The organism is Azospirillum sp. NS33 (assembly GCF_059703765.1).
The window spans coordinates 111334-153830 of record NZ_BAAKJB010000014.1; the positions used below are offsets into that span (position 1 = coordinate 111334).

Annotated in this window: 36 protein-coding genes and 1 tRNA gene (1 of these 37 running past the window's edge); 18 read left to right on the forward strand and 19 right to left on the reverse strand. The window is 72.0% G+C overall.

Annotation, left to right across the window (positions count from 1 at the left end; genetic code table 11):
* Positions 1–352, reverse strand: partial view of a response regulator transcription factor gene (locus AC6H2I_RS14375; protein ID WP_497501342.1) — the 5' end (the start) only. Its footprint begins 368 nt before the window's first position; the window shows 352 of its 720 coding nt (coding positions 1–352); it begins with the start codon at positions 350–352; its stop codon lies off the left edge, out of view.
* A gap of 170 nt (positions 353–522) precedes the next feature.
* On the opposite strand from AC6H2I_RS14375, the gene AC6H2I_RS14380 reads away from it, so the two are divergent.
* Positions 523–1545 (forward strand): transporter substrate-binding domain-containing protein, encoded by a 1023-nt coding sequence (locus AC6H2I_RS14380; protein ID WP_497501343.1) that lies wholly within the window; start codon positions 523–525, stop codon positions 1543–1545.
* A 15-nt stretch (positions 1546–1560) separates the two neighbouring features.
* On the opposite strand, the gene AC6H2I_RS14385 is transcribed toward AC6H2I_RS14380, so the two are convergent.
* On the reverse strand, positions 1561–3612 hold the full coding sequence (locus AC6H2I_RS14385) for a SpoIIE family protein phosphatase (RefSeq protein ID WP_497501344.1): 2052 nt from the start codon (positions 3610–3612) through the stop codon (positions 1561–1563).
* Between the two features lie 156 nt (positions 3613–3768).
* The gene (gene nadE / locus AC6H2I_RS14390) at positions 3769–5274 is read right to left on the reverse strand and encodes an NAD(+) synthase (RefSeq protein WP_497501345.1); all 1506 of its coding nucleotides are present in this window, start codon (positions 5272–5274) and stop codon (positions 3769–3771) included.
* A gap of 153 nt (positions 5275–5427) precedes the next feature.
* Here nadE and AC6H2I_RS14395 point away from each other — a divergent pair, with 153 nt between their 5' ends.
* On the forward strand, positions 5428–6411 hold the full coding sequence (locus AC6H2I_RS14395) for a LysR family transcriptional regulator (RefSeq protein ID WP_497501346.1): 984 nt from the start codon (positions 5428–5430) through the stop codon (positions 6409–6411).
* 318 nt (positions 6412–6729) lie between these two features.
* Here the strand turns inward: AC6H2I_RS14395 and AC6H2I_RS14400 are convergent, their stop codons facing one another.
* Entirely contained in the window at positions 6730–6993 is a 264-nt protein-coding gene (locus tag AC6H2I_RS14400) for a hypothetical protein (protein WP_497501347.1), read from the reverse strand.
* A gap of 249 nt (positions 6994–7242) precedes the next feature.
* On the opposite strand from AC6H2I_RS14400, the gene AC6H2I_RS14405 reads away from it, so the two are divergent.
* Positions 7243–8043, forward strand: coding sequence for a cytochrome c oxidase assembly protein (locus AC6H2I_RS14405; RefSeq protein WP_497501348.1), 801 nt, complete (start codon positions 7243–7245; stop codon positions 8041–8043).
* A gap of 79 nt (positions 8044–8122) precedes the next feature.
* Here the strand turns inward: AC6H2I_RS14405 and AC6H2I_RS14410 are convergent, their stop codons facing one another.
* Positions 8123–11797, reverse strand: a complete 3675-nt coding sequence (locus tag AC6H2I_RS14410; RefSeq protein WP_497501349.1) for a vitamin B12-dependent ribonucleotide reductase — start codon at positions 11795–11797, stop codon at positions 8123–8125.
* Between the two features lie 556 nt (positions 11798–12353).
* On the opposite strand from AC6H2I_RS14410, the gene AC6H2I_RS14415 reads away from it, so the two are divergent.
* The 3 genes from AC6H2I_RS14415 (at position 12354) to AC6H2I_RS14425 (ending at position 13677) form a co-directional block, all read left to right on the forward strand.
* Positions 12354–12806: a thermonuclease family protein gene (locus AC6H2I_RS14415; protein ID WP_497501350.1), complete on the forward strand. Its 453-nt coding sequence runs from the start codon at positions 12354–12356 to the stop codon at positions 12804–12806.
* A gap of 113 nt (positions 12807–12919) precedes the next feature.
* A complete protein-coding gene (locus AC6H2I_RS14420) occupies positions 12920–13228 on the forward strand; it encodes a DUF4258 domain-containing protein (RefSeq protein ID WP_497501351.1) in 309 nt (102 codons plus the stop codon).
* Between the two features lie 14 nt (positions 13229–13242).
* The gene (locus AC6H2I_RS14425; protein ID WP_497501352.1) at positions 13243–13677 is read left to right on the forward strand and encodes a helix-turn-helix domain-containing protein; all 435 of its coding nucleotides are present in this window, start codon (positions 13243–13245) and stop codon (positions 13675–13677) included.
* A gap of 90 nt (positions 13678–13767) precedes the next feature.
* On the opposite strand, the gene AC6H2I_RS14430 is transcribed toward AC6H2I_RS14425, so the two are convergent.
* The 9 genes from AC6H2I_RS14430 to AC6H2I_RS14470 form a co-directional block, all read right to left on the reverse strand.
* Positions 13768–15207 (reverse strand): sensor histidine kinase, encoded by a 1440-nt coding sequence (locus AC6H2I_RS14430; protein ID WP_497501353.1) that lies wholly within the window; start codon positions 15205–15207, stop codon positions 13768–13770.
* Complete coding sequence (locus tag AC6H2I_RS14435) at positions 15204–15947, reverse strand: response regulator (RefSeq protein ID WP_497501354.1); 744 nt, start codon at positions 15945–15947, stop codon at positions 15204–15206. Before AC6H2I_RS14435 ends, AC6H2I_RS14430 begins: the two co-directional genes overlap by 4 nt.
* A gap of 299 nt (positions 15948–16246) precedes the next feature.
* The gene (locus AC6H2I_RS14440; protein ID WP_497501355.1) at positions 16247–17521 is read right to left on the reverse strand and encodes an FCSD flavin-binding domain-containing protein; all 1275 of its coding nucleotides are present in this window, start codon (positions 17519–17521) and stop codon (positions 16247–16249) included.
* Between the two features lie 12 nt (positions 17522–17533).
* A complete protein-coding gene (gene soxA / locus AC6H2I_RS14445) occupies positions 17534–18307 on the reverse strand; it encodes a sulfur oxidation c-type cytochrome SoxA (protein WP_497501356.1) in 774 nt (257 codons plus the stop codon).
* A complete protein-coding gene (gene soxZ, locus AC6H2I_RS14450; RefSeq protein WP_497501357.1) occupies positions 18304–18633 on the reverse strand; it encodes a thiosulfate oxidation carrier complex protein SoxZ in 330 nt (109 codons plus the stop codon). Before soxZ ends, soxA begins: the two co-directional genes overlap by 4 nt.
* Positions 18634–18642: 9 nt before the next feature.
* Positions 18643–19110, reverse strand: coding sequence for a thiosulfate oxidation carrier protein SoxY (locus AC6H2I_RS14455; RefSeq protein WP_497501358.1), 468 nt, complete (start codon positions 19108–19110; stop codon positions 18643–18645).
* Positions 19107–19544 carry a sulfur oxidation c-type cytochrome SoxX gene (gene soxX / locus AC6H2I_RS14460; protein ID WP_497501359.1) on the reverse strand — a complete coding sequence of 146 codons (438 nt, stop codon included), beginning with the start codon at positions 19542–19544 and terminating at the stop codon, positions 19107–19109. Before soxX ends, AC6H2I_RS14455 begins: the two co-directional genes overlap by 4 nt.
* A gap of 17 nt (positions 19545–19561) precedes the next feature.
* A complete protein-coding gene (locus AC6H2I_RS14465) occupies positions 19562–21733 on the reverse strand; it encodes a xanthine dehydrogenase family protein molybdopterin-binding subunit (RefSeq protein WP_497501360.1) in 2172 nt (723 codons plus the stop codon).
* A 14-nt stretch (positions 21734–21747) separates the two neighbouring features.
* The gene (locus tag AC6H2I_RS14470; RefSeq protein ID WP_497501361.1) at positions 21748–22203 is read right to left on the reverse strand and encodes a (2Fe-2S)-binding protein; all 456 of its coding nucleotides are present in this window, start codon (positions 22201–22203) and stop codon (positions 21748–21750) included.
* A gap of 308 nt (positions 22204–22511) precedes the next feature.
* Between AC6H2I_RS14470 and AC6H2I_RS14475 the strand changes: the two genes are divergently transcribed.
* On the forward strand, positions 22512–24269 hold the full coding sequence (locus tag AC6H2I_RS14475; RefSeq protein ID WP_497501362.1) for a tetratricopeptide repeat-containing protein: 1758 nt from the start codon (positions 22512–22514) through the stop codon (positions 24267–24269).
* 124 nt (positions 24270–24393) lie between these two features.
* On the opposite strand, the gene rpsA is transcribed toward AC6H2I_RS14475, so the two are convergent.
* From rpsA to aroA, 3 genes are all read right to left on the reverse strand, one after another.
* Positions 24394–26106, reverse strand: coding sequence for a 30S ribosomal protein S1 (gene rpsA, locus AC6H2I_RS14480; protein WP_497501363.1), 1713 nt, complete (start codon positions 26104–26106; stop codon positions 24394–24396).
* A gap of 165 nt (positions 26107–26271) precedes the next feature.
* Positions 26272–26955 (reverse strand): (d)CMP kinase, encoded by a 684-nt coding sequence (cmk, locus tag AC6H2I_RS14485; protein WP_497501364.1) that lies wholly within the window; start codon positions 26953–26955, stop codon positions 26272–26274.
* A 4-nt stretch (positions 26956–26959) separates the two neighbouring features.
* On the reverse strand, positions 26960–28303 hold the full coding sequence (gene aroA / locus AC6H2I_RS14490) for a 3-phosphoshikimate 1-carboxyvinyltransferase (RefSeq protein WP_497501365.1): 1344 nt from the start codon (positions 28301–28303) through the stop codon (positions 26960–26962).
* Between the two features lie 144 nt (positions 28304–28447).
* On the opposite strand from aroA, the gene AC6H2I_RS14495 reads away from it, so the two are divergent.
* The gene (locus AC6H2I_RS14495; RefSeq protein ID WP_497501366.1) at positions 28448–28672 is read left to right on the forward strand and encodes a hypothetical protein; all 225 of its coding nucleotides are present in this window, start codon (positions 28448–28450) and stop codon (positions 28670–28672) included.
* 28 nt (positions 28673–28700) lie between these two features.
* On the opposite strand, the gene ggt is transcribed toward AC6H2I_RS14495, so the two are convergent.
* Positions 28701–30530 (reverse strand): gamma-glutamyltransferase, encoded by a 1830-nt coding sequence (gene ggt, locus AC6H2I_RS14500; RefSeq protein WP_497501367.1) that lies wholly within the window; start codon positions 30528–30530, stop codon positions 28701–28703.
* 190 nt (positions 30531–30720) lie between these two features.
* Between ggt and AC6H2I_RS14505 the strand changes: the two genes are divergently transcribed.
* The 4 genes from AC6H2I_RS14505 (at position 30721) to katE (ending at position 35231) form a co-directional block, all read left to right on the forward strand.
* Positions 30721–31110 carry a TIGR02300 family protein gene (locus AC6H2I_RS14505; protein ID WP_497501368.1) on the forward strand — a complete coding sequence of 130 codons (390 nt, stop codon included), beginning with the start codon at positions 30721–30723 and terminating at the stop codon, positions 31108–31110.
* Positions 31111–31258: 148 nt separating this feature from the next.
* Positions 31259–31334: transfer RNA gene (locus AC6H2I_RS14510), tRNA-Ala, on the forward strand.
* A 340-nt stretch (positions 31335–31674) separates the two neighbouring features.
* Positions 31675–32964: a nitrate- and nitrite sensing domain-containing protein gene (locus AC6H2I_RS14515; protein WP_497501369.1), complete on the forward strand. Its 1290-nt coding sequence runs from the start codon at positions 31675–31677 to the stop codon at positions 32962–32964.
* A gap of 137 nt (positions 32965–33101) precedes the next feature.
* Positions 33102–35231, forward strand: coding sequence for a catalase (gene katE / locus AC6H2I_RS14520; protein ID WP_497501370.1), 2130 nt, complete (start codon positions 33102–33104; stop codon positions 35229–35231).
* Between the two features lie 63 nt (positions 35232–35294).
* Here the strand turns inward: katE and AC6H2I_RS14525 are convergent, their stop codons facing one another.
* On the reverse strand, positions 35295–37205 hold the full coding sequence (locus tag AC6H2I_RS14525) for a sigma-54 interaction domain-containing protein (protein WP_497501371.1): 1911 nt from the start codon (positions 37203–37205) through the stop codon (positions 35295–35297).
* A 205-nt stretch (positions 37206–37410) separates the two neighbouring features.
* Here AC6H2I_RS14525 and AC6H2I_RS14530 point away from each other — a divergent pair, with 205 nt between their 5' ends.
* From AC6H2I_RS14530 to AC6H2I_RS14555, 6 genes are all read left to right on the forward strand, one after another.
* Complete coding sequence (locus AC6H2I_RS14530; protein ID WP_497501372.1) at positions 37411–38772, forward strand: CmpA/NrtA family ABC transporter substrate-binding protein; 1362 nt, start codon at positions 37411–37413, stop codon at positions 38770–38772.
* A 13-nt stretch (positions 38773–38785) separates the two neighbouring features.
* On the forward strand, positions 38786–39625 hold the full coding sequence (gene ntrB, locus AC6H2I_RS14535) for a nitrate ABC transporter permease (RefSeq protein WP_497501373.1): 840 nt from the start codon (positions 38786–38788) through the stop codon (positions 39623–39625).
* A 5-nt stretch (positions 39626–39630) separates the two neighbouring features.
* Positions 39631–40566 (forward strand): ABC transporter ATP-binding protein, encoded by a 936-nt coding sequence (locus AC6H2I_RS14540; protein ID WP_497501374.1) that lies wholly within the window; start codon positions 39631–39633, stop codon positions 40564–40566.
* On the forward strand, positions 40563–41051 hold the full coding sequence (gene cynS, locus AC6H2I_RS14545; RefSeq protein ID WP_497501375.1) for a cyanase: 489 nt from the start codon (positions 40563–40565) through the stop codon (positions 41049–41051). Before AC6H2I_RS14540 ends, cynS begins: the two co-directional genes overlap by 4 nt.
* A 71-nt stretch (positions 41052–41122) precedes the next feature.
* Entirely contained in the window at positions 41123–41590 is a 468-nt protein-coding gene (locus AC6H2I_RS14550) for a nuclear transport factor 2 family protein (RefSeq protein WP_497501376.1), read from the forward strand.
* Positions 41591–41633: 43 nt separating this feature from the next.
* On the forward strand, positions 41634–42497 hold an 864-nt coding region (locus AC6H2I_RS14555), incomplete at its 3' end, for a hypothetical protein (protein ID WP_497501377.1).

A 42497-nucleotide genomic window follows, 5' to 3' on the forward strand; every position in this document is an offset into this window, starting at 1 on the left:
GCAGCGACTTCACCTGCGCCTCCACCTCGCGCATCTCCAGCGGTTTGACGAGGTAGGCGTCGGCGCCGATCTCCAACCCCACGACGCGGTCGATGGTCGACCCGCGCGCGGTCACCATGATGATCCCGACCGACGGATCGTCGCGCAGGCGCGCGGCGATCTTGAATCCGTCCTCGCCGGGCAGATTGATGTCGAGCAGAACAATTCGGACCTGACGGCTGGCCAGTACGTCGGTCAGTTCGCGGCCGTTCTTCGCACCGACTCCATCGAATCCGCACCCCCGCAGGTATTCCACGAGGTCACGGCGCAACGGTGCTTCGTCTTCGACGACGGCAATCACGGGAGCTGGCATCGGCTGACACGCATCGGTTGTTGGCGGGGTCCCGTCACTTCACCTACATGATTAATATCTCTGTATGTTTGCTTATGCAAGGCGGTTGGGCCGGGGGTACACTGGGCGCCGACAGCACACGCGGAGGATTGGGGAACGCAATGGCGCAGCGGACAGCATCGGGACGCCTCATGGCGGCGGGCGTGGCAGCGGGGTTGGCCCTCGCACAGATGGTGATGGCGGCGGGGGCGGCGGCCGGGGCCTCGACATTGGATACGGTGCGCGAGCAGGGACTCCTGCGCTGCGGGGTGACGCCGATCGGCGAATCCCTCACCTCCCAGGATCTGGAGGGCCGATTCGTCGGCTTCTATCCCGACATCTGCCGGGCGATCGCCGCCGCGGTGACCGGTGACGCGGAGACCGTGGACTTCATCCTGGTCGGCACCAGCAACCGGTTCGACGCCATCCGCTCCCCCTCTCTCGATGTCCTGGTCGAGGCGACGACCTGGACGCTCTCGCGCGAGGCCGCGCTGGGGCTGACGTTCACCGCCCCCTACATGTTCGACGGACAGGCCTTTCTCGTCCATCGCAAGCGGGGTTTCCGGTCGGTCGCCGACCTGAGCGGCGCCTCGGTCTGCGTGGAGGGCGGCTCCACCTCCATCGAGAACCTGCGGGCCTACGACGCCGCCCATGGACTGAACCTGCAGATCACCGGGTTCCTGACCATCGAGGCCGCCTTCGCCGCCCTGGCCGCCGGACGCTGCGACGCCACCAGCACCGACTTCACCATCCTCGCCTCGGTCATGCGCTCGCTCGCCGCCGACCCCGGCGAGTTCACCCTGCTGCCGGACATCATCAGCAAGGAGCCGCTGTCGGCGGTGGTCCGCGCCGGCGACCCACGCTGGGCCAGCGCCGTCCGCTGGGCGATCTTCGCCCTGCTGGAGGCCGAGGAGCTGGGCATCACCGCCGCCAACGCCGCCACCCGGCGCGCCGAAGGAAGCGCTGCGGCCCGCCACCTCCTGGGCGGCACGCCGGGGGTGGGGGAGCCGCTGGGCCTGGATGACGGCTGGGCCTTCCGGGCGATCACGGCGTCCGGCAACTACGGGGAGATCTTCGACCGCAACCTGGGCAAGGAGTCCCCGTTGAACCTGCCGCGCGGCCGCAACGCGCTGTGGAGCGACGGCGGGCTGCTGTGGGCGCCGCCGGTGCGCTGACGCGCCCGCCCCGGGCTAGTGCGCCCCGGCCAGGTCCGGTGCGGTCTGCGCCGGGGCGACGCCGGCGCCCTGGGGCACCGCCGCGATGAAGGTCATGTCGTCGCGTCGCGGCTCGGCGCCACGGTAGGCGTCGAGGGCGGCCAGCACCCGCTCGGCCACCCGGTCGACCGGCAGATCGGCGGCCCCCTCGAGCACCTCCTGGAAGCGGCGGCGGCCGAACAGCATGCGCTTGGCCCCGCCCACGTGGTCGATCACCCCGTCGGTGAACAGGTAAAAGCGCAAGCCGGCCCGCAGCGCCAGATCGTGGCGGCGGAACCGCACCCCGGCGCGGCGGTCGCGGCGGTAGCCGAGGCTGGCGCGGGTGCCGCGGATGGTGTGCAGCTGGCCGTCGACCTGGTAGAGCAGCGGCAGGTTGGCCCCGGCGAAGGAGAGGGTGCCGGCCGCCGGGTCGATGACGCAGATGGCCGCGTCCAGGCCGTCGTCGGACGACTGGGCGTCGTCGGACGGCGGGGCTCCGGCCGCCGTGTCCTGGCGCAGGGCGGCGCGCACCATGGCGTCCATCCGGGTCAGCATGTCGGCGGGGTCGAGGGGCTGGTCGTCCTGGAGGATGCGGGTCAGCGCCGAGGTGGCGATGGCCGTCATGACCGCCCCCGGCACGCCATGCCCGGTGCAGTCCATCAGCGCCACCACGCACAGCCCGTCCACCCGGCCGATCCAGTAGCAGTCGCCGCCCACCACGTCGAGGGGCTGCCAGACCACCGCGATGTCGTCGAGCAGGCCGCCATGGGCGTCGGGGCGGGGCAGCAGCGAGAGCTGGATGCGCCGGGCGTAGCGCGTGCCCTCGGCGACCGAGGCCATGGCCTGCTCCAGCGCCTGGGACTTGGCCGCCAGCGCCGCCTCGCGCGAGGCGACGGCGTTGACGAAGTGCCGGAAGGCCTGGCCCATCTCGGCGATCTCGTCCTGCCCCTCGACCGGCACCGGGACCGGCTCGCCGCGGGCGTTGGCCGCCATGCACTGCTGCAGGTCCAGCAGGCGGGCCAGCAGATGGCCGCGCACGTAGAGGACCACCAGCAGGGCGGCGAGGATCGCCACGGCGCCGATGGCGAGCAGCCCGTTGTGGGCGGCCGCCACGAAGACACCGAAGGCCCGGCGCTCCTCGGCGATCGCGCCCTGGAGCTCGCCGAACAGCCGCGACACGGTGGACACGAACTGGCCGGCGACGACGTTGTTGCGGGCGAGCAGCCCCTGGGTGCGCGCGGCGATCGCCAGCTGGCGGCGGCGCAGGGCGAACACGCTGCCCTCCCCCCGGGTCTGCGCGGCCACGCCGTCGACCACCCCGGCCAGGCTGTGGCCCAGCGCCGGCGAGAGCTCGCCCAGCGCCGTGCGGGCCTGGTCCAGGAGGACCGCCGTGCGCCGCTCGACGCCCGACAGGACGGTGGGAACGGTCACGACGCTCAGCGGCAGCATCCCGTCGATGGCGCGGTTGAGGCTGTCGGTGACCAGGCGCAGGGCGTCGAGCTGGGCCATGGCGCGCGACAGCCCGTCGGGATCGGTCTGGCTGGTCAGCACCTCGCTGACCCGCGCCGCCACCTTGCGCAGGTCCTCGGCGGTGGCCTCCAGCGCGCCGACCCCGTCGTGCAGGGCGCGCTCCGCGGCGTGCCGCTCGGCCACCAGGTCGGCGAGGCGCTGCAAGGCCTCTTCCATCGAGGGCCGGTAGCCGGCCAGGGCCTCCACCGCCGCCGGGGAGGCCCCGGACGCCTCCAGCTCGGTGAACGCGGCGTCGAGGAGGAGGAAGAGGTCGCGGGTGTGGTTGACCTGGCGGTCCAGCTCGAAGCCATCGGTCGAGGCCACCAGGCGCGGCGCGCTGGCGGCGACGATCTGGCTCTGCTGGGCCAGCTTGGCGAAGGACACGAGGTGGCCGAGGCGGGTGAGCGCGATGTGGTCGAAGCCGCGGCGGAACTCCACCGCCCCGTACACCGCCACGCCCACCGCCAACACCGTCAGCAGGGCCAGCACGCCAAGACCGGCGATCAGCCGGTGCGCCACACCCAGGCGAACCCCCGCCACGTTTCCCTCCCCGGTGCCGAACCGCCTGCCCCGTCATACACCGGCGGCGCACCGGGCAGCCACGCCCAATTGCGCGGCGCCCGGGATTGCCACGGGCCGGCGCCGGCGGATGGGGACGGGGCGGAGGGACGGGGCGGAGGGACGGGGCGGAGGGACTCAGCGCTGGACGGCGGCGTGCCCGAGCGCGAGGGCCGCCCGCAAGGTCGCCGCCAGGACGGCCTTCGGACCACCCTCGAACCGGTGTTCCTCCACCGCCGGCTCGGCGCCGCGGCGGGCGGCGGCGATGTAGACGAGGCCGGCCGGCCGGCCGCACTGGGGCTCCGGCCCGCCCACGCCGGTGACCGCCAGGGCCAGGGTGGCGCCCGGCGTCCGCTCCAGCGCCCCGGCGGCCATGCGGCGCGCCACCTCGGGATGGTAGGGGGTGTGGTCGCGGATCACCGCGGCCGGCACGCCGAGCGCGTCGCTTTTCATCTCCGCCCGGTAGGTGACGAACGCGCCGCTCACCACCTCGGAGCTCGCCGGGGCGGCGGCGAGGGCCGAGGCGAGCAGACCGGCGGTGCAGGATTCCGCCGTCACCACCCGGTCACCGGTGCCCCGGCAGGCCGCCACGAGCGCCCCGGCCAGCGCCTCGACGTCGGCCGGCATCCGGAAGTACGAGTCGGCCGGGCGCAGCACGGCGGGCTGGAACAGGCGGGCGTCCAGCCCCTCCAGGCGGGCGAAGCGGTCGGCCGCGGGGTGGCCCAGGCGGATCGGGTTGACCCGCTTGAACCAGGTCCGGCCCAGCCGCTTGATGACGTTGTCGAACACCCGTGCGGCGCGATCGTCGCGTGCGAGGTCCAGCCGCGCTGCCAGGTCGGCGGCGGTCGCCGCGGGGTGGGCGAACGCCGCGGCCATGATGGCGAACACCATGATGTCCCACTCCAGGTAGGACGCGCCGAGCTGCGCCTCGTCGCCCGTGCTGATGCCCAGCCCGTCGGTGGGGGTCGCCCGCCAGGTGCGTTCCGGCACCCCGTAGGCACGGGCGAGCCACGGAACCTCCCACGATTTCAGCAGCGACTGCAGCGGGGCGAGGTCGCCGACGTCGCCGTGCAGGGTCCAGAAGCCGGCGGCCAGCTCGGAGACGTTGTCGGTGCTGGCCACCAGCCCGCCGTAGCGGTGGGCCTGGTCGTAGAGGGTGAGCATGCGCAGACGGGCCCGCAGGTTGCCGCGGCGGATGCGCAGGGGCGTGCCGATCGAATCCGCGAGGTCGGGATCGAGGTGGCCGAGTTCGACGACGAGGCGGCGGTACTGGGTCGACAGGTCGAGGTGGTGGTGCTCGACCTCCAGCGCCCGGCACGCCTCCGCGCCACGCGCCGTCTCCTCCGGCTCCTGCTCGATCGGCAGGGTGAATCCGATCACCCGCCAGCCCGCCCGCCGCAGCAGGGCCGCGGTCAGCGCGCTGTCGACGCCGCCGGACATGCCGAGCACCGCGGTGCCCACCCCCGCCTGGTGGCGGTAGTCCGTCATGTCCTGGACGAGCCGGGCGCCGACCGCCGCGAGGGCGGCGTCGCTCAAGAACAGCCCGTCGGCGATCTGCGCCTCGAACCGCCGGGCCAGCCACGGCGACAGCGGCGCGATCCGGTTCTGACGGCTGAGGTCGAGGATGCTGTCGCGAAGCGTCATGGCCGCCGGCCCCGTCGTGGTCGTCCCACCGATCAACGGCCGCGGCTTGAAAACGGCACGGCCCCGAAAAAGGCACGGGGCCGGGCGCCACGGCCGCTTGCCGCCGCCGCCGCCAAGGCCCACTCTGGCCCGGCCACCCCGGGATCGCGTCCGATGAGCCTGCGCCACGCCACCGTCCGCCAGTTGCAGATCTTCGTGGAGGCGGCGCGCACGCTGTCCTTCGCCCGGGTCGCCGACCGCCTCGGCCTGACCCCGGCCGCGATCTCGTTCCAGATCCGGCAGATCGAGGGCCTGAGCGGCTTCGCCCTGTTCGAGCGGGTCGGCCGGCGGGTCGTTCTCACCGACGCCGGGCGCGAGCTGCTGGCCTGCGCCGAAACCGTGCTGGACTCCCTGGAGGCCGCCGACCAGCGCATGCTCGCCCTCAAGGGGGTGAGCCAAGGCCACGTCACCATCGGCCTGGTGACCACGGCGACCTACCTGGTGCCGCACCTGCTGGGCCGGTTCCAGGAGGAGCATCCCGCCGTCACCGTCACCTTGAAGGATGGCAACCGCAAGCGGGTGCTGGAGGCCCTGGCCGGCGGCGAGGTCGACCTCGCCATCATCGGCCGGCCGCCCGAGGACGCCGGTCTGGAGAGCCACCCCTTCGCGCCGCACCCCTCGGTGATGATCGCCGCCCCGGCGCACCCGCTGGCCCGCCGCCCGTCGCTGCCGCTGGCCGCCCTGGGCGGCGCGCGGGTCATCGTCCGCGAGGAGGGCTCGGGCACCCGGGCCATGATGGACCGCCTGTTCCAGGAGGCCGAGCTGTCCCCCGCCATCGCCATGACGTCGAGCAGCAACGAGACCATCAAGCAGGCGGTGATGGCCGGGCTGGGCATCGCCCTGATCTCGCGCCACACCATCGGGCTGGAGCTGGCCTGCGGCCTGCTGACCGAGCTGCCGGTCGACGGCATGCCGCTGATGCGCTCGTGGTACGTGGCCCACCGCCGCACCCTGGCGTTGCTGCCGGTGCTGGCGCGGCTGCGCGCCTTCCTGGTCGACCGCGGCGCCGCCATCATCGCCGAACGGTTGGCCTCCCTGCCCGTCCCGCCCGTGGCGCCGACAACGCCCCTTGCGGACCGGGCCGGTGTTCCTACATAGTCATGACGTCCGACAACAACTGAAAGGAGGTGATCCTGTGTCTCATTGCACCGATCTGCGGCTCCGCTCCGCCGTCACCAGGATCCTCGCCTCGGCCGGGATCAGCGCCGCCTGAGCGGTTCGACCGACCTCAGGACGCGCGGCGGCCCGAACGGACCGCAGCAGGCAATGGAAGGGCCGCCCCTCGGGGCGGCCCTTCGCTGTTTGGCAGGTGCGCCGTTTGCCAGGTGCGCTGTTTGGCAGGAATGAAGGGGCCGCCCCGGTGGGGCGGCCCCTCCCGTTTCAGCGCCGTCCCTTGTGCGGAAGGGGTGCGGCGCCTCAACCCACCATGCCCGGTGCGCCGCGATGGCCGGTGCCGACGGCGGTGCCCCGCGCCGCGCCGGGCGTGGTGCCCGGGGCCGGCCCGGCCGGGCGGGAGCGGCCGGCCGCCTCGCAGCGGCGCAGGAAGTCGTCAAACCAGCACGCCATGTCCATGGCGGCGTCGAAGGCGGCGAAAACCCCCTCCGGCTCGACGGAGCAGCACAGGGCGCGGGCGTTGCCGAAGGCCGTCTCGCGGCTCGCGGGGTGATGCAGGTCTGTCATGGAACGGTCCCTCGTGGAGAAGCCCGGACGGCGCCGGCCGACGCCGGTTCGATTGTTCGATGGGCAAAGCGTACCCGCGCCCCACGACAAGCTGAAGCAAAATACACTTTTCAGAATGACAAGGATTCCCTTGCCTATTGGCGGTCCAGGCGGCCGCCGGCGGCGGCGGCCGGCCGGCCGACCGCCGCCCCGGGAACCATCGCCCCGCCGGGCGCATTGAACCGGGAGCAGCCGCCCGGGGAGCACAGCATGGACGCCCAGACGACGCCCGCCTTCGTTCCGTACTGCGGACCGCCGCCGGTTCCCGGCGGGCTCCTCTCCGCCTGGAACGGCGACCCCGTCCTGCTCGGCGCCTTCGCCGCGGCGGCGGTCGCCTACGCGGTGGTGCTGCGCCGCGCGCCGGGCCGCGTCGCGGCGCACCAGCCCCTGTGCTTCGCCGCGGGATGGACCGTGCTGTTCATCGCCTTCGTGTCGCCGCTGTGCAACCTGACCTCGGCGCTGTTCTCGGCCCGGGTGGCCCAGCACCTGCTGACCATCCAGCTGGCGGCCCCGCTGCTGCTGTGGTCGTGGCCCGCCGGAGCGGTGCGGTGGGGCCGGTGGGCGCGCACGGCGGCGCGGCCGCTGGCGATTCCCGAGGTCGCCTGGGGCCTGTTCGGCCTGTTCTTCTGGATCTGGCACATCCCCGGCCCCTACATGGCGGCGCTGCGCCACGACGGGGTGCTGTGGGCCATGCACATCAGCCTGCTGGTGACCTCCATCGCCGCGTGGCGGTCGGTTCTTGAGCCGGGGGAGACGGCCATGCGCGGCCTGCTGGCGGCCTTCGCCACCTCGGTCCATCTGGCGCTGCTGGCGGCGATGCTGATCTTCGCCACGCACCCTCTCTTCCCCTACCACCTGACGACCACCTACGCCTGGGGTCTCACCCCGCTGGAGGACCAGCAGCTCGGCGGGCTGGTGATGGGGGTGATCGGCGCCGCCGTCTACACCGCGCTGGCGCTGTTCGCGACGGCGCGCTGGCTGATCGGCCTGGAGCGCACCCACCCCGGCTGAGGGGCCGGACGGCCATGCACCGGAACGGAAAAGGGGGGCGCCGTGGCGCCCCCCTCGTCGTACGGCCCCGCCCGACCGGTCAGCTGCAGCCGGTCGTCGAGCCGCAGGTGTCGCACTTCAGGCAGGTGCCGTTGCGCACCAGGGTCATGTTGCCGCACTCGCCGCAGGGGTCGCCCTCGTAGCCGCGGGCGCGGGCCTCGCGCACCCGCTCCTTGCGGGTGTCGACGGCCTGCACCATGCCGACGGTGACGCTGGCGGTCGCCGTGACCTCGGCCGAGCGGGCGGTCGGGGCGACCGGCCCGTCGGTGCCGGTGGCGAGCGCCACCGCCGCCACCGCGCGCTGGGCCTGGCCGCCGTCGAGCACCCGCAGGTTGGAGCGGACATAGCCGGTCGACGCCACCCGGCGCACGATGTCGGAGGGCTGGATCGCCTCCTCCACCGGCAGGTCGCCCTGGGCGTCGCCCGAGCCGACGGTGAACGGCAGCAGGTCGTCCGGCGTGGCGTGGGCCAGGTCGCTGCGCCCCAGGTAGGACACCGCCAGCTCGCGGAACAGGTAGTCGATCACCGAGGTCGCCATCTTGATGGCGTCGTTGCCCTGCACCGGGCCCGACGGCTCGAAGCGGGTGAAGGTGAAGGCCTCCACGAACTCTTCCAGCGGCACGCCGTACTGCAGCCCGATCGACACCGCGATGGCGAAGTTGTTCATCAGCGACCGGAAGGCGGCGCCCTCCTTGTGCATGTCGATGAAGATCTCGCCGAGCCGGCCATCCTCGTACTCGCCGGTGCGCAGGTAGATCTTGTGACCGCCGACCATCGCCTTCTGGGTGTAGCCCTTGCGGCGGTGCGGCAGCTTCTGGCGGTCGGCGATCTTGCGCTGGATGATCTTCTCGACCACCTTCTCCACCACCCGCTCGGTGAGCAGCGGGACGCGGGCGGCGTTGGGGGCCTCGACGATGCGCTCGACCAGATCCTCCTCGTCCTCCTCCACCCCGTCCAGCAGCGAGGCCGACAGCGGCTGGCTCAGCTTGGAGCCGTCGCGGTAGAGGGCGTTGGCCTTCAGCCCGAGGCGCCAGGACAGCAGGTAGGCGTCCTTGCACTCCTCCACCGTGGCGGCGTTGGGCATGTTGATGGTCTTGGAGATGGCGCCGGAGATGAAGGGCTGGGCGGCGGCCATCATGGTGATGTGGCTCTTCCACGACAGCGCCCGCTTGCCGATGCGCCCGCACGGGTTGGCGCAATCGAACACGGCGAGGTGCTCGTCCTTCAGGTGCGGTGCGCCCTCCAGGGTCATCGCGCCGGCGCAATAGGTGTTGGCCGCCTCGATCTCGGCGCGGGTGAAGCCCAGGCGCGGCAGCAGCTCGAAGCCGGGCTGGTCGAGCTCGGCCGCGGGGATGCCCAGCCCGGCGGCGATGAACTCGGCACCCAGCGTCCACTTGTTGAAGGCGAACTTGATGTCGAAGGCGGTGGCCAGGGCCGTCTCCAGCTTGGCCAGGGTGGCGTCGTCGAAGCCCTTGGCCTTCAGCGTCTCGTGGTTGACGCCGGGCGCGCCCTTCAAGGTGCCGTGGCCGACCGCGTAGCGCCCGATCGCCTCGATCGCCTCGGCGCCGTAGCCCAGGGTGGCCAGCGCCTCGGGCACCAGCCGGTTGACGATCTTGAAGTAGCCGCCGCCGGCCAGTTTCTTGAACTTCACCAGCGCGAAGTCCGGCTCGATCCCGGTGGTGTCGCAGTCCATCACCAGGCCGATGGTGCCGGTGGGCGCGATCACCGTGGACTGGGCGTTGCGGAAGCCGTGCCGCTCGCCCAGTTCCAGGGCGCGGTCCCAGGCGCGCGCGGCGGCCTCGGCCAGATCCTCGTCGGGGCACTGGGCCGGGTCGAAGGGCACGGGGTTGACCGACAGCCCCTCGTAGCCGCCGGTCTCGCCATGGGCGGCGCGGCGGTGGTTGCGGATCACCCGCAGCATGTTGTCGCGGTTGGCGGCGTAGCCGGCGAACGGCCCCAGCTCCTCGGCCATCTCCGCCGAGGTGGCGTAGGCGGTGCCGGTCATAACGGCGGAGATGGCGGCGCAGATCGAACGGCCGGCGTCGCTGTCGTAGGACAGGCCCGCCGCCATCAGCAGGCCGCCGAGGTTGGCATAGCCGAGGCCCAGGGTGCGGAACTCGTAGGAGAGCTGGGCGATCTCACGGCTGGGGAACTGCGCCATCAGCACGGAGATTTCCAGGACGACGGTCCACAGCCGGCAGCCGTGCTCGAACGCCTCCACGTCGAAGGAGCCGTCGGGGCGGCGGAAGGTCAGCAGGTTCAAGGAGGCCAGGTTGCAGGCCGTGTCGTCCAGGAACATGTACTCCGAGCACGGGTTCGAGGCGTTGATGCGCCCCGAGGCCGGGCAGGTGTGCCAGTCGTTGATGGTGGTGTCGTACTGCACCCCGGGATCGGCGCACGACCAGGCGGCGTGGCCGATCTTGTCCCACAGGTCGCGGGCGCGCAGGGTCTTGGCCACCTTGCCGTCGGTGCGGCGGATGAGGTCCCAGGCGCCGTCGTCCAGCACCGCCCCGATGAAGGCGTCGCTGATGCGCACGGAGTTGTTGGAGTTCTGGCCGGCCACCGTCAGGTAGGCCTCCGAATCCCAGTCCGTGTCGTAGGTGCGGAAGTCGATGTGGGTGTAGCCCTGGGCGGCGAACTGCATCACCCGCTGGACGTAGTTCTCCGGCACCCCGGCGTTGCGGGCCGCCTTGATGGCCAGCTTGAGGCCGCGGTTCTCCTTGGGGTCGTGCCCCTCGGCGCAGGCCGCCATCACCGCGTTCAGGTGCTTCTGGCAGGTCTTGGAGCCGGAGACCAGGGCGGCCACCTTCTGCTCCTCGATGACCTTCCAGTCGATGTAGGCCTCGATGTCCGGGTGGTCGAGGTCGACGGTCACCATCTTGGCGGCGCGCCGGGTGGTGCCGCCCGACTTGATGGCCCCGGCGGCGCGGTCGCCGATCTTCAGGAAGCTCATCAGGCCCGACGACTTGCCGCCGCCCGACAGCCGCTCGCCCTCGCCGCGCAGCTTGGAGAAGTTGGAGCCGGTGCCCGAGCCGTACTTGAACAGGCGCGCCTCGCGCACCCACAGGTCCATGATGCCGCCCTCGTTGACGAGGTCGTCGCCGACGGACTGGATGAAGCAGGCGTGGGGCTGCGGGTGCTCGTAGGCCGACGCCGAGGAGGTCAGCAGGCCGGTCTTGAAGTCGACGTAGAAGTGGCCCTGGCTGGGGCCGTCGATGCCGTAGGCCCAGTGCAGGCCGGTGTTGAACCACTGCGGGCTGTTGGGGGCGGCCATCTGGGCGGCGAACATGTGGCGCATCTCGTCGTAGAAGGCGCGGGCGTCGCCCTCCCCGTCGAAATAGCCGCCCTTCCAGCCCCAATAGGTCCAGGTGCCGGCCAGGCGGTCGAACACCTGGCGCGCCGAAGTCTCGCCGACGAAGCGCTCCTCCTTGGGCAGCTTGGCCAGGGCCTTCTCGTCGGCGACCCTGCGCCACAGCCAGGAGGGGACGGTCTCCTCCTCCACCGCCTTGAGGACCGCCGGCACGCCGGCCTTGCGGAAGTACTTCTGGGCCAGGATGTCGCTGGCGACCTGGCTCCAGCCGTCCGGCACCTCGATGCCGGACTGGGAGAACACCACCGAGCCGTCGGGGTTGCGGATTTCGCTGGTTGCGGTTCGGAACGCGAAGGCGGCGTAGGCGTCCTTGCCCTCGGTCGTGAAACGTCGCTGAATCCGCATGTCTCTCGTGCTCCCCTGTTCCCGTCAGTGGTGGCTGGCGTGGATTCATCAAAAAATGAATGGCGCGCGTCCCCGGCGGCGGCTGCCCTGGCCGGCGAACACCACATCCTGTATCCTGGGGGCACCCTACCCACAGCCGAACCGGCCGGCAATGGGATTTGCACCGGATCTGGTGTTTTGCACGGGTTTACCCACAAGATATAGGTCTGATGTGGGTAACCGCGGGGTGGGCGGCGGCCCCTCCGCCCGCCTCCAAAACGTCGAAAATTGTCGGCAAGATTACAGGACTGAAAGATTTCAACGGCTTCGCCACGATCGGGGACGAGGCCGCCGGGCGAGGCCGAGTCTGCTGCAACCGGCCGCGTGCGCCCTGTTCGCGCGTCGCGGTCACCGACTCGCAACCGCGCAACCGATAGGATCAAATTCAAGAATACATACGCATGTTCGGGCAGATTAAGGACCATATGCCTAGCAATGTCCTTGCTTCGTTCCGCTGCGCCGCCTAGACTCGCGGCGTGACCCAGGCCTTGAGCCCCCCGCAGCGTGAACCCGCCCCATGCGCGCCGTCCGATCCTGGTTGCTGACGCTCGCCTGCCTGCCGGCCCTGATCGGGCCGGTCGCCGGCCGCGACCTGGGCACCCTGCCCGGCCCGATCCCGGCGGAGGTTCTGGAGGTGGTGGACGGCGACACCCTGTCGGTGCGGGCCACCATCTGGCTGGGCCAGATGGTGGAGACGCTGGTGCGCCTGGAGGGGGTGGACACCCCCGAGCTGCGGGCCCGCTGCCCCCAGGAGAAGGTCAAGGCGCTGGCCGCCCGCGATCTGGTGCGCCAGCTCGTCGACGGCGCCCCGGTGCGCCTGCTGGAGGTCCAGGCCGACAAGTATGGTGGCCGCGTGCGGGCGCGGGTGCTCACCGCGCTCGGCACCGATCTGGCCAACGCCCTGCTGCTGGCCGGCCTCGCCCGCCCCTACGGCGGCGAGACGCGCCAGGGGTGGTGCGAGGGGGTGTAGGGGATGGGTTGTTTAACCCTCTCCCGCTGGGGAGAGGGAATTCAAAGGCGAACACCCCGCCCGACCCCGTCCCTGCCCTTGACGCCCCCACGTGCCTATAAGATTTATAGGTCATGACCGACCCAGGCGTCGTCCCGCTGAAGCTGAGCAAGCCGACCGCCGCCCGGATCATCAAGGAGATTGCGGCGAACCCGGATCGGATCGTGCCCGTGCCCCACGCGAAGAAGCGTATGGCGCAGCGCAAGATTTCGATCACTCAGGCCCGGCGAGTCGTCCAGGGGGGATTCATCGACGGGGAGCCGTGGATGGACGAGAACGGGAATTGGCGGGTGGACATGCGCGGCATGTCAGCCGGCGAACAGATCACGGTCGGCCTCGCCATCGAATGGCGCACCGCATTGCTGATTATCACGGTGTTCTGAGGAAGGAGGCGACGATGTACCACTACACCGAATGCGGCCTTCCCAACGTGTGGCTGGCCAATGGCTTTACGCCTCACTCCACGCCCTACGGCACGGCGATGGTGATCGAGGACACGAACGGGCTGCATCACGCCATCGGCATGGGGCTTGTCCATCGGAAGGCGCACCTCACCGGACGCGAATTCCGGTTCCTGCGCAACGAGCTCGACCTGTCGCAGAACGCCCTTGCCGGCTATTTCGGCAACGACGCTCAGTCCGTCGCCCTGTGGGAGAAGCGCGGGCGCGTGCCGACCTGGGCCGACCGTTTCCTTCGCGCGATCTACCGCGAGCACATAGAAGGCAACGCCCACATCCGGGAGATCGTCGCCCGGCTGAACGACCTGGACCGGCAAGAGCACGAACGCCAAGTGTTCGAGGAGACCCCCGAAGGCTGGCGGGCCGCGGCATAGCGGGACCGCCAACGGCGGGCGTCTATCGAAGGTGCACTGCCGCGAACCCGGCCTCACGTCTCGGAGCAAACTCGACGTCGAGACCCCGCGTCACGTCGCCTTCCCCGCCCCGCCGGCCGGCCGGACCCAGCCCACCACCGGCCGCCGCTGCGTGCGCCGGACGGCGCGGTCGCCCAGGGCGGAGACCGCCGGCAGGACGAGGACGGCGCACAGCCCGCCGCCCGGCCGGTTCTCCAGGTGGATGTCGCCGCCATGCCCGCGGGCGATGGAGCGGGCGATCGACAGGCCGAGGCCGACGCCGCCGGTGCGCCGGTTGCGCGACGCCTCCAGCCGGACGAAGGGCTCGAACACCCGCTCCAGCTCGTCCCCGGCGATCCCCGGCCCCTGGTCCTCCACCACCACGCGGACCTCGCCGCCCTCCGGCACCACCGCCACCGTGGCCGAGGTGCCGTAGGCGATGGCGTTGTCCAGCAGATTGCGCACCACCCGGCGCATCGCCGAGGGGCGGCACACCACCGGCAGTTTCGGCGCCCGCGCGAAGGTCACCGGCGCGCCGAGGTCGGCCATGTCGTCGCACACGCTCTCCACCAGCGACGTCAGGTCCACCGTCCGCGCGTCCTCCCCGCCCTCCTCGCGGGCGAAGGACAGCATGGCCTCGGCCGTCAGCCGCAGCTCCGCCACGTTCTCCAGCATGCGCTGCTTGGTCTCGCCCTCCTCCAGCAGCTCGACCCGCAGGCGCAGGTTGGTGATGGGGGTCCGCAGGTCGTGGCTGACCGCCGCCAGCATGCGCGTGCGGTCGTCGACGAACCGGCGCAGCCGCGCCCCCATGGCGTTGAAGGCCGCCGCGGCACGACGGACCTCGGTCGGGCCCGTGTGCTCGTCCAGCTCCACCGCCTCGCCGCGGCCGAGCCGCTCCGCCGCCACGCTGATGGAGTTGAGGGGACGGGAGATGCGCCGGGATATGAAGAAGGCGACCATCACGACCATGCCGATGGACGTCAGCACGGAGACCAGGACGGTGCTGTTGGACATGGGCGGACGCGGCGTCTGGTAGGTGGCGGCGTTGAGCCAGCGTCCATCGGGGAACCGGGCGGACACCAGCAGCTTCAGCTCCTCCGAGCCGTCGGGCGACACCAGCGTGCTGCCGTTCGGCCGCTTGATCAGCACCCGCACGTCGCTCACCGCGTCGCCCACCATCGCCTTGAGCCGGCCGCCCGCCGCCAGGGCCTCGGGCGTCGGCGTGACATGGGCGGCCAGTTCCCGGCTGTCCCAGGAGAACCGGAACTCCCGGCTGCCGGCCGCCTCCAGCACGTCGCCATGGCGGCCCGGCGGCGTGTTCGCGACCAGCCGGATGGCCGCCGCCGTCCTGGCGATCGTCTCGTCCACCCGCATCTGCTGCACGGCCAGGGCGCGTTCGTCCATGTAGGCCAGCCAGCTCCCCAGCTTGGCCACGACGACGGCCGCCGTCAGGAGCAGGACCATCTGCATGAAGAGGCTGCGCGGCACGGCGCGGTTCAGCAGCCCCATCATGGCAGATCGCTCACGCTGCCGGCGAAGCAGTAGCCGCCGCCCCACACCGTCTTGATCAGGGCGGGGTTGCGCGGATCGGCCTCCACCTTGCGGCGCAGCCGGCTGACCTGGTTGTCGATGCTGCGGTCGAAGGCGTCGGCCGCGCGCCCCTTGGTCAGGTCGAGGAGCTGGTCGCGCGACAGCACGATGCCGGGATGGCGCACGAAGGCCTCCAGCAGCAGGTACTCCGAGGTGCTGAGCGACACCACCACCCCGTCGGCGCCCGTCAGCTCCCGCCGCCCCAGGTCGAGCACCCAGCCGTCGAAGGCCAGCCGCGGGCTCTCGCCGCGCCGCCGCGCCGGCCCCACCGGCAGGCTCCGGCTGCGGCGCAGCACCGCCTTGATCCGCGCCAGCAGCTCGCGCGGCTCGAAGGGCTTCACCACGTAGTCGTCGGCCCCCATCTCCAGCCCGATCACCCGGTCCGTGCATTCGCCGAGCGCGGTGAGGAAGATGACGGGAATGTCGGTGGTTTCCCGCAGGTGGCGGCACAGGCTGAGCCCGTCCTCCCCCGGCATCATGATGTCCAGCACCACGAGGTCCGGTGCTGCGGTGCGCAGCACCCGCCGGGCCGCCACCGCGTCCTCCCCGGCGGTGACGCGCACGCCGTGCCGCTCCAGATAGCGGCTCAGCGTCTCGCGGATGTCGCGGTGGTCGTCGATCAGCAGCAGGTGGACGGGGGAGTCGTCGGGGGGCAGCGGCATGGAGCATCGTCCGAACGGAAAACGCCGGTCTGTCCGGAACCGTGACACGGGCGGGCCGGACATCCCAAGCGGGAAAGTGTGGAAAAGTGTGTCAGCCCCGGGCCTTGCGACAGGCCGACACACGGGGCCGGTCCACCGGACACACTCCGGCGACATCTCGCCCCTACCAATCCTCCTGTCGGTTGAAGCCCCTCGGCCGACGCCCGGCCGGCGGCACTGCCCCCCTCCAGCCGCCCGGCCGGGCACCCCCCCACCGGCAACCGGGCCGGCAACCGGGCCGGCGACCGGCGCGGCGATCATCAGCCGAAGATCTCGCCCGTCAGGCCGGCGTACCATCCGGCGGAGTCCTCGTAGTTCCGCCGCCGCGTCCCGGCCGTGTCGTCGAGACCGGAGAGGTCGCTCTCGATCTGCGCGATCCGCTCCGCCGTCGGCCGGTAGCGGCCGCCCACGAACACGCTGTCGTCGGTGCCGAGCAGGCTCCAGCAGCGGTTGCGGTAGTCGGCCGCGACCTCGCCACCGTCCAGCAGCGCGCCGACGATGGCGTCGCCGACCACCTGCGCCTGGCTGTGGGCGGAAAAGGCGGATTTCGGCATGTCGCCGGCGATCGCCGCGTCGCCCAGGACGAACACCGCCGGGTCGTCCCGCGCGGCCATGGTGAAGGGATCGATGGGGCAGTAGCCGCCCGCGGCGGCCAGGCCGGCGGTCACCGCGATCCGGCCGGCGCTCTGGCGCGGGATCACGTTCACCAGATCGGCGTTGCGGTAGGTCTCGAAGCCGGTGGAGACGCTCATGGACGCGGGGTCGACGGCGGTGATGCCGGCGTGGATGAGGGGCGGCATCCACTCGATCATGCCGGGGTAATGGGTCTCCCACCCCTGCTGGAACAGGGCCTGCTTGGCGAAGGAGTCCTTGGCGTCGAGCACCACGATGCGCGCCCGGCCGCGGCCGGTGGAGGCCAGGGCGTGGGCCATCATCGACACCCGCTCGTAAGGGCCGGGCGGGCAGCGGTAGGGCAGCGGCGGCGCCACGACGACGATCAGGCCGCCGTCGGGCACGGCGTCGAGCTGGCGCTTCAGCAGCGCGATCTGCCCGCCCCCCGTCCAGGCGTGCGGCATCCGCTCCTCCGCGTCGCGCGACCAGCCGGGCACCGAGCCGTAGTCGAGCGCGACGCCGGGCGACAGCACCAGGCGGTCGTAGGCCAGCGCCGCCCCGCCGGCCAGGACGACGCGGCGCCGCGGCCGGTCCACCGCGACGGCGGTGTCGGCGGCGACGGTGACACCGGGCCGCCTGGCGATCCGCTCGTAGCCGTGCTGCAGCACGTCGAGGGTCTGGAAGCCGCCGAGGTAAAGGTTGGAGTAGAAGCAGGTGGTGTAGGTGGTCCGCGGCTCGACCAGGGTGAGGTCGAGGGCGGCGCCGGCCCGGTCGGTGAGGCGCCGCAGCACCGACGCGCCGCCGGCCCCGCCGCCGACGATCACCACCTTGGGCCTGGCACCACCGATCGCCGGACGGGGGAGTCCGCCCGCGGCGGCGGCCAGGGCCGCGGCCCCGGCGAGGACGTGCCTTCGTGTCGGCATGGCGGTCTCCAGCTATGGGCGGATGGCGGGGGTCTCGATGGCGACGCCCTCGGCGCGTTTGGCCAGGTACAGCTCCAGGGCGCGGTATTCGGGGGCGCCGGCGGCGAAGCGCACCGCCCGCACCCCGAAGGAGCAGGACCGCAGGCGGCGGTGCAGCGAGCCCAGGGATTGCCATTCCAGGCGGTAGGCGGGGTAGCCGTTGCCCAGCCCGTGGCTGATGGTGTCGCCGCGCAGCGACCGCCCGGCGTTGGCGTCGTGGCAGTGCGCGCAGGACAGGTTGAGCTGGCCCTGGCGGCGGTGGAAGAACGCCCGCCCGGCCTCATAATACGGCGCCGCCGCTCCGTCGGTCGCGACCGCCATGGGCAGGCCCAGCGACTGGCGGGCGACGAAGGCGGTCAGGCCGAGCAGACCGTCGGACTCGTAGGCCAGCGGCGCCACCCCCTGGTGGCGGGTGCGGCAGCGGTTGATCCGGCCCTCCAGGTTCAGCAGGTCGCCGCTGCCGGCGTCGACCGCCGGATAGCGGGCGGCGACCCCGCGCATGGCGACCGCGGCCGCGCCGTGGCACGACGCGCAGGACCGGCCGTCCGGCCCGTCCGGGGTTTCCCACGACCGCGCGCCCTCGTCGACCCACAGCATGCCCGGGTTGGCCGCCGCGTCGGCCTGGCGGGCCTGGAGCTCCGCGCCGAGGAAGCGGGTGCCCGACGGCAGCGGTTCGGCCCGGGCCAGCCCCGGCAGGAGCGCCACCGCCAGGCCCGCCACCGCCAGGAACAGGCCACGCCTTCTCATGGCGCGACCACCAGGATCTTGCGCACGGTGACGACCTCGCCGCGGTCGTCCTCCCAGGTGAACACCAGCTCGCCGCTGCGGGTGGCGACGGCGGTGAAGGCGATGAAGGGGTTGGCGGCGACGCCCTGGGTCAGGTCCATGCGGAAGACCTCCGCGCCGTCGTAGGCGACGGCGAAGCGGCGCACGATGTGCCGGGGGATCGGCTGTCCCCGGGAATCGACCCGGTAGCCGGTCTCCATGGGATGGCGGATCAGCGCCTTGATCTCCAGGACCTCGCCCGGCCGGGCCTCGGCGGGCATCGACACGCGGGCGGCGGGCAGTGCCATGGGCTCCTCCTATCCGCCGTCGATGCAGGCGGCGATGGTGACCACGACCGACTTGCGGTCGCGCCAGAAACTCCCGTCGCTCATCTCGGCCAGGGCCGTGACCTCCTGCGAGGCGGCGAGTCGGATGTTCGTGGAGACCCTGGCGATCCCGGCCCGCGGGCCGAGGTGGACGGTCAGCAGGCGGGCGATCGGGTTCTGTTCCGACAGGATGTGGATGGCGCGGACGTGGTCGTGCGCCGTCATCGGGCTGTCCACCGCGACGGTCGCGTAGACCGACAGCCCGTTCTCGGCGACCCCCGGGATGGTCAGGGTCACCCGGCCGTCGGTCACCGGGGCGCCCCCGGTCAGGGCGGCCACGGCCGCGTCGCGCAGCGCCGGCGTCGCCCACGCCGCGGGCGCCCACGCGGCGGGCGCCAGCGCGGCGAGCCCCCCGGCCGCACCGGCCCCGACCATCGCCTGCCGGCGGGTCGGCATCATCGTCCCCTCAGGGTCTGGAGGTAGGTCACGACGTCCTCGATCTCCTGTTCGTCGAGGGCCGGCCGGCCCCGGTGCTCCGGCGCCACGTCCACCATCCCCTCCACCCGGTAATAGGGCGGCATGACGGTGTCCGGCGCGATCCGGCTCTGATCGATCAGCCGCAGCCGGATCTGGCCAGCGCTGAGCCGGGATCCGACGCCGGCCAGCGGCGGCCCGATCTCGCCCTGGAAGGGCTCGCCCGGAACCGGCAGGGCGTGGCAGATCAGGCAGTTGCCCCGCCGCCGGTCGCGCACGATGGCCTCGCCGCGGGCCGCGTCGCCGGCCAGCCCGGCCAGGGGGGCGGGCACGGCGTCCCCCCGCACCTCGAAGGGAACCAGCTCCCCGCCGCCGGCGCCCCGGGCGCCCGCCATGGCGAGCACCCAGAGCGTCAGCACGGCCGGGCCGGGCGGCCTCACGCCGCGGCCAGGTCGTGTTTGGCCAGCGGCAGCGAGCGGATGCGCTTGCCGGTGGCGGCGAAGATGGCGTTCAGCACCGCCGGTGCCGCCACCGCGATGGTCGGCTCGCCGACCCCGCCCCAGAAGCCGCCCGACGGCATGATGATGGTCTCCACCTCGGGCATCTCGTCGATCCGCATGACCACGTAGGTGTCGAAGTTCTGCTGCTCGATGCGGCCGTCGGCCACCGTGCACGCGCCGTACAGCGCCGCCGACAGGCCGTAGACGAACGAGCCCTCCACCTGGGCCTCGACCTGCTGCGGGTTCACCACGTGCCCGCTGTCGGTCGCCGCGACGATGCGGTGGACCTTCACCCGCCCGTCGGTCACCGACACCTCGGCGCACGCCGCGATGTGGCTGCCGAAGGCGGTGCACTGGGCCAGGCCGCGGAACACGCCCTCCGGCGCCGGGGTGCCCCAGCCGGCCCGCTCGGCGGCGGCCCGCAGCACCGCCGCGTTCTTCGGATGATCCTCCATCAAGGCCAGCCGGAACGCCAGCGGGTCCTTGCCCGCGGCGTGCGCCACCTCGTCGAGGAAGCACTCGGCGTAGATGGTGTTGTGGTTGGCGTTGACGCCGCGCCAGAAGCCCGGCGGCACGTGCGGGTTGCGCATGGCGTGGTCGATCAGCAGGTTCGGCACGCTGTAGGCGAAGGCGTGGTCGCCCCCGGGCGCGAAGCACTGGAAGGCGACGGGGTCGGCGCCGCCGTTCAGGCGTTGCGGCATGAGCCCGGCCAGGATCGACTGCCCGGCGAGCCGGATGCGCAGGGCGGTCAGGTTGCCCGCCGCGTCCAGCCCGGCGGTCAGCCGGCATTGGGTGATCGGGTGGTAGGCGCCGTGGGCCATGTCCTCCTCGCGGGTCCACAGCAGCTTGACCGGGATGCCGGGCATCTGCCGCGCGATCAGGACGGCCTGGCGCACGTAGTCGTGGACCGCCCCGCGCCGCCCGAAGCCGCCGCCGAGGTGGAGCTTGTGGACGTCGCATTGCTGGGGCGCCAGCCCGGCGGCGTCGGCCGTGGCGGCCAGCGCCGCCTCGCCGTTCTGGGTCGGGCACCAGACCTCGCAACGGTCCTGCGTCCACCGTGCGGTGGCGTTCATCGGCTCCATGGTCGCGTGGTGCTGGTAGGGGTACGCGTAGGTCGCCTCCACGGTGCGCGCCGCGGCGGCCAGCGCGGCGGCGGCGTCGCCGTTCTGGTTGCCGACGAAGGCCTGGTCGGCGGTCAGGCCCTCGGCCACGAAGGCGTCGATGGCGGCGCTGGTGACCGCCGCGTGCTCGCCCTCGTCCCAGTCGATCGGCAGGGCGTCGAGCGCGGTCTTGGCCTGCCACCAGCGCTCGGCGACGACGGCGACGGCGTTGTCGTCGACCGCCACCACCGCCCGCACGCCCGGCATGGACCGCACGGCGTCGGCGTCGAAGGACCGCAGGGTTCCGCCGAACACGGGGCATTGCCGGATGGTGGCGTTCAGCATGCCGGGCAGGGTCAGGTCGGCGCCGTAGACCTGGCGGCCGGTGACCTTGTCGGCGGTGTCCAACCGCTTCAGCGGCTTGCCGGCGATGGTCCAGTCCTTGGGGTCCTTCAGCGTCACCTCGGCCGGCACCTCGAGCCGGGCGGCCGCCTCGGCGACCGCGCCGTAGGTGGTGCTGCGGCCCGAGCCGGGGTGGCTGATCACACCCGTCACGACCCGGCACTCGGCCGGTGCGACGCCCCACTCCGCCGCCGCGGCGCTCACCAGCATCATCCGGGCCGCCGCCCCGCCGCGGCGGACGTAGTCGTGGGATTCGCGGATGCCCCGGCTGCCGCCGGTGGAGAAGCTCTGCCAGACCCGGCCGCGCTCCAGGTTGGTGGCCGGCGTGGGGTATTCGGTGGAGACGTTGGCCCAGTCGCACTCCAGCTCCTCGGCGACGAGCTGGGCCAGGCCGGTGAGGGTGCCCTGCCCCATCTCCGAGCGGGCGATGCGGATGATCACCCGCTCGTCGGGTTTCACCACCACCCAGGCGTTGATCTCGTCGGGAAAGCCGACCTGGGCCTGCGCCGTGCCGCCGAGGAAGGGGATCGGGAAGCCGAGGGTGAACCCGGCCGCGGCGCCGCCGACGATGAAGCCGCGGCGCGAGACGTGGAGTGTCGTGGTCATGGTGTCCGCCCTCCTCACGCTTTCCCGTTCGCGGCGCGGTGAATGCCGGCGCGCACGCGCCGGTAGGTCCCGCAGCGGCAGATGTTGGTGATCTCGCCGTCGATGTCGGCGTCGGTGGGCCGGGGATTGGCGGCCAACAGGGCGGCGGCGGCCATGATCATCCCGGCCTGGCAGTAGCCGCATTGCGGCACGTCGAGCGCGACCCAGGCCGTCTGCACGGGGTGGGAGCCGTCGGCCGACAGGCCCTCGATGGTCACGACGCGGTCGGTCTCGGCCACCGCGTCCAGGGGCAGGACGCAGGAGCGCTGCGCCATCCCGTTGACGTGGACGGTGCAGGCGCCGCACTGGGCGACACCGCAGCCGTACTTGGTGCCGGTCAGCCCGAGTTGCTCGCGCAGCACCCAGAGCAGCGGCGTCGCCCCGTCGGCGTCGACCTCGACGGCCTGTCCGTTGACGTTGATCCTGGCCATGAACGCGACCTCCCGATGCATGAAGAACTGGAGAGTGCGGTTCTAGGCGGCAGGTGTCTCCAAACTTTGCCGGGCGAACGGACATTTGTCGCAGAGCGTCCCGGGGGTGGCGGCTGACACAGATTGATACAGGTTCGGCGCGGGCGACCCCTTGCGCGCCGTGGCCCGCGGCGACGCCCCCCCGGGAAGATGCCCCCCAAAACCGTCCGGGAACGACGCGGGCTGGCGAATGCGGTCCAAGAGACATCTTTAGCATGGTACGTGTGGGGTCTCGGCACCGCCGCCCTCTTGTCCGGCCTGAGGAAGCAATGCTCGATTCGCTGTTCGAATGGCTCAAGGACCTGGGCAACGACGCCGGCCCTTACGCGAACCTTCTGGGCGTGGGGGTGCCGGTCCTGACCGCCTCCTTGGCCGGCGTTTCGCTTCTGGCGTTGCGCCGCCTGGACCGATCCCGGGAGGTGATTTCCCAACTGAAGAGCGACATCGAGAGCCGGGATCGGCGGCTCGCGGCGCTGGAAAAGGAAAGAGATCACCTCAAGACGCAAACGGACCGGCTTCCCGAATCCGTGCTGGCCAAGGCAGGCCGGGAACGGCGCGACGGCAACGAGGAGACGGCGGACCGACTGTTGGCGGAGTGGGTGGACCATTGCGGTGAAGCGACGGCGCTGGTCATGGAGGCGCTGGCGAAACGGGCGGTGGCGCATGCGGTGGGCGAGGCCCGCGCCGCAGGACTGGTGGCGGCAGAAGCCTACGCCACCGCCGCGATTCTCTTCTGGCCCCACACCCGCGATGGAGCCGCGTTGCAGCGGGAAGCGGCGTTGCTTCGTCAGCACGAGGGCCAGCCGGCCCTGCCGCTCCCGCAGGCACTGAAGACCCTTGCCGACGACGTGGCGCTGCCGATGTTCGACGCCGAACAGGTCGAGTTGGCCATGACGTTGCACACGCAGGCGGAACGTCTTCGCCTGCGCGGCGTCCCCCATATGGCCCTGCCCCTGGTCGAACGGGCGGAACGTCTGTTTCGACGCCATCTCGGCAAAGGGGCGCTGCAGACCTTCCTGGCGCGCCGGCAGAAAGCGATGTTGCTGAGGGATCTCGGCCGGATCGACGACGCCCTGGCGCTGGTGTCGGGCGATGCCGCAGCGATGCGCGACCATCCCGCCCTCGGCCCCGACCACCCCGAAACCCTGTTCTCCCGCTTTCTGGAGGCCCAACTCCTCGACAATCTCGGCCGCAGCGCGGAAGCCCTGCCCCTCTCCGAGTCCGTCGCCGCGGCAATGACGGCGCACCCGGGGCTGGGTCCCGACCATCCCACCACCCTGGCCAGCCGTTTCCAGGTTGCCCAACTCCTCGACAGCCTTGGCCGGAGCGCGGAGGCTCTGCCCATCGCCCAGGCCATCGCGGACGTCATGGTGGTGCACGCCGGCCTGGGCCCCAGCCATCCCGACACCCTGGCCTGCCGCCTTCAGATCGCCCAGCTCCTCGGCAGCGTTGGCCGGACCGCAGAGGCCCTGCCCATCGCCAAGGATGTCGCCGAGGCGATGGCGTCCAACCCAGGACTGGGGCCTGACCATCCCACCACTCTCAACAGCCGCTATCTGGTCGTCTGGCTGCTCGAGAGCGCCGGCCGGAGCGTGGAGGCCCTGCCCATTGCCGAAGCGGTTGCCGCAGCGCAGGCGTCCCACCCCGGGGTCGGTCCCGACCATCCCAACACCCTGATCAGCCGCATCATGGTCGCCCGACTGCTCGACCGCGTCGGCCGGAGCGCCGAGGCCCTGCCCATCGCCACGGCCGTCGCCACGGCGTACGCGGCGCACCCAGGGCTCGGCCCCGACCATCCGGCGACGCTGCGCGGCCGAGAGCTGGTCGCCAAGGTGCTCGACCGCGTCGGCCGGAGTGCGGACGCCCTTGCCATCGCCAAGGACGTCGCCGCGGCACAGGCCGCGCACCCCGGGCTCGGCCCTGGCCATCCCCACACCCAGAGCAGCCAAGAGCTGGTTGCCCGGTTGCTTGGAGAGACCGCTCCGTCAGACCCGCTGCCCGTTGGCTGTGCGCCGCCGCTGACCTGAGGGAACGGTGGCAGGAGGTGCGGGTCGCTCATGGCCTGCACCCGGTTCGCCGGCATGCGAAAAAGGCCGCCGCGGTTGCCCGCGGCGGCCCATTCCGTACCGATCCCTCAGAGGGGAACGAGGATCACTCGTCGCCCTGCTGGCGGCGCTTCAAGGCGGCGCCGAGGATGTCGCCCAGCGAGGCGCCGGAGTCGGACGAACCGTACTCGGCCATCGCCTGCTTCTCCTCCTCCATCTCGCGGACCTTGATGGACAGCGAGATGCGGCGGGAGCCGCGGTCGATCTGGGTGACCTTGGCGTCGACCTTCTCACCCACCGCGAAGCGCTCGGGGCGCTGCTCGGAGCGCTCGCGCGACAGGTCGGACTTGCGGATGAAGCCGGTAAAGCCCTCGCTCACCGCGACCTCGATGCCACCGTCGGTGACCTGGGTCACCGTGCAGGTCACCACGTCGCCCTTCTTCAGGCCGGCGGTCGCCGACTCGAAGGGATCGGAGGCGAGCTGCTTGATGCCGAGCGAGATGCGCTCCTTCTCGACGTCGACGTCCAGCACCTTGACCTTGACGCGATCGGCCTTCTTGAACTCGGCGATCGCCTCCTCGCCCGACTTGTTCCAGTCGAGGTCGGACATGTGCACCATGCCGTCGATGTCGCCGGGCAGACCCACGAACAGACCGAACTCGGTGATGTTCTTGACCTCGCCCTCCAGCTCCGTGCCCGGGCCGAACTTGTCGAGGAAGGTCTCCCACGGGTTGTCGAGGCACTGCTTCAGGCCGAGGCTGATGCGGCGCTTCTGCGGATCCACGTCCAGGACCATGACCTCGACCTCCTGGGAGGTCGACACGATCTTGCCCGGATGGACGTTCTTCTTGGTCCACGACATCTCGGAGACGTGCACCAGGCCCTCGATCCCCGGCTCCAGCTCCACGAAGGCGCCGTAGTCGGTGATGTTGGTGACGCGGCCCTTGAAGCGGGCGCTGACCGGGTACTTGGCCTCCACGCCCTCCCACGGATCCGCCTCGAGCTGCTTCATGCCGAGGCTGATGCGCTGGGTCTCCGGGTTGAAGCGGATGACCTGGACCGTGACGGTCTGGCCGATCTGCAGCGCCTCGGAGGGGTGGTTGATGCGGCGCCAGGCGATGTCGGTGACGTGCAGCAGGCCGTCCACGCCGCCCAGGTCGACGAACGCACCGTAGTCGGTGATGTTCTTGACCACACCCTGCAGAACCTGGCCTTCCTTGAGGTTGGCCACCAGCTCCGACCGGGCCTCCGCACGGCTCTCCTCGAGCACGGCGCGGCGCGACACCACGATGTTCCCGCGCGAGCGGTCCATCTTCAGGATCTGGAACGGCTGCGGGGTGCCCAGCAGCGGCGAGATGTCGCGCACCGGACGGATGTCCACCTGCGAGCCCGGCAGGAACGCCACGGCGCCGTTGAGGTCGACCGTGAAGCCGCCCTTGACCCGGCCGAAGATGACGCCGGTGACGCGCTGCTGGTCGTTGAACGCCTTCTCGAGCTGGGTCCACGCCTCTTCGCGCTTGGCCTTCTCGCGGGACAGCACGGCCTCGCCGTTCTTGTCCTCCATGCGCTCCAGGTACACCTCGACGGTGTCCCCGGTCTTCAGCTCAGCCGGCTGACCGGGCTGGGCGAACTCCTTCAGCGCGACCCGGCCTTCGGACTTCAGGCCGACGTCGATGGTGACCATGTCGTTCTCGACGGTAACGACGCGGCCCTTGACGACGGTGCCCTCCAGGCTCTCGCTGGTGCCCAGCGACTCCTCCAGAAGAGCGGCAAAGCTCTCCTTGCCCTCTTCGCCGGTCTTGGCCATAGCTTGTGCCATCGAAACTCCTAAGGTTGCAAAAAAGCGCCCCGTCGCTTCCGCCTCCACGGCAACATGGAGAGGATTCGACCGGACCGCCGCACCGGGCCCCACGCCCGGCGACTTGGGTTGACTGTTCCCTGGGTGGACCGACCCCGATCCGCTGGCTTCGTGCCCCGCCCGCTCCTACCGCCCGGCGAGGGGCCCAGGGGCCCGGATGCCGGTGGTCGAGGCGATGTAGGCGACGGCCGCATCGAACGCCGCGTCGGCGCCCAACGCGGACGTATCAAGCACAAATGCGTCGCCAGCCGGCTTGAGCGGGGCCACCGCTCTCTGGCTGTCGCGCGCATCACGGGCCTTCATGTCCTCCAGGACGGCCTCAGGTATAGCGGGGATCCCGCGATCCCGCAACTCCTTGAGTCGCCGCTCGGCCCGCACCTCCACCGAAGCGGTCACGTAGAGCTTGGCGCCGGCGTCCGGGCAGACCACGGTGCCGATGTCCCGGCCGTCCAGCACGGCCCCCGCCGCACCGCCCGGCGGATGGCCGGCGAAGGCGCGCTGGAACTCCAGCAGGGCCTGGCGGACGTCGGGCACCGACGCCACCTTGGAGGCGGCCTGGGCCGCCTCGTCGGAGCGCAGCGCCGGGTCCTTGAGGATGGCGTCGTCGGGCTTGAGCGCGCGGGCGGCCTGGGCGGCGAACACCGCGTCGGCGGGGTCCTTGTCGGCGCGCAGCACGGCCACGCCGACGGCGCGGTAGAGCTGCCCGGTGTCGAGATGGGCGAAGCCGAAGGTGGCGGCGAGGCGCCGCGCCAGGGTGCCCTTGCCGGATGCGGCGGGGCCGTCGATGGCGATGACGGTGGACGGGATCATGGCGTCACCCCTGCGCGATCGCCGCGCCCAGCCCGTTCATCAGGGCGACGAAGCCGGGGAAGCTGGTCTCGATGAAGGCGCCGTCGTCGACCCGGACCGGCTCGGCCGAGGCCATGCCGAAGACCAGGAAGCTCATGGCGATGCGGTGGTCCATGGCGGTCGCCACGGTGGCCCCGCCACGCGGCGGGGCGGCCGCGCCGGTGCCGTGGACGGTGAGGCTGTCGTCGGCCCCGACCTCGACCCGCACGCCGCAGCGGGTCAGCCCCTCGGCGACCATGGCCAGGCGGTCGCTCTCCTTCACCCGCAGCTCCTTGAGGCCGAGCATGGTGGTGGTGCCCTGGGCGAAGGCCGCGGCGACGGCCAGCACCGGGTACTCGTCGATCATCGACGGCGCCCGCTCGGCCGGCACGACGACGCCCTTCAGCGCGCTGCCGCGCACCCGCAGGTCGGCCACCGGCTCGCCCGCCTGGTCGCGGCGGTTCAGAGCGGCGATGTCGGCGCCCATCTCCAACAGCGTGTCGTAGAGGCCGGTGCGGCGCGGGTTCATGCCGACGTCGGTCAGCACCACCTCCGACCCCGGGCGCAGCAGCGCCGCCACCGCCGGGAAGGCGGCCGAGCTGGGGTCGGCCGGCACGTGGATGGGGCGCCCGGTCAGTTCGGGCTGGCCGGTGACCGACACGGCGAGCGCGCCGTCCTCCAGGCGCTCGGTGGTCACGGTGGCGCCGAAATGGCGCAGCATCAGCTCGGTGTGGTCGCGGGTCGGCTCGGCCTCGATCACCGTGGTGACACCCGGCGTGTTGAGCCCGGCCAGCAGCACCGCCGACTTGACCTGGGCCGAGGCCACCGGCAGGCGGTAGGTGATGGGCACCGCCCGGTCGCTGCCCACCACCGCCAGCGGCAGGCGGCCGCCGGAGCGGCCGACGAAGCGCGCCCCCATCTGCTCCAGCGGGCCGATGACCCGGGCCATCGGCCGCTTGTTCAACGACGCGTCGCCGGTGAACACGGCGGTGACGGGATGGGCCGCCACCAGGCCGATCAGCAGGCGTGCCGCGGTGCCGCTGTTGCCCATGTCGAGCACCTGGGCGGGCTCGCCCAGGCCGCCGACGCCGACGCCGCGCACCCGCCAGACGCCGGCCGCATCGCGGTCCGCGCGGGCCCCCAGCGCCCGCATGGCGGCCGCGGTGTGCAGGACGTCCTCCCCCTCCAGCAGGCCGTGGACGACGGTCTCGCCGACCGCCAGCGCCCCGAACATGAGGGCGCGGTGGGAGATCGACTTGTCGCCGGGCACGCGGACGGTACCGGCGAGCGCGCCGGTGGACGAGGAGCGCAGCGGCGTCGCCTGCGGCATGGATCGGGCCCTCGGGCATGGTGGTTCGACGTTGGGCGGAGTTCCTAACACAGGCGCCCCGGTGATGCGAGCGATGGAACGCACCCCCGCCGGCCGCGTTTCCCCCCGCAGCGACCGTCAACAGAACCGACCGGAGGGGCGGCCATGAAGACGACACGGCGCTTCCCGAGCCGCGGCGACGCGGAGCGGTTCCTCGCCGCCGACGGCTACCGTTTCCTCGGCGCGCCGAGCCGGTGGCGCCGCCAGGACACGGCCGCCGTGCTCTACGCCGACGTGGTGTGCCACAACGGCACCGCGGTGGTCATCTTCACCGAGGCCCGCTGCGCCCCGCAGCCGGCCGCCCCCGCCGCCGCCCAGACGGCGGGCTAGCCGCACGCGCCGACCTCACTCACCGACCTCACTCTCCCACCGCCGCCCCCTCGCGCCGCGAGTCGGCACCGCCCAGCAGGCCGTCGGGGGTCACCAGGATGGCCTGGGTGCCCGAGGTCATCTCCATCAGCCGCACGGCGTGGCCGCGCGCCTCCAACGCCGCCGCCCAGCCCTCGGCCTCGGTCCCCGTCTCCAGCTCGGTCGGGCCGTTGCGGCTGCCGACGTTGGGCAGGTCGACCGCCCGCTGCGGGTCGAGCTGCCAGTCGATCAGCGCGACCAGCGTCTTGACCACGTAGCCGATGATCTGGCTGCCGCCGGGCGCGCCGAGCACGGCGTAGAGCGAGCCGTCGGGGCGGAAGACCACGGTGGGCGCCATGGAGCTGCGCGGCCGCTTGCCCGGCTCCACCCGGTTGGCGACCGGGCGGGCGACCCCGTCCTCGACGGCCACGGGGTCGAAGGCGAAGTCGGTGAGCTGGTTGTTGAGCAGCACCCCCTGCACCATCAGCCGCGCCCCGAAGGCGCTCTCGACGGAGGTGGTCATGGAGACCGCGTTGCCGGCCCCGTCCACCACGACGAGGTGGGAGGTGCCGTGCTCCACCCCGTCCGACGCGCCGTGGAGCGCCCCCTCCCGCCACGGCGGCGCACCGGCCGCGGCGGTGCCCATGGAGCGCTGCGGGTCGACCAGCGCGGCCCGCCGGGCGAGGTAGCCGGGGTCGGTCAGGCCGCGCACCGGCACCGGCACGAAGTCGGGATCGGCGAGGTAGCGGGCGCGGTCCGCGAAGGCCAGCCGGCCGGCCTCGGCCAGCCAATGGGCGGCGTCGACCGGGCGCTCCTTCAGCGCCGCCATGTCCCGGGATTCGAGCACGCCGAGGATCTGCAGCACCGCCACGCCGCCGGAGCTGGGCGGTCCCATGCCGCACACCCGGTAGCCACGGTAGCCGCCGCACACCGGCGGCCGGTCCTTGGCGCGGTAGGCGGCGAGGTCGGCCGGCGTCAGGTCGCCCGGGTTGTCCGGATGGGCCGCCACCGCCGCGGCGATCGCCGCGGCGGTGGCGCCTTCGTAGAAGGCCCGGACCCCACCCGCGGCGACGGCGCGCAGGACGGCGGCGTAGGCCGAGTTGCGCAGGGTCGCGCCGACCGGCAGCGGCGCCCCATCGGCGGTGTAGTAGAGGGCGCGCGCCGCCGGGTCGCGGCTGAGGTGGGCGTCCCGGGCCAGCAGGCCGTGCAGGCGCGGCGACACCGGGAATCCGGCCTCGGCGAGGCGGATCGCCGGCTCGAACAGGGCGGCCCAGGGCAGCCGGCCGTGCCGGCGGTGCGCCGTCTCCAGCAGGCGCAGGACCCCGGGAACGCCGACCGAGCGGCCGCCGACCACGGCGTCGTAGAAGTCCATGGGCCGGCCGTCGGGGCCGAGGAAGCGGTCCGGCGTCGCCGCCGCCGGCGCGGTTTCGCGGCCGTCCAGGCTGGTCAGTTCGCCGGCCGCCTGGTCCCAGTGCAGCAGGAAGGCACCGCCGCCCAGGCCGGAGCTCTGCGGCTCCACCAGCCCCAGCACCATCTGCATGGCGACCGTGGCGTCGACGGCGCTGCCGCCGGCCCGCAGGATCGTCCGCCCGGCGTCGGCGGCCAGCGGGTTGGCGGCGGCGGCCATGAAGTGGCGGGCGGTGCCGAGCGCACGCTCGACCCGGCCGGTGTGGCCTTCCGGCGCGACGTCGCTGACGGCGCCGGCCGGGCTGGCCAGGCCGGCCACCGCCAGAGCCGGGACCAGGACCAGGACCAGGGCCAGGGCCAGGGCGGTGGGCCAGCGGGCCCTGGCCCGCCGGTTCGCGGTGCCGGTGACAACAGTGATGGCGGTCGCGGTCATGGGTCCGTGTCCCTCCCCCGGGGCGTTGCGCGCGCCATTTTAGGAAGCGCCGGCCGGCGGCGTAAGGGCCGAGAGCAGCGGCAAAGCGGTTCCCTTCGACCGGGCGCCGGGGAAATCCTTTTGACAAGCGGCCCTGGCCATGGCAAAGGGCCGGCCTTGATGAATTTTCGGGAATGACGGAGGAGTTCGCGTGGCGAAACCGGAATGGGGCGTCAAGCGCATCTGCCCGAGCTGCGGCGCGCGCTATTATGACATGCGCAAGGAACCGCCCGTCTGCCCGACCTGCGGGACCACCTTCGACCCGGAGGCGCTGCTGAAGTCGCGCCGCGCCCGCCCGGCGCCGGTGGAAGAGGTGAAGGCAAAGCCGAAGGTCGTCGACGAGGATCTCGACACCGAAAGCGAGGACACCGAGAAGGAGACCGAGGACACCGAGGACGTCTCCGTCGAGGACATCGAAGAGGGTGGCGACGACACCCCCGACGAGGACGACGACGTGCTGATCGAGGACACCTCCGAACTCGGCGAGGACGACGTCGACGAGGTGGTGGACGTCGAGGGCGAGGACGACGACGAGCGCTGACGCGGCGGTGCCGGCACCGCCGCGAGGCGGTGCGGAGCGGGGCGGGGAAAAATGGCCACGGCGCTGTTTTTTCCCTTGCGTGGCGGGCACGACCCGACCTATATCCCGCTCCACCGACGCCGCCGGCACCGGCGGCATCCCAGGTTTCGGGGCCATAGCTCAGCTGGGAGAGCGCTACAATGGCATTGTAGAGGTCAGGAGTTCGATCCTCCTTGGCTCCACCAAGACACGAAGGCCCGCGCAGCGATGCGCGGGCTTTTTCGTGTGCGCGGGCCTCGTCGCGGGGACCGGCCCGGCCGCCCAAACAGGCGCCGTCCTCTGCCTTGTTTTCAGGCATTTCCGTCGCGCCGGCGGCCGATCGGACGCGACCGAGGATGCGACCGAGGACGCGGCCCCGTGGCATGACGATTGCCACGACGGCGGGGCAGCCGGGCGGTGGCCACCGTGGCCGGCGTCGCGAAACCCGTGGAGGGATCAGCGTTGGAACCCCAGGCGCGACCGGCGCGGGCGCCGGAACCACTCTCGCCCGCCGCGCGCTTCCGACGCACGGCGCTGCAGTGCCGTGTGCGCGACCTGGACCAGCTGTCGGCGGTCAGCGAGCTGGTCCATGACATCGGCGACCTGATCCACGCCCTGCAGAAGGAACGCGGCGCCTCCTCGATCTTCCTCGGCTCCAACGGCGGGCGCTTCGCCGAGCGCCTGGAGCGGCGGAGCGCGGAATGCCGCAGCCTGGACGCTGTGGTGCGCGACCGCCTGGAGCGGGTGGCCGAGCGGCTCGACCGGATGAGTTCGGGCGCGCGCTTCTACGGCCGGGTTGCCGACGCCCTGCTGGCGCTCGACGGGGTCGAGGCTCTGCGCGCGCAGATCCGCGCGCTGGCGCCGGCGCCGCTTGACGCGGTCGCCGCCTTCACCGCCCTCATCGGCCGTCTCCTGGCCGTGGTGTTCGAGGCCGCCGACATCGCCGCCGAACCGGCGATGTCGCGGGGGCTGGTGGCGCTGGTCCATCTCATCCAGGGCAAGGAGCACGCCGGCCAGGAGCGCGCCAACGCCGGAGCCGGCTTCTCGCGTGGGGTCTTCGACGCCGCCGACCAACGCTGCATCCTCCACCTGACGGTGGCCCAGGACCGCGCGTTCCGGGTCTTCGAGGAGTTCGCCGAGCCCGCCCAGGTCGTCCGTCTGCGCGACGCCCTGGCCATTCCCGCCAACGCCGTGGTGGAGCGGATGCGCAAGGCGGCGCTGACCGGCAGCCCGACCGGGATCACCGCCGAGGCCTGGTACGAACAGGCCACCGCCCGGATCGACGCCATGAAGGCGGTTGAGGACGCCCTGGTGGACGAACTGCGCCAGCTCTGCGCCACCACCCTGGCCGCGGCGCGGCGCGACCTGGAGCAGGCCGACGCCGATGGCCGGCTGGGCGGCGGGCTGGGCGGCGGGCTGGGCGGCGGGACCGGCTTCGGGGCCGAGACGGCGGCGCCCGTCGCCATGCTGGTGATGGACGGGGTGCCCGCCGCCGCGGCCACCGGTGACGGGGCGGTGTCCGGGCTCTACACCCTGGACGGCGTCCGGCCGCGGCTGATGCGCTCGGTGGGCGACCTGATGGGCGCGCAGACCCGGCTGCTCCAGGACATCAGCAGCCAGCTCGAATCCGCCCGCGCCGCCCTGCACGAGCGCAAGGTCATCGACCGCGCCAAGGGCCTGCTGATGACCAGCCGCGGCCTGGGCGAGAAGGAGGCCTACGCGCTGCTGCGCCGGACCGCGATGAATCAGAACAAGCGCATCGTCCAGGTGGCCGAGGCGGTGGTCAGCATGGCCGAGATCCTCGGCGCGACCCAGGGCGGGCCAAACGCCGGATAGGCACGCCGGATCGGCGCGCCGCGACTTTTATTTTTCCGCGGACGCATCTTAGAACAATTCCAGATGTTGTCTCCGCCGAGGCGCTTGCGCGGCACCGGTCGCGCTTGCCACCCGACACCCGGAACGCGGAGAGAACCATGGCCACCACGCCCCCTGCCAAACCCCCTGCCAAGTCCTTGAAAGCCGCCACCATCGGCGACGAGAAGATCCAGCGCGGCGCCGGCGGCGAGACCCACCAGACGGCCGGTGGCGACGTGCCGACGCTGACCACCCAGCAGGGCACGCCGGTGTCCGACGACCAGAACTCGCTGAAGCTGGGGAGCCGCGGGCCGACGCTGATGGAGGATTTCCACCTCCGTGAGAAGATCTTCCACTTCGACCACGAGCGCATCCCCGAGCGCGTGGTGCACGCCCGCGGCTTCGGCGCCCACGGCGTCTTCGAAACCTACGACTCCCTCGCCGACGTCACCGCCGCCGACATCTTCCAGCGCGCCGGCGAGCAGACGCCGGTGTTCGTGCGATTCTCCACCGTCGCCGGCAACAAGGGCTCGGCCGACGTGGCCCGCGACGTCCGCGGCTTCGCCGTGAAGTTCTACACCAAGGAAGGGAACTGGGATCTCGTCGGCAACAACATCCCGGTGTTCTTCATCCAGGACGCCATCAAGTTCCCCGACCTGATCCACGCCGCCAAGCAGGAGCCCGACCGCGGCTTCCCCCAGGCGCAGACCGCCCACGACAATTTCTGGGACTTCATCTCGCTGAGCCCGGAAGCCATGAACATGGCGCTGTGGATCATGTCGGACCGGACGATCCCGCGCTCGTTCCGCTTCATGGAGGGGTTCGGCGTCCACACCTTCCGGCTGGTCAACGCCGAGGGCGGGTCGACCTTCGTGAAGTTCCACTGGAAGCCCAAGCTGGGCCTGCAGTCGGTGGCGTGGAACGAGGCGCTGAAGCTGAACGGCGCCGATCCCGACTTCCACCGCCGCGACCTGTGGGACGCCATCCAGTCCGGCGACTTCCCGGAATGGGAGCTCGGCATGCAGCTCTTCGACGAGGCCTTCGCCGACACCTTCCCCTTCGACGTCCTCGATCCCACCAAGATCATCCCGGAGGAGGACGTCCCGGTGCGCCGCGTCGGCCGCCTGGTGCTCAACCGCTGCGTCGACAACTTCTTCGCCGAGACCGAGCAGGTGGCGTTCCAGACCAACAACATCGTGCCCGGCATCGACTTCACCAACGACCCGCTGCTCCAGGGCCGCAACTTCTCCTACCTGGACACCCAGTTGAAGCGGCTGGGCGGCCCCAACTTCAACCACCTGCCGATCAACGCGCCGAAGTGCCCGTTCCACCATTTCCAGCAGGATGGCCACATGGCCTTCCACAACCCCAAGGGCCGGGCGAACTACGAGCCGAACTCCTGGGGCGGGGCGGCGGGCGGCCCCCGCGAGGACCCTGAGCGGGGCTTCCGCAGCCATCCCGCGCCGGAGAGCGGGGAGAAGCGGCGCGCCCGCAGCGAGCTGTTCGCCGACCACTACAGCCAGGCGCGCCAGTTCTACCTCAGCCAGACCCCGGTGGAGCAGGAGCACATCAAGGGCGCCTTCACCTTCGAGCTGAGCAAGGTCGAGACCCCGGCGATCCGGGCGCGCATGGTCGCCCACCTGCTGAACGTGGACAAGACCCTGGCCAAGGCGGTGGCCGACGGGCTGGGGATGACCGAGCTGCCCAAGGCCGCCACGCCGGCCCGCAAGGTGGTCGACGGCCTCGCCCCGTCGCCGGCGCTGAGCATCCTCAAGAACGGGCCGGACCGCTTCAAGGGCCGCAAGATCGGGGCGCTGGTCAGCAACGGCACCGACGCCGCCCTGCTGGCGGCGCTCGAGAAGGCGGCGGCCGAGGAGGGCGCCATGGTGGAGCTGGTGGCGCCCACGGTGGGCGGCGTCACCTTGAGCGACGGCAGCCTGCGCCCGGCCAAGCAGAAGATCACCGGCGGCCCCTCGGTGCTCTACGACGCGGTGGCCGTGCTGATCTCCAAGGAGGGCACGGCGCTGCTCGCCAAGGAGGCGACGGCCAAGGACTTCGTCAGCGACGCCTACGCCCACGCCAAGTTCATCGCCTTCACGGCGGACGCCAAGCCGTTGCTGGACGCGGCGGGGGCGGTGCCGGACGCGGGCATGGTGGCGCTGGCCGACCCCGCCGACACGGCCGGCTTCGTCACCGCCTGCCGCGCCCTGCGCTTCTGGGACCGCGAGCCGCTGGTGCACGCGGTGTGATGGCGACCTTCCCCTCCCCCGGCCGGGGGAGGGGAAGGGGTGTGGGAAGGGAGAGGGAGAGGGTCAGTCCGCCCGGCTTCGGGCACGCACGGTCCGGGGGTCGATGCCCAGCGCCTTCATCCGTGAGCTGACGGTGGTGGGCGGCAGGCCGAGGCGCTCGGCCGCGCCGCCCGGACCGGACACCTTGCCGCCGGCCGCCTCCAGGGCGGCCAGCAGGTTGCCGCGCAGGCGCGCCCGCCGCTCGCGCTCGGTCTCCACGCCGTCGGCGCCGGCGCCCGTCGCGGTTCCCGCGGGCGGCGGCGTCTCCTCGGTGCCCGGCACCGGCAGGTCCAGGGCGATGCGCCCGTTCTTGGCGAGGATGGCGGCCCGCTCCATCACGTTCTGCAGCTCGCGCACGTTGCCCGGCCAGGGATAGGCCATCAGCTTGCGCACGTCGCCCTCGGTCAGGGTGAGGTCGCCGCCGCGACCCTTGCGCGCGGCGTCGCGCAGGAAATGGGCGGCCAGCAGCGGGATGTCCTCGGGCCGCTCGCGCAGGGGCGGGGATTCGATGGGGAAGACGTCGAGGCGGAAATAGAGGTCACGGCGGAACCGGCCGCGCTCGACCTCGTCGCGCAGGTCGCGGTTGGTGGCGGCGACGATGCGCACGTCGACCTTGCGGGTGCGCTCGTCCCCGACCCGCTCGAACTGGCTGTCCTGGAGAACGCGCAGCAGCTTGCCCTGGAGGTCGTAGGGGATCTCGCCGACCTCGTCGAGGAACAGGGTGCCGCCGTCGGCCAGCTCGAAGCGGCCGACGCGGTCGCGCAGCGCCCCGGTGAAGGCGCCGCGGGCGTGGCCGAAGAACTCGCTCTCGAACAGCTCGCGCGGGATCGCCGCGCAGTTCACCCGGATCAGCGGCCGGCCCGACCGCTGGCTGGCGTCGTGGATGGCCCGCGCGATCAGCTCCTTGCCGGTCCCGGACTCGCCGGTGATCAGCACCGAGGCGTCGGTGGGCGCCACCAGGTCCACCTGCTGGAGGATCTTCTCCACCGCGGCGCTGCGGCCGATGATGCCGCGGTGGTTGGAGGTGATGCGGATCTCCTCCTGGAGGTAGGCGTTCTCCTGCTCCAGCCGCTCGCGCAGCCGGTCGACCTCGGCCAGGGCGGCACGCAGGCGGCCGTCGGCCTCGTGGCGCTGGGTGACGTCGCGGAACACGACCACGGCGCCCGCCACCGTGTCGGCGACGCGGATCGGCGTGGAGGTGTACTCCACCCAGATCGGCTTGCCGTCACGCCGCCAGAACACCTCGTCCGACACCCGGTGCACCTGGCCGTCGCGGAAGGCGGCGTAGATCGGGCACTCGTGGGCCGGGTATTCGGACCCGTCGGCGTGGTGGTGATGCATGACCGAGTGGATGTCCCGGCCCAGCAGCTGCTCGGCCGGCCAGCCCAGGATGCGCTCGGCGGCGGGGTTGACGAAGGTCGCCTTGCCCTCGGCGTTGACGCCGTAGATGCCCTCCCCCGCCGCCTGGAGGATCAGGTGGTTCTCCCGCTCGATGTCCTGGAACACCCGCTCGACCCGGCGCCAGTGGCTGATGCCGTCGCGCAGGTAGAGCTCGCCCTCCTCGTCGATGTCGCGCCGGCGCCGGGCGTCCAGGTCGTAGAAGGCCAGCAGCATGGCGTCGCCGCCGGGCAGCAGCGTGCCCGCGCATTCCAGGCGGAGCTGCCGGCCCCCGGCGTGGCGCGCGGTCAGCGCGCGCGTCCACCACTGGCCCTTGGCGATCACCGCCTCGGTGAACACCAGCAGCGCCGGCTCCTGGCCGTGGTGCAGGTCGGTGATGCTCATGCCGCACAGCAGGGTGCCGTCGTAGCCCAGCAGGCGGCACGCCGCGGGGTTGGCGTCGACGATCCGCCCGGTGTCGAACGCCACCACAATGGCCGCGTCCACGCCGTGCCGGAACGCCCGCCCCTCCACCCCCTCGATCGCACCGCCGTCCACGGGCCGCCTCACGAAATGTCGCGATTGCCGTCACGATAATTCGTCATTCGCGACATCTCGTCAAGGCCGCACCGCGGACGGGGCGCCCCGCGGGCCGCGGATTCCGCGGCGTCCACCCCCCTATCCCAAGGTGGCACGCCTGTTGCTCTGACCCCGGCGAGCCGAACGCGACCGCCCGCGTCGCCCCGAGGAGAAGGAAAAGACCATGGCCACCTTCGACGATCCCTTCGACCAAGGACGCACCCTGACCCGCTCCGGCTGCTCGTGCGGCCACCATGCCTCCCAGGCCGAGCACAACGCCGCGCTGGCCGGCGAGGACGCCCGCCTCAGCCGCGTCGTCGAGGGTGCGGTCATGCGCGCCCTGTTCCCCAACGACACCACCCGGCGCGCCTTCCTGCGCGCGGTGGGAAGCTCCACCGCCGCCGCGGCCCTCGCCTCGGTGCTGCCGATGGGCATGGTGGCCGACGCGTTCGCCGCCACCGGCCCGCTGGAGAAGACGGATCTCAAGGTCGGCTTCATCCCCATCACCTGCGCCACGCCGATCATCATGGCCCACCCCATGGGCTTCTACGAGAAGCACAAGCTGAACGTGGAGGTGGTGAAGACGGCGGGCTGGGCCGTGGTTCGCGACAAGACCCTGAACGGCGAGTACGACGCCGCCCACATGCTGTCGCCGATGCCGCTGGCCATCACCATGGGGGCCGGCTCCAACCCCATCCCCTACACCATGCCGGCGGTGGAGAACGTCAACGGCCAGGCCATCACCCTGGCCATGAAGCACAAGGACCGGCGCGATCCCAAGGACTGGAAGGGCTTCAAGTTCGGGGTGCCCTTCGACTACTCCATGCACAACTACCTGCTGCGCTACTACCTGGCCGAGGCCGGGATCGATCCCGACGCCGACGTCCAGATCCGCTCGGTGCCGCCGCCCGAGATGGTCGCCAACCTGCGCGCCGACAATCTCGACGGCTTCCTCGCCCCGGACCCGGTCAACCAGCGCGCGGTCTACGACGGCGTCGGCTTCATCCACATCCTGTCCAAGGACATCTGGGACCGCCACCCCTGCTGCGCCTTCGCCGCGTCGGAAAAGTTCGTCACGGAGATGCCGAACACCTACGCCGCGCTGATGCGGGCGATCATGGAATCGACCGCCTACGCCACCAAGCCGGAGAACCGCAAGGAGATCGCCGCCGCGATCGCCCCGGCCAACTACCTGAACCAGCCGGTGACGGTGGTCGAGCAGGTGCTGACCGGGACCTTCGCCGACGGCCTGGGCAACGTGAAGAAGGTGCCGGACCGCATCGACTTCGACCCGTTCCCGTGGGAGAGCTTCGCGGTGTGGATCCTCACCCAGATGAAGCGCTGGGGCCAGATCCAGGGCGACGTGGACTACGCCGCGCTGGCCAAGAAGGTCTACCTCGCCACCGACGCCGCGCGCCTGATGAAGGACGCCGGCCTGACCCCGCCGGAGGCGACCAGCAAGAGCTTCTCGGTGATGGGCAAGGTCTTCGATCCGGCCGACCCCGAGGGCTACGTCAACTCCTTCGCCATCAAGCGCACGGGCTGAGGAGGCCGACGGCATGACCGGCTCCCTCACCCTGCGCGCCGGGGTGCTCTCCGTCCTCATCCTCGGGGCGTTCCTCCTGGTCTGGCACCTGGCGACCCGCGGCAGCGGGGTCGCCGCGGACATGGACCCGGAATACGCCGCGCTGATGGGGGCGACGGCGACCCAGGGGGCCTCGGCGATGCCGGGGCCCCTGGAGGTCGGCGCCACCTTGTGGAAGCACCTGCGCGACCCGTTCTACGTCAACGGCACCAACGACATGGGCGTGGGCATCCAGATCGCCTACTCGATCGGCCGGGTCGCCATCGGCTATCTGCTGGCGGTGCTGGTGGCGGTGCCCGCCGGCTTCCTCATCGGCATGTCGCCGCTGATGTCGAAGGCCCTCGATCCCTTCATCCAGGTGATGAAGCCGATCTCGCCGCTCGCCTGGATGCCGCTGGCCCTCTACACCATCAAGGACAGCGGGCTGTCGGCCATCTTCGTGATCTTCATCTGCTCGCTGTGGCCGATGCTGGTGAACACCGCCTTCGGCGTGGCCAGCGTGCGCAAGGAGTGGCTGAACGTCGCCCGCACCCTGGAGGTCGGGCCGCTGCGCCGGGCCTTCCAGGTGATCCTGCCCGCCGCGGCCCCGACCATCCTCACCGGCATGCGGATCTCCATCGGCATCGCCTGGCTGGTGATCGTCGCCGCGGAGATGCTCGTGGGCGGCACCGGCATCGGCTACTTCGTCTGGAACGAGTGGAACAACCTGTCGATCACCAACGTGATCACCGCGATCCTGGTGATCGGCGTCATCGGCATGGTGCTCGACCAGATGCTGGCCCGCCTCGCCCGCCTCGTCACCTTCCCGGAGTGAGCGCGATGACGGAAAAGCCCCTGATCTCGATGGAAGGCATCGCCCGGCGCTACCCCGCGCCCGGCGGCGGCCAGACCACCATCTTCGAGGACCTCTGGCTGCCGGTGAGGCGCGGCGAGTTCGTCTGCGTGATCGGCCATTCCGGCTGCGGCAAGACGACGGTCCTCAACATCCTCGCCGGTCTCGACGCGCCCAGCGCGGGCGCGGTGATCGTCGATGGCCAGGAGATCGCCGGCCCCAGCCTCGACCGCGCGGTGATCTTCCAGAGCCACGCGCTGCTGCCGTGGCGCAGCGTGCTGGGCAACGTCACCTTCGCCGTCCGCTCGCGCTGGGCGGACAAGCCCAGGGAGTGGATCGAGACCCAGGCCCGGCGCTTCATCGCGCTGGTCGGGCTGGCCGGGGCGGAGCGCAAGCGCCCGGCCGAGCTGTCGGGCGGCATGAAGCAGCGCGTCGGCATCGCCCGGGCGCTGTCCATCGAGCCCAAGATCCTGCTGATGGACGAGCCGTTCTCGGCGCTCGACGCGCTGACCCGCGGCACGCTCCAGGACGAGGTGCGGCGCATCTGCCTCGACACCGGGCAGACCACCTTCATGATCACCCACGACGTCGACGAGGCCATGTACCTGGCCGACCGCATCGTCCTGATGACCAACGGGCCGGGGGCCTGCGTGGCGGAGATCGTCGACAACCCGCTGCCCCGCGACCGCGAGCGCACCGACCTGCACCGCCACCCCCACTACTACACGCTGCGCAACCACCTGCTGGACTTCCTGGTGACGCGCAGCCGCACCTTCCGCGACTCCCCGCCGCCCGGCTACGACCGCCGCCACCCGCCGGTGGTGCGGCCGGGGGCGGCCCCCCAACCGGTGCCGCCGGCCGACACCCACGAGAATGCCGACGACGCCGCCCTTCCCCAGTTTGCCACTCGGAGACTCCCATGAAGCGCGACGACCTGACCGAAAAGATCCTCGACGTGAAGCGCGAGAAGGGTCTGACCTGGGGCGACATCGCCGAGGCCATCGGCGGATATTCCCCGATCTTCCTGACCGCCGCCCTGATGGGCCAGATGAAGCTGCCCAGGCCCCAGGCGGAGAAGGCGGCGGCGCTGTTCGGCCTGACCGAGGCCGAGACCAAGCTGCTGAACGAGGTCCCCTACCGCGGCTCGCTGCCGACGCTGCCGCCGACCGACCCGCTGGTCTACCGCCTCTTCGAGGTGGTCCAGGTCTACGGCACCACCATGAAGGAGCTGATCCAGGAGGAGTTCGGCGACGGCATCATGTCGGCCATCGACTTCGACATGGAGATGGAGCGCAAGGCCCATCCCAAGGGCGACCGGGTCAAGATCACGCTGACCGGCAAGTTCCTGCCCTACAAGTACTACGGCGCCGAAGAAGGCCTGCCCGAGTACGGCTTCGGCAATCCCTGACCCCGCGCGCGCCCGCGGCGGCCGGTCCCGCCGGCCCCTGCGGGCGCCCGCCCAGACATCGAGACCCCGCCATGGCGCAACGCCCGCCCCTGCCCCCCTTCACCCGCGAGACCGCCATCCAGAAGGCCCGCATGGCCGAGGACGCCTGGAACAGCCGGGACCCCCAGCGGGTGGCGCTGGCCTACACCGAGGACAGCCGCTGGCGCAACCGGTCGGAGTTCTTCCAGGGCCGCCCCGCCATCGCCGAGTTCCTGACCCGCAAATGGGAGAAGGAGCACGACTACCGCCTGATCAAGGAGCTGTGGGCCTTCGACGGCAACCGCATCGCCGTGCGCTTCCAGTACGAATGGCACGACGGCGCCGGCCAATGGTACCGCGCCTACGGCAACGAGCAGTGGGAGTTCGACGACGACGGCCTGATGCGCCGCCGCGAGGCCAGCATCAACGACGTGCCCATCGACGCCGCCGACCGCCGCTTCCTGTGGGAGGCCGGGCCGCGCCCCGCCGACCACCCCGGCCTCACCGAGCTGGGCCTCTGACGGCCGTCCCCTTCCCCGTCCCGACCCATTCCGGAGCCCGCCCATGACCGCCACCCCCGACGCGCTGCGCGGCCACTGCACCCGGCTCGGCGTGCAGATCGGCGCCCTGGCCACGGCGTTGATCGACGAGGAGCGGGTGCTGGAGGCGACGCCGGAGCGCAAGGCGCTGCTCGCCGATTTCGCCGATTTCCGCGCCCCCATGGGGCTGGCCATGGGCCATCTCCGTGGCTTCCTGTCGACCGGCGACCCGGCGCTGCGCACGGCGTTCGACACGTCCTACGCGACCTCGGCGGCTGCCTTCCGGCGCATCGCCGCCGCCGGGGGCCTGCTGACCGCCACCCAGGGGCTGGTGGTGGAGTCGCTGACCGGCGCCGTGGCCGAACTGGACAGCGTGGTCGCCGCGCTGCTGGCCGCGGCGCCGCCGCCGGCCGCCGCCGGCCGGCGCCACGCCGCGGCGGGCTCGGAGGCCGGCGAGGCGTGCGCCCGGCTGTCCAGCCGGCTGACCGCCGCCCTCACCACCATGCTGGACGCCGAGCGCACCCTGCCGGCGACGCCGGAGCGCAAGGAACTGCTGGCGCAGATCGTCGACGTGCGCGGTCCCATCGGCATCGCCTCGTCCCACCTGCGCGACTACCTGCAGGACGGCGCCCCGGCGGGCCGCCGCCTGTTCGCCCAGTTCCGCGACCGCGCCGCTGCCGCCTGGGGGCGGCTGGAGGCGATGCGGCCGCAGATGGTGCCGCACCAGGCCACCGCCTTCACCGAGGCCGCCGCGGCCTGGGCCGCCTACGGCCCCGCCGCCGCCGCCGCCATGGCCGCGCGCGACGCCGTCGCGGCGGCGGCGGCCACCACCGGGGCCGCCGCCGACCGGCTGGCGCTGGCCATCGGTGCGCTGGCCGTGGCCGCGCCC

Coding starts and splice junctions, on each gene's coding strand:
- AC6H2I_RS14380 (WP_497501343.1), top strand. CDS start 523: ATGGCGGCGGGCGTGGCAGCGGGGTTGGCCCTCGCACAGATGGTGATG.
- nadE (WP_497501345.1), bottom strand. CDS start 5,274: ATGACGCTTCGCGACAGCATCCTCGACCTCAGCCGTCAGAACCGGATC.
- AC6H2I_RS14395 (WP_497501346.1), top strand. CDS start 5,428: ATGAGCCTGCGCCACGCCACCGTCCGCCAGTTGCAGATCTTCGTGGAG.
- AC6H2I_RS14400 (WP_497501347.1), bottom strand. CDS start 6,993: ATGACAGACCTGCATCACCCCGCGAGCCGCGAGACGGCCTTCGGCAAC.
- AC6H2I_RS14405 (WP_497501348.1), top strand. CDS start 7,243: ATGGACGCCCAGACGACGCCCGCCTTCGTTCCGTACTGCGGACCGCCG.
- AC6H2I_RS14410 (WP_497501349.1), bottom strand. CDS start 11,797: ATGCGGATTCAGCGACGTTTCACGACCGAGGGCAAGGACGCCTACGCC.
- AC6H2I_RS14415 (WP_497501350.1), top strand. CDS start 12,354: ATGCGCGCCGTCCGATCCTGGTTGCTGACGCTCGCCTGCCTGCCGGCC.
- AC6H2I_RS14420 (WP_497501351.1), top strand. CDS start 12,920: ATGACCGACCCAGGCGTCGTCCCGCTGAAGCTGAGCAAGCCGACCGCC.
- AC6H2I_RS14425 (WP_497501352.1), top strand. CDS start 13,243: ATGTACCACTACACCGAATGCGGCCTTCCCAACGTGTGGCTGGCCAAT.
- AC6H2I_RS14430 (WP_497501353.1), bottom strand. CDS start 15,207: ATGATGGGGCTGCTGAACCGCGCCGTGCCGCGCAGCCTCTTCATGCAG.
- AC6H2I_RS14435 (WP_497501354.1), bottom strand. CDS start 15,947: ATGCCGCTGCCCCCCGACGACTCCCCCGTCCACCTGCTGCTGATCGAC.
- AC6H2I_RS14440 (WP_497501355.1), bottom strand. CDS start 17,521: ATGCCGACACGAAGGCACGTCCTCGCCGGGGCCGCGGCCCTGGCCGCC.
- soxA (WP_497501356.1), bottom strand. CDS start 18,307: ATGAGAAGGCGTGGCCTGTTCCTGGCGGTGGCGGGCCTGGCGGTGGCG.
- soxZ (WP_497501357.1), bottom strand. CDS start 18,633: ATGGCACTGCCCGCCGCCCGCGTGTCGATGCCCGCCGAGGCCCGGCCG.
- AC6H2I_RS14455 (WP_497501358.1), bottom strand. CDS start 19,110: ATGATGCCGACCCGCCGGCAGGCGATGGTCGGGGCCGGTGCGGCCGGG.
- AC6H2I_RS14465 (WP_497501360.1), bottom strand. CDS start 21,733: ATGACCACGACACTCCACGTCTCGCGCCGCGGCTTCATCGTCGGCGGC.
- AC6H2I_RS14470 (WP_497501361.1), bottom strand. CDS start 22,203: ATGGCCAGGATCAACGTCAACGGACAGGCCGTCGAGGTCGACGCCGAC.
- AC6H2I_RS14475 (WP_497501362.1), top strand. CDS start 22,512: ATGCTCGATTCGCTGTTCGAATGGCTCAAGGACCTGGGCAACGACGCC.
- rpsA (WP_497501363.1), bottom strand. CDS start 26,106: ATGGCACAAGCTATGGCCAAGACCGGCGAAGAGGGCAAGGAGAGCTTT.
- cmk (WP_497501364.1), bottom strand. CDS start 26,955: ATGATCCCGTCCACCGTCATCGCCATCGACGGCCCCGCCGCATCCGGC.
- aroA (WP_497501365.1), bottom strand. CDS start 28,303: ATGCCGCAGGCGACGCCGCTGCGCTCCTCGTCCACCGGCGCGCTCGCC.
- AC6H2I_RS14495 (WP_497501366.1), top strand. CDS start 28,448: ATGAAGACGACACGGCGCTTCCCGAGCCGCGGCGACGCGGAGCGGTTC.
- ggt (WP_497501367.1), bottom strand. CDS start 30,530: ATGACCGCGACCGCCATCACTGTTGTCACCGGCACCGCGAACCGGCGG.
- katE (WP_497501370.1), top strand. CDS start 33,102: ATGGCCACCACGCCCCCTGCCAAACCCCCTGCCAAGTCCTTGAAAGCC.
- AC6H2I_RS14530 (WP_497501372.1), top strand. CDS start 37,411: ATGGCCACCTTCGACGATCCCTTCGACCAAGGACGCACCCTGACCCGC.
- ntrB (WP_497501373.1), top strand. CDS start 38,786: ATGACCGGCTCCCTCACCCTGCGCGCCGGGGTGCTCTCCGTCCTCATC.
- AC6H2I_RS14540 (WP_497501374.1), top strand. CDS start 39,631: ATGACGGAAAAGCCCCTGATCTCGATGGAAGGCATCGCCCGGCGCTAC.
- cynS (WP_497501375.1), top strand. CDS start 40,563: ATGAAGCGCGACGACCTGACCGAAAAGATCCTCGACGTGAAGCGCGAG.
- AC6H2I_RS14550 (WP_497501376.1), top strand. CDS start 41,123: ATGGCGCAACGCCCGCCCCTGCCCCCCTTCACCCGCGAGACCGCCATC.